The organism is Propionivibrio sp. (genome assembly GCF_049316945.1).
Taxonomy (GTDB): domain Bacteria; phylum Pseudomonadota; class Gammaproteobacteria; order Burkholderiales; family Rhodocyclaceae; genus Propionivibrio.
The window spans coordinates 1-48505 of record NZ_JBMOJE010000025.1; the positions used below are offsets into that span (position 1 = coordinate 1).

A 48505-nucleotide genomic window follows, 5' to 3' on the forward strand; every position below is an offset into this window, starting at 1 on the left:
GGATTTCTGATTCGGATTTCTGATTCGGATTTCTGATTCGGATTTCTGATTCGGACTTCTGATTCGGATTTCTGATTCTGCTTTACATCACCTGATTGACCAGGCGATCCGCCCGGACTCGCGCAAGTCGCTTGATCAAGCGTTGCACCTGAAGCGGGTAGGTGTCCACGGCATCCAGTCCGCTATGGTGATCGAGGCGCCGCGTGTGCGCCATGAACCCTTCCAGTTCGGCCAGATGCTGATTGATCAGCAATTTTTGCGGATCGTGGATGACCAATCCGTTTTCCAGATCGAGACGCCAGGCACGTGGATTGAGGTTGTTGCCGGTCAATAACGCGTAGTCCTCATCAACCAGCAAACCCTTGAGATGAAAGGTGTTGTCAGCGTGGCGCCAGAGGTGCACATTGAGTTGCCCGGCATCAATGGCCCGCTGATGACTCTTGCAGAAGCGGCGCAGGTTGGCTTCGTAGAGGTAGGGTAGCGCACCAATGGTCTTGAAAGGCTCGTCAGGCGGGATATAAAAATCATTGGCGGTTTTGTCACCGAGCACAATGGTGACCTGGCATCCAGCCTTGATCCTGGTATCGACGGCCTTGCGAATCGGGCCGGGAAGGTTGAAATAGGGGGTGAACAACACCAGCCGCTGTTCTGCGTGACGGATCAGTTTCAGTAGCGTGGCATTGAGTTCGTTATGGCGTACGCCGAGACCGAGCAAGGGCGTGATGCCGATTTCACCCGGCTTGATCGAACCATCAGCGAAGTGATAAAGGGCTTTGGCGAGCGTACGGCGCAATCTGGCAATCGCATTGAGTATGGCAATCGTTTTCGGTGCTTTGCCGGTATCGAGGGCGTGCACTGCCGGGTTGTCACGCAAGACCCCGGTCAGCAGGTCGGCCATGCTGTCAGCCAGTATTCGATTGCGGATCAGATGGTAGCGGTCCAAGCGATAGCGCTGGTGCTGCTGCAGGTAAACGTCGTTGAGACTGGCGCCACTATAGAGAACGCTGTCGTCAATGATGAAGCCCTTGAGATGCATGACGCCCATGAACTCGCGCCGCTGCACCGGTACGCCGTAGATCTCGACACCCGGCCCGAAGCGGCGCGCCATATCCTTGTACAAGGCCGCGTTGCCTTCTGAGCGAGCCTTGCCGATAAGTCCGCGCTGTGCACGATGCCAGTCGACAAAGACCGCAATCTCCAGTTGCGGCTGAGCTTTCCTGGCCGCGTAGAGGGCTGACAGCACTTCCCTGCCGGCCTCGTCGTCCTGTAAATAAAGCGTGGTCATGAGAATGCGATGTCTGGCCTGAGCGATCTGCGCCAGCAGGGTTTCACGGAAGTCTTCCGGGCTGGTCAAGGTTTTGAACTGTTCGGTCGCTACCGGAATGCATGGCAGGCCGTCCACCAATGGCCTGTCGTTGGCACGTCCGCGCCAGCGTTTCCACGCTGAGGCGAAGCCGTTGGTCTTGGGGGGCTGTGTTTGGGTGTATTCCACGGATGAGGATTATACTGGCAGGCGCATAATGTAAGGCTTATCGTTGTATTGTCGTACCTCGGTGCTTGCCCTATTCTTATTTTATTTTACAGCTTGGGAGTTATTGCTGAATGCGTCGTAAACTTTTCACACTTGATCGTCCTGCGCATAAAGACAGAGGCCACCCGCCACTGGTTTTCGTTCACGGTGGCTACACTCACTCCGGATGCTGGGACGTAAACTTTCTCCCCTTTTTCCAGGAGCGCGGTTACAACTGTTACGCAGTCGATCTATCCGGACATGGCAAGAGCAGCGGGATTGAAAAGCTGAACAGCTTCGGGCTTGACGATTACGCGGCAGATGTCCGGGAACTCGTCGCCTCCCTGGATGCTGCGCCGGTATTGATCGGCCACTCGATGGGTGCGATTGTGGTGCAGCGCTATCTTGAAAAGTCGCACGCAAAAGCGGTGGTCATGATGGCTCCTGTTCCGCCGACCGGCTTGGCGGCGGCGGGTGTACAACTGGCGATTCGGCAACCTGACTTCATTGCTGAAGCGTCACGCGCCGTACGCGGTGAATATACCGAAAAAACGATCAGGGTGATGCGCGAAGTGTATTTCTCGCCAGACGTAAGCGCAGAGCAGTTTGCCGTCTTTCAACCCATGGTTCAGGAAGAGTCAACGTGGGCGCTGACTGAACTGATGTCGCTTGCCATGCGCATGCCGGTGAAGCGGCCGCGAATCCCCGCGCTGGTCATCGGCGGGCAGCTTGATGCACTGTTTGCGGCGAACCGGCTTTACATGACGGCGACCGGCTGGAACGCCGAAACCTGCGTTATCCCGCGAGCGGGACACATGCTGATGATGGACCCTCAGTGGCCCAGTGTGGCGCAGAAGATCCACGACTGGCTGAGTCTCAGTTTTGGCCTGGACTGACCCGGACAGGAACGATCGCAAGAGAATAAGGATTCGGCTTCTATAAACCTGAAAACCTCAGTCTATCCACGAAAATCACGAAAGACACGAACAAAATCAACAGCTTGATGTATTTTCTCTATTCACCCTTTGGGTGGCGATCTTCAGCTTATTATCTCCTTGATTCTTTTCGTGCTTTTGGTGTTTTTCGTGGACGAACTGCTTTTTCCAGGACAAATGACGGCATTTTTGCCCTTCCTGGGAGCGGAGTGCCTCAGTCTTCAGCATCTTCCCAATCGCGTGAGCGCGCGACGGCCTTTGTCCAGCCCTTAATTTTTTTCTCCCGGATGTCTGCTGGCATGGCCGGTTTGAAAGTTCGTTCGACTTTCCAATTGGCGGCAATTTCTGCCTTGTCCTTCCAGAACCCGACCGCCAGACCGGCCAGGAAAGCAGCGCCCAAGGCCGTAGTTTCCGTAAGCACCGGACGCTCCACCGGAACACCCAGGATGTCGGCCTGGAATTGCATGAGGAAGTTGTTGCCAACTACGCCCCCGTCGACCTTGAGTGCCTTCAGCCTGATGCCGGAATCCTCTTCCATCGCCTGAAGCACGTCTCGCGTCTGGAAGGCAATCGATTCGAGCGTGGCCCGAATGATGTGATTCCGGTTTGAACCGCGCGTCAGTCCGACAATCGCGCCTCGCGCATACATGTCCCAGTAAGGCGCTCCGAGCCCGACGAAGGCCGGGACCACATAAACGCCATTGCTATCCGGGACGGCCATTGCCAACGCTTCGGTTTGCGTTGCATTTTCGATCAGCTTCAGTTCATCCCGCAGCCACTGCACTGCAGCACCGGCAACGAAGATGCTACCCTCAAGCGCGTATTCAACCTTGCCTTCGACGCCCCAGGCAATGGTCGTCAACAGGCCGTTCAGTGAGGGAATGCGCTGCGTGCCGGTGTTCATCAGCATGAAGCAGCCCGTACCGTAGGTGTTCTTGGCCATGCCGTCGCTGAAGCAGGCCTGACCGAACAGGGCCGCCTGCTGGTCACCCGCGTCACCCGAAATGGGGATTGCGGCGCCAGCAAAGGTTTGCGCATCGGTATGCCCGTAGACACAACTCGACGGCTTGACCTCGGGCAGCATGCAGGCCGGGATATCCATCTCGGCAAGAATCGCCCGGTCCCACGTCAGATCCCTGATATTGAACAGCATGGTGCGCGAGGCATTGGAGTAATCGGTGACATGCACCTTGCCGCGAGTGAGATTCCAGATCAGCCACGTATCGATGGTGCCGAACAGCAGCTCTCCATTCTTTGCACGCTCTCGGGCGCCGACAACGTTATCGAGAATCCATTTCAGCTTGGTCGCAGAGAAATACGCATCGACGACGAGACCGGTATTCTCGCGAATATAAGGTTCAAGCCCCCTGGCCTTCAGATCATCGCAAATACTGGCTGTGCGACGGCATTGCCAGACGATGGCGTTACAAATCGGCTTGCCGGTAGCTTTATCCCAGACGACGGTCGTCTCTCGCTGGTTGGTGATGCCGATGGCCGCCACGTCGTCGGGGCGAATACCCGTCTTTTCGAGAACCTCGCGCGCAACGCCACTCTGCGTGCCCCAGATTTCCATTGGATCGTGTTCCACCCAACCGGCCTGCGGATAGATTTGCGGAAACTCCTTCTGGGCGACGCCAACGCTGTTTCCGCTCTGGTCGAACAGTATCGCGCGCGAACTCGTCGTACCCTGGTCAAGGGCCAATACGTATTTCTGGTTCATGCTTGTCTCTCCACGATAGGCTGGGCGAAGCTGCTTACTGAGGCAATTCCTGAAAATACTCGTCGTATTTTTCCTTTGCCTGGTCGCCGAAAAGGATTTCGCACGCTTCCATCAGGCCTTCCGCGTGCCGGATATCTTCATGGCGCACAACCAATGCAATTTTTGAGCGACGACGCAGGAAGTCCTCAAGCTTGATGATCATTTCCTGATGCCTGGCCAGCCGTATCTCGCAACGAATGTAATCCGTGCCCTTGATCAGAACCTCAGCCTGGCGTGGATCTTCCCGAATCTCGGCCAGCAACTCGAAGGCCTGTTGATCGTAGCGACGCCACAATCGGCTGCTCAGGCTTTCGATGGAATCAGGCGAGGTGTAGCCATCGAGGTTCATCAGCCGGGCCTGGTGAATGTATTCCTCGCGTACCGAGGGATGGGGCTCGCCGTACCACTTATATTCTGGATGCGGCAGCCTGATTCCCAGCCCGGAAACGATTTCAGCGACTTCGTCACCGACATTGATGCAATCCGTCAGCTTGCCGCCGAAAATGCTGAGATGCGCCTTGTCCCGGTTGACATCAATTTCATGCTTGCGCGACATTTGTAACCAGTCACCGGCGTCGGCACCACTAATCCCCGTTTTAACCACCAGCGGTCGAACGCCGCAACGCTCGGCAATGATGTCGGTTTTTGTCAGCGGCTTCGCAAGATTCAGGCGCTTGTTGATATTGTCGAGCACAAATTTCCGGTCATGATCGGTGACCTCGGTGAACGGCGAATCCACTCGACTATCGGTGGTTCCTATGCAGGTTCGCACACCCATCGGAATAACAAAGAACAAGCGCCCGTCATCGGCAAAGAAAGTCAGGATTTTATGGTTGCGCGTAATCCGGGGAACGATCAGGTGAATCCCCTTTGAGAACAGGTGGCGGTGTTCGGTCGTTTCTCCAGTGAGTTTGTTGTGATCGTCCACGAACGGGCCGGCGGCATTGATCAGGACTCGGGAGCGGATTTCCAGTTTCGTTCCAGTAAGCACGTCTCGGGCATCGGTAACCCAGCAACCACTTTCAAAACGCGCGCCGAGCGATGCCACATAGTTGGCTGCGATGCAGCCACGATCCATGGCTGAGCGAACGAACTGGAATACAAAACGCGAGTCGTTGTCGTGCAGGTAAGCATCCGAGTATTCAAAGCCGCCGCAGAAGTTGCCGGTATCAATGACCGGTTCTTCGGCATTGACGGCTTTCCTGGTCAGCCAGCGCGGGGTTTGCGTAAAGCCGCTGCCAAACAACCAATATACCCAGGTGCCCAGCCACAGGAACAAGGGGGAAAAACGGAAGCCCTGTTCAATCGTCGAATAAAAGCGAATTTCCTTTACCCTGGACGGATAGTTCTCGATCAGTTGATTCCGGCTCAGGCAAAGTTTTCTGACCAGCCCGTATTCATGGCTTTCCAGATACTTGATGCCTCCCCAGGCAAGATTGCTTGATTGCTGACTGGTGAAACCGGCGAAGTCACGCTGTTCGATCAGCGCGACTTTCGCTCCCTTGCCGGATAGCGCTGCCGCCGCGACAGCACCATTGATCCCGCCGCCAATGATCAGGACATCGTGAATATCCTGGTCCAGTTTCTGGATGTTGCTATGCCGGAGTTTCACGAATCAGCGAACGAAGGAATCATCTCGCGAGTACGCGCTGAATCTGAATGCGGAACGAGACGTAGTCGAAAATGCTGCGCTCGGCGAGGAAGTCACTCTCCGTTCTGTAAGGCATGTCTTGCTCCTTATAGGCGTTGAACGACTTCCTCCGAGATGACCGTGTTACTCCCGGCTTAGAAGCCCAGGCCGAGCAGAACGTAAGCCGAAATCACCGTGGCGGCGAAGGCCGACCCGTAACAGATCAGTTTGGCGCCCATCCCGGCATGAATGCCAATCTCGTGCAGCGAGTGGAAAATACGGTGTGCGGCAAACCACAGGAAGAGAGAGATGATGGCAAAGATGAAACCCTTGCCGATGAAGTTCTGGGCAAAAGCCAGCATCTTCGGATAGCTCATCGTATCAGCCGGGAGCAGCAGTCCGAGCGGAACGGCAATGCCCGTAATGAACACCAGCACCGGGCCAAACAGCGCCGACAGCATGCCACCGGCACCAAACAGACCCCAGAAAATGGGGGCATTGGAACGTTTCAGTCCAGTATTCATAGTGCAATCCTCCAAACCAGGGCAAGCATGACAACGCTTGCCGCAACGGTCGCCAGCAGGCCGCCGCCGGTTATCGCAGCGGGGCCGACCTTCTTCCCGCCAACCATGATCGGCGGCAGGGTGATGGGCATGATCACGAACCAGGAATAGGTGTGATAGGCGATACCCGCCAGCAATGCCACATGAAAGACCAGCGAAAGCGGGCTTTTCAGCGCTTCCAGCCAGCCGTTCCACGCCGCCTCGCCCTGACCCAGGCGAACCAGGCCGACAAGTAAAACAAAGGCATAGGCCGCGGCAAACAGGGCCGTGGCCTCGTGGATCATGTATTCGACGTAGTAGGGATTCTTCTTCCACCAACCGTCCATCGAACGGACATAGGGCTTGCGTTTGCTCACTTGGAACCCCCTTTCGGCGACAGGAAACTCAGGAAGTAGTCCCTCGCTGCGTTGGTTTTGTTGATATTGACGGCGTTGGCCGGATCAACGTGTTTCGGACAGACAACCGAACAATAGCCATTGGCGCTACAGTTGAAGACGCCTTCTTCGGAAGCGACCAGTTCCATCCGTTGCTCTGTCGCACCATCGCGCGAATCCATGTTGTAGCGGTGCAGCAGGGCGATGGCGGCGGGTCCGATGAAGTCCGGATTCAGACCAAACTGCGGGCAGGCGGCGTAACACAGCGTGCAGTTGATGCATGAGGTGAACTGGATATACGCATTGAACTGCTCGGGCGTTTGCAGGTACTCGCCCTGGGCCAGCGTGCGCGGTTCCTTGGGGATGATGTAGGGCTGGATTTTCTCAAGCTTCTCGATGAAACCGCTCAAATCGACGACCAGATCCTTTTCGATCGGGAAGTGCGCCAGCGCTTCGATACTGATCCGGTTTGGATAGTAATCGCGCAGGAAGGTCTCGCACGAAAGCTTGGGGATGCCGTTGATCATCATGCCGCAACTGCCGCAGATGGCCATCCGGCACGACCAGCGGAAGGTCAGCGAACCGTCAAAGTGATCCTTGATGTACTGCGCACCTTGCAGCACCGACATGTCGTCGGTGAAAGGGACTTTATAAACCTCGCGATGAGGCTCCTTATCGCTTTCCGGCAGGTAGCGCAGAACCTCGATTTCAATGATTCTTTGGCTATCAGACATGGGATTCTTTCCTTTCCTGGTCTGCTTTTTCGCCGGCAGCGCCATAGACGCGCGCGGCCGGTTGAGACGTGGTGATTTTCACATCGCCATAAGCAATGCGCGGTGCGCTGCCAGCGACGTAGTAGGCTTCCGAATGCTTCAGGTAGTTTACGTCGTCACGCAGCTCGAAACCGTCGAGACGCTGGTGAGCGCCGCGCGATTCCTTGCGGTTGATCGCCGAATGGGCCATCGAAAGCGCCACGTCAAGCTGATAGTCAAGCTCGATGGCGGTCAGCCAGTCGGTATTCCAGACGCTGGACTTGTCGTCGATGCTGATGTTCTTGAAGCGCTCGCGCAGTTCGGCGAGTTTGTCGCAGGTGGCCTGCATGGTGTTTTCCATGCGGTAGATACCGCAGCCATCTTCCATGCTTTGCGCCATTTCCTTGCGGATAACCGAGATTCTCTCGGTTCCACCCGTCTTGGTCTTCAGCGCCATGATGCGCTGTTCGATGGCTTGTGCCTGCTTGTGCAGACTGGCGGAATTACCGGGAGCAGTGGACTGGGCGTTTCTGGCCGCATCGACACCCGCAACCTTGCCAAAGACCAGCAGTTCAGTCAGCGAGTTGGAACCCAGGCGGTTGGCGCCGTGGATGCCGACGCTGGAACATTCGCCGATGGCGTACAGGCCCTTGAGCGATGCGGCGCAGTTGCCGTCGGTCTTGATGCCGCCCATGGTGTAATGCACGCCAGGCCGAACCGGGATCGGATCTTTAGCCGGGTCGAGACCCATGAAGGTTTCGGCCATTTCGTAAATCAGCGGCAGACGCTCGCGCAGATACGCTTCGCCGAGATGACGCAGATCGAGGTGAACCACCGAGCCGAGTGTCGGGTGTTCGATGGTGCGGCCTTTCTGCTGTTCAAAGAAGAAAGCCTGGCTGAGCCGGTCACGCGGACCGAGTTCCATGTATTTGTTCTTCGGTTTGTCCTGCAGTGGGCCGAGGCCGTAGTCCTGCAGATAACGATAGCCATCCTTGTTGACCAGAAATCCGCCTTCGCCGCGGCAGGCTTCGGTAAACAGCAAGCCGGTAACCGGCATGCAGGTCGGGTGATACTGCACGAACTCCATGTCGCGCAAGGCAACGCCATGACGGTATGCCAGCGCCATGCCATCGCCGGTAACGATGCCGCCGAGCGTGCTTTCGCGGAATACCCGGCCGGCACCACCAGTGGCAATGATCACCGATTTGGCTTCGATCATCGAGAATTCGCCGGTACCCATTTCGATTACCACGACACCCTGGCAGCGACCATCTTCTTCAAGCAGATCGACGCAGAAGTGTTCGTCGAATCGCTTGATCGATGGATATTTGATCGAGGTCTGGAACAGCGTGTGCAGGATGTGGAAGCCGGATTTATCCGCCGCAAACCAGGTCCGCTCGATCTTCATGCCGCCAAAGGCGCGTACATTGACGTGACCGTCTTCGGTACGGCTCCACGGACAGCCCCAGTGTTCAAGCTGGGTCAGCTCAACGGGCGCCTGTTTTACGAAGTACTCGACGACGTCCTGCTCGCATAGCCAGTCGCCGCCGCCCACCGTATCGTGAAAGTGATACTCGAAGCTGTCGGTCGGCTTCTTGACGCCAGCAGCGCCACCCTCCGCGGCCACGGTGTGGCTGCGCATCGGATAAACCTTGGAGACCAGCGCGATCTTTAATTTCGGATCGGACTCTGCTACGGCGATCGCCGCACGCAAGCCAGCTCCACCGCCGCCCACAATTACTACATCAGCCTTGAAAATTTCCACGCCAAATCCTTTCTCGCTAAACGCGAACACAGCTACAACCAGCGCAAATCAAACATCCGACAGAGTGAATTCTGGCGGCGCTTTATGCTCAACAGCCTTGGAGTATGGCGTTATTTGGATTCTCCGGCAACTTTGGGTAAGTATCGCCGTGCCGGAAATGTCCCTGCCATTCGCCATCAAATTGCCATTCAAGGCAAGTTCATGTGCGTAAAACGGGTAATGGCAAATGCAAAAGTTCCACAGCATTGGCCGAAGTAGTTGCCTGTACTTCGGCCATTGAAAGACCTTGCAATTCCGATAAAGTTCGGGCAATCCGGAATAGCTCAATCGGCCTGTTGCGCTGGCCAGCCAGCCAGTACGGCGCCATATCCGGCGCGTCAGTCTCAAGGACAATGGAATCGATCGGCAGGGTGGCGGCGAGTTGCCGGATGCGCGTAGAGCCAGGATAGGTCATGGCACCACCAAAACCCAGCTTGAAACCAAGGCGGATGAATTCATCCGCCTGCTGGCGGCTTCCGTTAAAGGCATGGGCGATGCCGCCCCGGACGCTGATCCGGCGCAGGCATTTCAGTACCTGATCGACGGCACGCCGCACATGCAACAGTACGGGCAAGTCGAAATCCCGGGCGATCTTCAACTGTTCAACAAAAAAGTGTTCCTGACGCGCCGCATCAAAACCCGGCACATAGTGATCAAGTCCGATTTCACCGACTGCGACGGGATGCGACGCCCCGATTAACTCTTTCTCCAGCCATTCGCCCAACATGACAAGATCGGCCTCGCTTGCCCGCTCAACGTAAAGAGGGTGCATTCCGTACGCAGGGAAACACCCAGGGTAGCGCGTGCAACAATCACGGACAGCCGAAAAATTGCCTGTTTCGACAGCCGGGATGAGCATTGCCGAAACCCCTGACTCGCGCGCGGCAAGTACCACGGCATCCCGATCTGCATCGAACTCATGAGCGTCCAGATGGCAGTGGGTGTCGATCAGCATGCGCAGGGGTCAGAGGTGGTGAAAAAATGCCGAAACACCCACCGCAGAGGCGCGTAGCCTGGCCTCGGGCCATGGATTCTTGATATTTTCACAAACTCTCAGTCTTTGCGATAGTTCGGTCTGCGCTTTTCGAAGAAGCCGGCCAGCCCTTCTGCAAAATCGGAATGTGTGGCGCAATCCGCGAACAAGCCCTGTTCGGCAAGCAATTGGGTATCAAACGAATTTTCGAATGACTGGTTGAGCAACGCCTTGGTATGCGCCAGCGCTTTGGCCGGCCCGGCAGCAAGACGCCTGGCAAGCTTCAGCGTTTCGGCATCCAGTTGATCAAGCGGAACGACGCGATTGACCAGGCCCAGTTCCCGTGCCCGAGTTGCGTCAAAGCGCTCACCCAGCAAGGCGATTTCCATGGCCTGTTTGAGTCCGACCTGGCGTGGCAAGGACCAGGTCGCGCCACCATCCGGCGAAAGCGCGATGTTGCTGTAAGCCAGGGTGAAATAGGTGTTCTCGGAAGCCAGCACCAGATCGGCGGCCAGCATCAGCGACAGGCCGTATCCGGCAACCGCACCTTGCACCGAGGCGATCACCGGTTTGTTCATGCGCTTGAAGTTGAGCACCGAGGCGTGAGCCCCCTCGATCAAGCCATTGAAGCGAGCACGGCAGTTCTCGACGGGTAGCCCGGTTTGCTCACGAAACCACTTGAGATCGCCGCCAGCCATGAAGTGCTGGCCAGCACCACGCACAATGACGGCACGCACGGCAGGATCATTGGCAGCGTGCAAACTCGTCTCAAGCAGGGCATCGATCATCGCCGGATTGACCGAATTGAGCGATTCCGGCCGGTTAAGTGTAAGGGTGGCGACGTTATCGCAAATTTCGTAGATCACAGCACTCATGCCATCTCCTGCCAAAGGTGTAAATAGTTTAGCGTGGAAGTCGCGTGAGCGACTCTCGAACCTCCCCTCGCCCTCTGGGAGAGGGGTCGGGGGTGAGGGAAACGGGCATGACTTTCATAATTTGGGGCGCCTTTCAAAGCCATGCCCGTTAGGGCTACAAGCTGCGTAGTTTGATTTCAGGTGGTCGGCCACTGATGATATCGGCCAGCGCCTTACCAGAGCCGCAAGCCATGGTCCAGCCCAGTGTTCCCTGCCCGGTGTTGAGATACAGATTGGTCAGCTTGGTCCGACCGATATAGGGAACATTTGAGGGTGTCGACGGGCGCAGGCCGCACCAGAATTCAGGTTCTCCGGCCGGTCGCAATTCGGGAAAAAGCTGATGCGTGCGTTGCATCAAGGCTTGGCAGCGCACATTGTTCAGTTCAGTGTTGTAACCGTTGAATTCGGCTGTGCCGGCGATGCGCAGGCGTTGGCCAAGGCGTGAGAAAACCAGTTTGTGGCCGTCGTCGGTCAAGGCCACCGTGGGTGCAATACTCGATTCGGCGAGCGCTACCGTCGCCGAGTAGCCCTTGGCCGGATAAACTGGCAGACGTATGCCCAGCGGACGCAACAGAATTGGAGAATAACTGCCAAGCGCGACGACGTAAGCATCGGAGGTCAGCATCTCGCTACCGCCAGACGCTTTCAGCAACACACCGGAAATCTGGCCGCCCGCCGTTTCCAGCTTGTCAATCGTGGTGCCGTAGCGGAAGGTGACGCCGCGCGCACAGCACAGTGCGGCAAGATTCTTTGTGAAACACAGGGCATCACCCGATTCATCTGCCGCAGTATAGTCACCGCCAACCAGTAACGGGCGCGCGGTTTTAAGTGCCGGCTCAATCGCCACGCACTCATCGGCATCGATCGTTCGCCGATCGCAGCCGAACTCGCGCAACACTTTGGCAGCCTCGACGGCTGTCGCAAACTCCTTGTGGTCGGTATAGATGTGCAGAATGCCACGTTCCAGATGGTCGTACTCGATAGCCGTTTCATCACGCAAGGCTTGCAACTGGTTCCGGCTATACAGTGCCAGAGCCACGATGTCACGGATGTTGGCGCGCGTTCGCCCTGGGGTGCATTCGCGCAGGAAGCGCAGGCCCCAGTCGAAAAGCGCCGGATCCCAGCGTAGACGAAAAAGCAGCGGCGCATCCTCGCGCCCCATCCAGGAGAGGGCGCGCAAGGGAGCATGCGGATTGGACCAGGGTTCGGCGTGTGAAACGGAAATCTGGCCGCCATTGGCGAAACTGGTTTCCAGGCCGGCGGCCAACTGCCGATCAACGACCGTGACTTGATGACCGGCTTTGTTCAGATACCAGGCGCAACTGACGCCAACGACACCGGCGCCGAAAATCATGACTTTCAAAAACTACTCCTGTTCGCGAACAATACGCACAACGTCAGGAATACGACGAAGACCGCGCATCAGTTTTGCCAGATGCTGGCGACCCGAAACCTGGACAAGAAAGAGCAACTCCGTGTACATGCCCACGTTTTCCCTGTCCATGCTCACATGCTCAATGTTGGCCCCGGCCAGCGATATGCCTGTCGCGACGCGACCGAGCACGCCGCGAACATTCTTGGCGGTAACTTTGATGCGTACGTCAAAGTATTGGCCGGGGTCCGGTTCCCACTCGACGCGTATCCAGTTCTGCGGCTCGCTGCTGCGCGATTTTCTGGCCGCCGGACAAGCATGGGTATGGATTTGCAGGCCCTGTCCCTTGCGCAGAAAGCCGATAATCGGGTCGCCCGGGATCGGCTGGCAACAGGACGCCAACTGGATGGCCATTCCCTCGGTGCCGCGGACGACCAGCGGTTTAGACACATTCACTTCTGTCTGTTGCACTTCGTCGTGCGCTGCCAGACGACGGGCAAAAACGGCGGCCAGACTCCGGCCCAGACCAATATCGGCAAAAATTTCCCGCCTTGATTTCTTCCCCGATTCGTGAATCACGCGCTCCCATATGGTCGCCGGAATCTCGGACGGAAGCACGCCGAGAGCCTGCAACTCCTGATGCAGCATGCTTTCACCAAGCGCACTTGATCCATCCTGCTGTATGGCTCTAAGGAACTGGCGAATCTTGCTGCGAGCGCGGCCGGTTTTGACATAGGTCAGCCAGGCAGGATTAGGACTGGCATGCGGCGCAGTAATGATCTCGACCTGATTGCCATTGGCCAGTTCGGCAGACAGCGGAATCAGTTCATGATCGATACGCGCAGCAACGCAACGGTGGCCGACATCGGTATGCACGGCGTAAGCAAAATCGATCACCGTCGCGCCACGCGGAAGCGCCAGGATTTTGCCCTTGGGAGTGAATACGTAGACTTCGTCGGGAAAGAGGTCAACCTTGACGTGCTCAAGAAACTCGGAAGAATCACCGTTCGAACTTTGCAGTTCAAGCAGTGATTGCAGCCATTTGTGCATCTTGACCTGCAAGTGGGCGCCGCTTTCTTCGCTGTCCTTGTACAGCCAGTGTGAGGCGATTCCTTCCTCTGCCAAATGGTGCATGGCCTGGGTGCGGATCTGAATCTCGATAGGCGTGCCATAGGGGCCGATGAGCGTCGTATGCAGGGATTGATAACCATTCCCTTTGGGGATGGCAATGTAATCCTTGAATTTGCCGGGCACCGGTTTGTAACGCGAATGCAGTGCACCCAGGGTCAGGTAGCAGGTAGGAATATCCCGGACAATGATGCGGAAGCCATAGATGTCGAGCACCTGCGAAAAGCTGAGGTGTTTGTCGACCATCTTGCGATAAATTGAATAAAGGCTTTTTTCCCGGCCGAACACCCCCGCATCGATGTTTGCCTCACGCAGCTTGCTGCGGATTCCGTCAAGGATCTTGGACAGCAGTTCGCGCCGATTCCCGCGCACAGCTTTGATCGCCCGCGTCAGGACCCGAAAACGCATCGGATGGACGTGCTTGAAGGAAAGATCCTGCAACTGCCGCGAGATGTTGTTCAGACCGAGTCGGGTGGCGATCGGAACGTAGATTTCAAGTGTTTCGCGGGAGATGCGCTGGCGCTTTTCAGGGCGGATGGGAGCCATCGTCTGCAGGTTGTGAAGGCGATCGGCAAGCTTGATCAGAACGATGCGCAGATCGCGCGCCATGGCCATCAACATCTTGCGGAAATTCTCGGCCTGCGCATCCTGATAGGACTGGAACTCAATTTTCTCGAGCTTCGAAAGTCCATCGACCAGATCGGCCACCTGCTTGCCGAAACGGGCGATGATTTCGGCTTTGGATACCGCCGTATCCTCCATGACGTCATGCAGCAGGGCGGCAATGATGGCCTGGGCGTCCATGCGCCACTCGGCCAAAGCACCAGCCACGGCCAGCGGATGCGTTATATAAGGCTCGCCCGAGAGGCGCATCTGGCCCCGGTGAGCTTCCTCACTGAAGCGATAGGCCTCAATGATGAGCGCTATTTCGTCGGGATCAAGATAGCTGAGGGTATCGACGAAGACCTGGTAAGCCGGATCTTCATTCCGATAGATTGCGTTTTCCGGCTCGGGCTGATCAGCTGAGCCGGGGACAAGGAGGGCGGCTGTGGCGTCGGGATTCACGATGGCGCACCACGCAGCCTTCTTGGATTGGTCAGGCGTGACCGCGGTTAAGAACTTCCAGACCATACAGGCCAAGCGCCAATTCGCGCAAAGCGATGACCGTCGGCTTGTCGCGATCGGCTTCGACCATCGGTGTTGCGCCTGAAGTGATCTGGCGGGCGCGATAGGTGGCCGCCAGGGTCATCTGGAAACGGTTCGGGATGAAGCGCATGCAGTCGTCTACGGTTACTCGTGCCATGTTTCTCTTCCTAATAATCAGAGTAGTTTCGCGAACAGCGCAGAGTGCCGCTGGCGCTGGGTTGCGTATTGGAGCCGCGAGGCGCTAACCACTGACAGAAGATTGTCGAGCGCCTGCTGCAAATCGTCGTTGATGATAACATAATCGAATTCATCCACATGCCGCATCTCGTCTCGCGCGGCGGCAATTCGGCGGGTGATGGTCGCGGCGGAGTCGGTTCCCCGGCCGGAAAGCCGTTCTCTTAGCGCCTCCAGCGAGGGGGGCAGGATGAAAACTCCTATCGCCTCCGGAAAAGCCTTGCGCACCTGCTGCGCGCCCTGCCAGTCGATCTCCACCAGTACATCACCCCCGGCAGTCATTTCTGCCTCAATCCAGCGCCTCGAAGTTCCATAGTAGTTGCCATGCACCTTGGCCCACTCAAGAAACTCGCCACGGCTGACCATCTCGAGAAAATATTGAACATCGACAAAATGGTATTCGCGACCGTCGTTTTCGCCCGGTCGCGGTGCCCGGGTAGTCGTCGAGATGGACAAACCAATTCCAGAATCCTTCTCGATCAGCAGACGTACCAACGTTGTTTTTCCTGCTCCCGACGGGGCTGCAACAATGTAAAGATGACCTATCATGAGCTTATGCCTGCAATAATTCGCGGGTGATTGACTTCTTGAATTGTACCTGCGAAATCTTCTGAATCTCTTTTCTGGACGACACGGGGCATAAGGACGAGAATCAGTTCAATGTTGGGTTTTTTTGGTCAAGGGAGATTTATGTCGCGAAGAATGCCATTGCTGTCCCGGTTTTTCCTGGTCGCCATCCTCATTGCGACAGGCACCGTTGCGGCACCGGTAAAAACCGTTGGCTTTGACGACATGTCCTGCCGCGCCTGGGTTAAATCAAAAGACGACGCGGAACAACGGAGAATCTACCTGGCCTGGATACGCGGGGTGCTGAGCGGCCACAACTACGCCAACCAGAGCCAACAGGTGTCTGCTGTATCGAGCGGAACTGTGGAAAACTTCGTCGATCGATATTGCGTAGAGAAACCCCTTGGTGACTTCAGTGATGCCGCACTGCGCATGAGCGACAAGTTTTCAGGGCGCAACGAAGCCATAATCAAGTAGGAAAGCTCCCGGTTAACTGTTGGCACGAGGTCAGCCAGAAGTTTTTCTTGAAGCATACAACCCTAATAATCAACAACTTGGTGATTGCAGTGCTGTCTTGCAACATTGTTTGATGGCGTAGGCGGTTTGTTGTCAATACTGGGAAGTAGTAATGTTAGTATATTTTTTTGTCTGGGCGTCGCTGCCTGTTTTTTGGTACTTTGGGGATGATAATCATGAATTTCAGGGGATTGACCGCGCTTCTTTTTCTTGTATCCATTTTGGCAGGTTGTGCCGGAAACCCGATGCGTCAGTACGATGGCGAATTGAAGGAGACCGTAACTCTGGTCAAGAACGGTGCGGTCAAGCAGGCGATAGAACAGCTCGAAAAGAACAACACGCCGGGCGTCATGTCCAAGGACAAGGATATCCTCTATTATTTCGAGAAAGGCGAGTTGCTGACGCTGGATAGCAGCTATGCGCCCGGACGGGATTCCTGGCTTAAGGCCGACGAGGTTGTCCGCGACTGGGAAGACAACGTCAGGACCGATGCTGCCAAGGTGATTGGCGACATCGGAAGCTTCCTGGTCAATGACAAAACGCGGCGCTACGATGGCCAGGATTACGAAAAGGTGATGCTGTCCACCAATCTGACCCTGAGCCACATCATGCTGGGCAACTACGATTTCGCCCGCATCGAGATGAAGAAAACCTATGAGCGGGAAAAGCTGATCGAGACCTTCCGCGAGAAGGAATACGACAAGTTGCAGGAAGACGCCAAAACGAAAAACGTCACCGTCGATGTCAAGCAGATGAAGGAGTATCCGATGGGTGAACTGGATACACCGGAGGTCAATAATCTCAAAAACGGTTTCCAGAACGCCTTTTCGCATTATCTGGCCGGTTACTTTTTCGAAGTAACCGGAGAATCCTCTCTGGCCGAACCGGGCTATCGAAACGCCCTGAAGCTGGCGCCGAATTCCCGGATCGTTCAGGCCGGGCTGAAGGAAGTCGGTCGTCGCAAACCGGGACCGAAGGAATCTGATGTGCTGTTTGTGATCGAATCGGGTTTTGCCCCGTCCTGGAAGTCAGTGACCATCCCGATTCCCATTCCGCGCCAGAGCGGGTTGATGATTACACCGCTTTCCTTCCCCCTGATCAAATCGGAAAACCCGGGTTTTGTTCCTTCAACAGTTTCGGTTGCCGGGAAGCAGCTTCAGGTTGAAACACTGACCAATCTAGATACGATGGCCAGGCGATTGCTCAAGGATCAGATGCCGGGGATTCTTTTACGCACGGTTATCCGTGCCGTAGTGAAATCCGTCGCGACGGATCAAGCCTACAAGGGCGGGGTGGTGTTGGGCGTGCTGACCAACGTAGCGACCGTGGTTAGCGAGCAGGCGGATGACCGTAGCTGGCGCACTTTGCCCGAGCGCATATCCGTAGCTCGATCAACGCTTCCGCAAGGAAAGCAGATGATCCAGTTTCAAACCGGCACGGGGAGTTACAGCAAGGAAGTGGATATCGGCAGCCGCTTCACGATCATTCCGATCCGCATTACCGGCGGTACGGTTTATGTAGGTCAGCCGAACACGCTTGGAAGTGGCTTGTCTGAGGTTGTTGCTGATACTTCAATCGGCAAGAAGCCCGCCAGGAAACCCGTTAAAAAGACTAGCCCGTAAGAGCAGACCAGACACAAACCCAGTTGGAGAATCTCATGAAGCGCACATTACTCATTGGCTTGAGCCTGGTTGTCACGTTGCTGCTCGGCAGCAACGTGATGGCCGCGACCGAGCGTCGTGTTGCACTGGTAATTGGCAACAATGACTACCAGAACATCAGCAAGCTGGAAAAAGCGGTGAACGACGCCAATTCCGTTGCCGCCGAGTTGCGAAAAGTCGGCTTTGAGGTTCAGGCTTTCAACAATGTCGGCCAGAAGAAAATGAATCAGGTAATCAACGACTTTGTTCAGAAAGTCTCCGGCGGCGGCGTTGGCGTCTTCTTCTTCGCCGGCCATGGCTTGCAGATCAACAACCAGAACTTCCTCGTTCCGGTCGACATGGATCCGCCGCGCGAAGCGGATGATGTTGCCGATCAGGCGATCAGTGTCTCTGTGCTGCAGGACAAACTGGCCGTCGCCAAGGCCAAGTACACTTTGCTGGTGCTCGACGCCTGTCGAAACAACCCCTTGCCCAAAAAGGCCGGACGCTCGATTGGCTCAACGCGTGGCCTGGCCATGACCAATTCCCCGAGTGGGCAAACCGTGCTCTACTCAGCGGGCGCCAATCAGGAGGCACTCGACAGTCTCGGCAACAACGACAATAATCCGAACGGGCTTTTTACCCGTGAATTCCTTCCGATGATTTCCCAACCCGGGGTCAGTTCGACCGATGCGCTCAAAAAAACACGCTCGATGGTGATCCAGAAAGCCAAGTCGGTCGGCCATGAACAGCAACCGGCCATCTACGACCAGACCGACGGCGACTTCTACTTTGTCTCCGGCCCCGCACCGGGACAAAGCGTGACAACGTCGCCTGGAGCACAGGGCGGCACGACGACGGTGGTGCAGTCGGTCGATCCAAAAGCCATCGAACTGTCCTTCTGGGACAGCATCAAGGACAGCAAGGAGGCCGAAGACTACCAGGACTATCTAAGCAAGTACCCGAGCGGTCAGTTTGCACCGCTGGCCACCCGCCGTATTGCGGCGATGAGCAAGACGGTGAGTCGCGGCAGCGATTCTGCTTCCGCGTCAGCACCAGCAGCGGCACTTCCGCCTGCAACCGCCAGCACCCCGGCACCGCTGGCCATGGGCTCAACGCCGCCACCACCGCCTGCGGCCAGCAGCATCAGCGGCGGCAACTCGTCGATTGCCAGCAAGCTCGAACAGCAGGGCATAATGAACAACCTGAAGGTGACCGATTTACGGGCAACGAAGCGGGATAATCTGCTGCGCATTCAAGCCGAAATAACCAACATCAGCGCCGGCAACCAGCAACTTTACTACCGCTTCAAGTGGATGGACCGTGATGGCTTCAATGTCTGGGAAGATGAGCCGTGGAAACCGATGATTGTCTACGGTAATCAAAAGCAAATCATCAACGTTGTTTCACCGACTTTCAAGGCGACAGATTTCCGGCTTATTTTGCAGAGTCCGGACAGCACCAGCAATTAATTTGTATTTCAGGCAACAACTCCGGAGATGGTTCAATACCGGAAAGAAATAAACCACATATCTCAATCAAGGGGAAAAACGATGGGCTCAAAGCTTGGTTTCAATCACCGTACGCATCTGCTAACAGGCATTCTGCTTCTTGCACTGGCCGGCTGCCAGACAACTTCACCAACCACCGGAACAAGCGGTGTGAGCTATGGTGACGCCAAAGCCGTTGAAACCGTCACTACCGATCTCGGCTCGACCGACATTCAGATGATTTCGGAGAAGATGACACAAGGCCTGATCCAGACTCCCGAAATCCAGACACTGATCAAGAAACGCCAGCTGCTGATGGCCTCTCCGGTCAAGAACAAGACCAGTGAGTACTTTGACACCCGCCTGATCACCGATACCGTGCTGACGCAACTGCAGAAGAACGGCGTCAAGTACGTGATCGAAGGCGAAGACATGCAGAATCAGACGGATGAACTGATTCGCCAGAACCAGTCCGGCCTGTACAGCAAAACCAAAACCGTCAAGATGGGCAAGATGCAGGGCGCCAAGTACCGTCTGGATGGCAGCATTTCTTCCATTGTCAAGAAGACCAGTGACATCAAGGACGTCTATTACAAGATGAACCTGCGCCTGATCGAAATCGAGACCGGCATTGTCGAATGGTCGGACGAGAAGGAAATTCGCAAATCAGCGAAACGTTGATTCTGCGAGCAGTCACCTAGTAACAAAGTCACGGCAACCTGGAGCCCTTTAAATGAATGCCAAATGGTTCACCCGAGTGGGTCTTTGCACCCTGTTCGCAACAGTCAGTCTTGCTGCGTCAGCTGCACCTCCCAAGGTGGCCGTGACCGATCTGGCCTACGAGGAGCGCGTCAGCGAATATTTTCGCAACGTCTCCGCTTCGGAAAAGTCCTCGCTGCGCGCCTCCGGTCGCGAAAGCGAACGTGAGTCGGACTATGGCTATTCGCGTCGTAGCAGCGGCTCGTTAAACGCCAAGTCGGAGAGCAACTATTCCTCCTCCGAAGGCACTTACAGCTACATTGATCGCGGTGAAATGCGCAAGTTCACTGCAGATATCAAGGGCGGGATACTGAAAACCGGCCGTTTCCAGTTGATTCAGGGCAAGCCGTTTACTGACGCCAAGAACAACGAAAGGCTTTACGACATCATTGGACGCATCAAGCGGGGGATGTACCCCGGTGCCGATTACGTCCTGTTCGGCGCAATCAACAGCATCGAATTCCGTCAGGAAGCCAATCCCATCAAGAGTACCGATACGGTTTCGCATACCCTGAGTCTTGAACTGGTGGGTGAATTCAGTCTGATCAGCACCAGGAACTTTACGATCAAGTCTTCGTTCAGCGCCACAGGGGAGGGCCAGGACGTCAAATTGCTGACCAGTCAGGGCGGGCGTGTCGTACTGAACCGGGGCAAGGTCGTTTCCGAAGTTTCCAGGAGCCTTGGCGCAGACGTTGCCCGGCAACTCGAAGAGCAGTTAAGCGGAGTTTACAGCGACGGGGAAGAGAGCGGGGGCAATAACAACCGCCCGCGCGAGGAATCACCGCGCGAGGAAGTCATCATTTTCAGATAAAACGAAGAGGCAGGCCGAAGAACATCTCCTTCGGCCCAGCCACTAGCGTTTCGCCTCGCGAATAGCAAGTGTGTAAAGCATGTTCAACGATGCCAGATCCGGGTCTCCAGGTGTCTTTTCGTTCAGTTGTTTGAGCAAAGTCTCAATCTTGTCGAACTCGCGCAATTCGAGATAGCTCGCGAGCAGATAAAGCTCCGGATTCCGGTCACTCGCGTCCGCCTGCTTGCGCATTTCCGCATATTCCTTCTCGACCGTCTCCAGCCGGTCATACGGCGGTATCGAGCGCACGCGGATCATGCCGGTCTTGACGTTGCCGTCGGCTGACGGGGTTTTGGAAAGCTGTTTGACGAGAATTGCAGGCAGCGTCCTGACCTCGGGTTGCAAGCTGCCTTTTACCGTCTTGCTCGATCCGTTGCCCACTTCCAGAGCAACCGGGCCCTGCCAGGTTTCCTGTCGTCCGCCCTCGAAATAAACCACTTGCAGCCGGGAGGTACCTTCCATCATCAAGCGATCGCCTTCGCGCACCTTGACGAAAGGTTTCAGTTCGCTGGCCGCTGCTTTTTCCTCCTGCCACTTCACGTTTCCGGAAACCGCGGTCACCAGACCGACCTCAGCCGCCGTCGCGCCCAACGATACGAGCGCCAGTAGCGCCACTTTGAGCCAACCTGTTTTAATCACTTTCCTGCCCTCCTGCCCTGACCTTCAACACTTCAAACACGCGAACTGCTTCCTCGCGCCCCTTGACCTTGATGACTTCGCTGCGCCCGCAAATGACCGCCTTACCCGCTTCGACAATCGTTGCCTCGCTTGCCAAGATAGCGCAGCCGATCTCCTTTGTCATCCCTTCCAGTCGGGAGGCCAGATTAACCGTATCGCCGATCGCCGTAAACTCCATGCGTGTTGGCGAACCGATATTGCCGATAACCGCCTCGCCGCTGTGCAGGCCGATGCCGACGGCAAACTTTGGCAGATTACGTTCGGGAAAGCGTTGTGCCATCCAGACTGAAAACTCCTCTGAAACCGCGCGCAGTGCAATGGCCGCGCGCACACCGCGGATGGCATGGTCGGCCAAGGGCAGCGGCGACCCGAACTCGACCATGATGGCGTCGCCGATAAACTTGTCGATACTGCCGCCCTCCGCCAGCAGCGGCGCACAGGCACGCTCAAAATAGGTATTGAGCATCTCGACGACTTCCTTGGCGTTCAGACGCTCGCTGATCGTCGTGAAATTGCGGATATCGGAGAACAAAACCGTCATGGCCTGCGATTGGCCGCCTAGCTCAGGGCGGTTACCTGACTTCAGTAACGCCTCGACCACCTGGTCTGAAACGTAGCGACCGAACATCTGGCGCACACGCGATCGCTCGCGCTCCTCACCAGTCAAACGCCAGCCAAGAACGCTGAGAAGGGCCAGAGCCGTCGCTACCGCATAGACAGAAACCGGCACCAGTATGCCGGAGCGAAAGGCCAGAAAACCTGCCAGCGCCAGCACAAACAGATTCACCAGCCACAGCAAAGGGCCAGCCCAGACCGGCAAGGCCACGAAACAGGCGGCAGCCAGTCCGGCCAGGATGAGCAGCGTAACGATGCGCAGAGCGTCGCCCATCGGCTGCATGCGCTCGCCGGAAAGCAGCGATTCAAGCACGTTCGCGTGCAACTCGACGCCACTCATCAGGACTCCGCGCCCAGAAAACAGCCGTGTTGCATAAGGCGTGAAATGCTCATCGTTGAGGCCCGCGGCCGTCGCTCCGATGAGTACCGTCTTCCCGCGTAGCGCGGCAATAGCCGGATCGTTCAAGGCGTCATCCGCCAGCAGTTGCTTGAGTGAAACACTCGGGAAGCTACCGGGAGGCCCGATGTAGGGAATCGGCTCGGCTGGCTGCTCCCGAGCCACTTGACGTCCGCCGAGTGTCCAGCCTGCTGCCTGGGGATTGAGTCCGGCGGTAAGAACCGCTAAAAGCGACGGCAGGCCGAGTACCGGCACGCCACCTTCCAGCGGTGTGCGCTCGGCCCGCGCAACCGGTGCCACCAGATAGCGGCGTATAACCCCATCCCCTTCATCAAGCAGGTCGGCCAGCGCAATATGACCGGGAATATCAAAGTCAGGAAGCGCCAACAGATAGTCAGGGCTCGGCAGCAGATAATCCGTTTCGCGTCCGCCCGAACCGGAACGGGTCGACGCCAGTACCAATTGTCCGCTATTGATTTGCTCGCGGAAAGGACGGTCATAATCGCGTGCTGCCTGTTGCAGATCGCCACCCATTTTGCCAAGCCAGCGCTCGGGGCTGATGCTGAGCAGCATATCGAGCCCGACCACCTTCACTCCCGCCTCGCGCAAACGGGCGACGGCAACGGCCAGCCGGTCTGTCCAGAACACCATCGGGTCATCCGGATACGCTGCCAGCGTATCCTCGTCGAGCGCGATGATGGCCACATGTCGAGGCTCGGACCGTTTGCCCTGCCACTGAAACCAGAAATCCTGCAGACGCTGATCAAGGGTATTCAGTGCGCCGCCCTGCAGCAAGGCCTCGGCTAGCAGACAGGCGGCCAGTGCAAAAAACACCAGCCAGAGCCTGCGACTACCGCCAAGACGTCCAAGCATCGCTATTCCAGGTTCTGGATCTGCTCGCGCATTTGTTCGATCAGAAGCTTGAGTTCCATCGCCGTCTGCGAAACCTCGGTGACCACCGACTTGGAACCGAGGGTATTGGCTTCACGATTCAGTTCCTGCATCAGGAAATCGAGACGCTTGCCGCTGGCGCCGCCGGCTTTCAGCACGCGCTCTACTTCGTCAAGGTGCGTGGACAGGCGCGCCAGTTCTTCGGCGACGTCGATGCGCACAGCGAAAACGGCCACCTCCTGACGGATGCGTTCATCGTCGACGGCGTTGATCGCGTCGAACAGGCGTTGCCTGAGCTTCTCCTGAAAAGCCGCCTGTGCCGCCGGAATCCGTGGCGCCACTTCGCACACCAGTTCGCGCATGCGAGCCACCCGTTCAAGAATCACGGCTGTCAGTTTCGCCCCCTCTCGCGCCCGGCTGGCGGTGAAGTCTTCCAGTGCGTCCTTGGCCAGGGTCAGGCAGGCCGGAACCAGCGTCTCGATGTCCAGCGAGTCGTCGCCGAACATCCCCGGCCAGCGCAAGACATCGTTGACCGCCAGCGGCGCAGCTTGCGGCAATTCAGCGCGGATCTGCGCATCGAAGGCCTTCAGGCGCTGCAGCAAATCGGTATTGAGGTTGAGCGACTGGGCGCGCGCGGTGGCCGCGGCAAAATTCACCCGACACTCCAGCTTTCCGCGCGTCAGCCTTGCGCTGAACAATTCACGCAGCGCCGGTTCCACGACACGCAATTCCTCACAGACACGAAACTGGAAATCAAGGTAGCGCGAGTTGACGCTTTTCAGTTCGATATGCAGTGCGCCGCGTTCAACATCAAGTGTTCTTGCGGCATAGCCGGTCATGCTATAGATCATGGGAGTCCTGAAGAATTGATGTCAGGCTTGAAGTCGGCTTTACAGTCCACCGCCAAAGCCTGAGAATGATTGAATAACTACATGATAGCTTCGATACCGATGGCGCAACAAGCGAACCATGCACTTCCAGAAGGTTTCCAACTCGATGAATACCGCATTGAGCATCAGCTATCCTTGGGCGGGTTTTCGATCGTCTATCTGGCAACCGACCCGCAGGGCAAGTTTGTCGCCATCAAGGAATATCTGCCAAACAGTCTCGCCTTGCGTGGCGAAGGTGAAATCAAACCGCTGATTAGCGAAGACCACATGCCCACATTCCGCTATGGAATGAAGTGTTTTTTCGAGGAAGGCCGGGCACTGGCCAGGCTTTCCCACCCGAATGTAATCCGCGTGCTGAATTTCTTCCGCGCCAATGACACGGTTTACATGGTCATGGAATACGAGCAAGGGCGCACGCTGCAGGAGTTCATCCAGAAGAACCGGCCGCTGATCACCGAGAATTTCATCCGCAACGTTTTTACCAAGCTGCTCAATGGCCTGCGCGAAGTGCACTCGCACAAGCTGTTGCATCTCGACCTCAAGCCTTCGAATATCTACATGCGCAACGACTACACGCCGGTGCTGATCGATTTTGGTGCCGCGCGGCAGACGCTGGTCAGCGATACGCCGATGCTCAAGCCGATGTACACGCCCGGCTTTGCTTCGCCGGAGCTTTACTGCCAGCGTGAATTGCTCGGTCCCTGGAGCGATATCTACAGCGTTGGCGCTTCAATGTATGCCTGCCTCGCCGCATCGGCGCCGCAAGCCGCTGATGGCCGCCAGGAAAAGGACAAGCTGGTTCCGGCCATGGTGCGCTGGGAGGGGAAATACTCCGATCAATTGCTCGAAACGATTGACTGGTGCATGTGCCTGAATCATTTTTATCGGCCGCAAAGCGTCTTCGCGCTGCAAAAGGTACTCACCGAAAAGGTCATCAAGCCGGAAATCCTTAAAAAGACCTGGCTTGACCAGGTGGTCGGCAAATTCAAGAGAAAGATTGAAGCCAAGTGAAATTCACCATTTATCAGGAAAGCCGTACCGGCAAGCGCGCCAACAACGAAGACCGGCTGGCGCACTGCTATTCGCGTGACGCCTTGCTGATGGTCATTGCCGACGGAATGGGCGGGCACTACTACGGCGAAATAGCAGCGCAATTTGCCGTGCAGGTAATCGTTGAATCGTTTCAGCAGGAAGCCAAGCCGGAAATTCGCGATCCCTTCCTGTTCTTGCAGAAGTCGATGACCAATGCGCATCGCGCGATCCTCGATTTTACCGAGGCGCACAATCTTAAAGATTCTCCGCGCACCACCTGCGTTGCCTGCATCATCCAGGACAACATCGCTTACTGGGCGCATGCCGGCGATTCCCGTCTTTACCTGATGCGCAACGGGAAAGTACACACCCACACACGCGATCACTCTCGCATCCAGTTGCTGCTGGACCAAGGCGTGATCAACGCCGCGCAGGCCGCCGTACATCCGGATCGCAACAAGGTCTATAGCTGTCTTGGCGGCCATCAGGCGCCTGAGATCGAGTTCTCGCGCAAGACACCGCTGGAAGCCGGCGATGTGCTGGCGCTATGCACCGATGGCTTGTGGGGTGTGATGTCGGGCGAGAAAATGGCCGTCGCCTTGAAAACAGAGAATCTGATGCTGGCCGTTCCGATGCTGCTTGGTCAGGCCGATATCCGCGGCGGCCCGAACGCCGATAACCTCTCGATTGTTGTCGTGCGCTGGGAAGACAGCTATTTCGAAGAAGGCGACAGCGTTTCCAGCGCCGTTTCGACTCAGACGATGTCGCCCGAAACGGTGACCACCAAACTTGACGATTTCGGACGCAACCCGCATTACAAGACCGAGCTGACCGAGGACGAAATCGAGCGCGCCATCGATGAAATCCGCTCAACCATCCAGAAATATTCAAAATAGGAATTTCCATGCGCCCCAGCCAACGCCAGCCTTCACAACTACGCACTGTCCGTATTACCCGCAATTTCACCCGCCACGCCGAAGGCTCGGTGCTCATCGAAATGGGCGATACACAGGTGCTGTGCACCGCCAGCGTCGAGGAATCCCTTCCCGGCTTCCTGCGCGGCAAGGGCCAGGGCTGGGTGACGGCCGAATACGGCATGCTGCCGCGTGCAACGCACACGCGCAGCGCCCGCGAGGCGGCCAAAGGCAAGCAGAGTGGCCGGACGCAGGAAATCCAGCGGCTGATCGGCCGTTCGCTGCGCGCCGTGACTGACCTCAAGGCGCTCGGCGAACGCCAGATCACGCTTGATTGCGATGTACTGCAAGCCGATGGCGGTACCCGCTGCGCTTCGATTACCGGTGCCTGGCTGGCTCTCTACGATGCCTGCGAGCATCTGGTTGCCAGCGGCAAACTGGCAGAGAACCCGATTCGCGACCATGTGGCCGCCATTTCGGTCGGCATCTACCAAGGCGAACTGGTCCTTGACCTCGATTACCCCGAGGATTCCGACTGCGACACCGACATGAACGTGGTGATGACCGGCAGCGGTGGCATCGTCGAAATTCAGGGCACGGCCGAGGGCGACCCGTTTACCCGCGCGCAGATGAGCCAACTGGTCGATCTCGCCGAGGCCGGCATCAATGAGCTGGTGATTCGGCAAAAAGCCGCACTGGCTGCACTCGTCACCGCATGAAACTCGTTCTCGCCTCGAATAACGCCAAGAAACTCAAGGAACTTGGCGAGATCCTCACGCCACTTGGCTGGGAACTGATTCCACAAGGGCAACTCGGCGTGCCGGAAACCGAGGAACCGCATTGCACCTTCGTCGAAAACGCACTGGAAAAGGCCCGCCACGCCTCGCGGCTGACTGGCCTGCCGGCGCTTGCCGACGATTCCGGCCTGTGCGTCGATGCCTTTGGCGGCGATCCAGGCGTGCAATCGGCGCGCTATGCCGGCGAACCCAGGTCAGATGCGCGCAATAACGAAAAGCTGCTGGCCGAATTGTCCAGACTCGGTGAGCGCACCGACCGCAACGCCCGTTTCGTCTCGGTGATCGTCTTTGTCCGCCACGCCGACGACCCGCAGCCGATCATCGCCGAAGGCGAGTGGCACGGCGAGATTCTCGCCGCCGAACGTGGCACGGCCGGTTTTGGCTACGACCCGCTGTTCTATATCCGCGAACTCGACCAGACGGCGGCGCAACTCGACGCCGCCGAAAAGAACCTCCGCTCGCATCGCGGACAGGCACTGGCGCAACTGCTTGAGCGCCTGCAAGCACACCATTGATGACTGGCAAGAAGGCTGCTCGCATCATCCCGATCATCGCGCAGGGCAAGGCAGCCAGCCAGGCCGCGGGCAAACTTGAGTTTCGCCATCCGCCCCCGCTGTCGCTCTACGTACATATCCCGTGGTGCGTGCAAAAGTGCCCTTACTGCGATTTCAACTCGCATGAAGTACGAGGCGAGGTCGCGCACGGGGTACGCGACAGCATCCCCGAAGCCGACTACATTGCCGCGCTGATCGCCGACCTTGAATCCGCCTTGCCGCTGGTCTGGGGGCGCAAGGTATCGAGCATCTTCTTCGGCGGTGGTACGCCGAGCCTGCTTTCCGGTCCGGCGCTGGACAAGTTGCTGACGGCCATTCGCACGCTGCTGCCGATCCTGCCCGACGCCGAAGTCACGCTGGAAGCCAATCCCGGAACGGTTGAAAGCGGCAAATTCGCTGCCTTTCGCGACGCTGGCATCAACCGTCTCTCGCTCGGCATCCAGAGCTTCAACCCGAAACACCTCAAGGCGCTGGGCCGAATCCACGACGACCATGAAGCGCGCCGGGCGATCGAGATTGCTGCCACCTACTTCGACAATTTCAATCTCGACCTGATGTACGGGCTGCCGGAACAGACGCTTGAGCAGGCGCTGGAGGATGTGGAAAGTGCGCTGGCTTTTGCGCCACCCCATCTTTCCTGCTACCAACTGACGCTCGAAGCGAATACCGCCTTCGCTGCAGCACCGCCAACGCTTCCCGACCACGACCGTTGTGCCGACATGCAGGACGCCATCGAGGTCAGGCTGGCAGGCGGGGACAATTCGGCAGGCTTCACCCATTATGAAACCTCGGCCTTTGCCCAGCCGGGACGGCAATGCCGGCACAACCTCAATTACTGGAATTTTGGCGACTATCTGGGGATTGGCGCCGGCGCACACGGCAAGTTGACGCTGCACGACCGTGTGTTGCGCCAGATGCGCTGGAAACAGCCAAAACAGTATCTGGCCAAGATCGCAGAATCCAAACCGATTCAGGATGAATTTTCGGTGGGAATCCCCGATCTCCCCTTTGAATTCATGATGAACGCACTGCGTCTCAATCAGGGATTCGATGCGCAACTCTTCGAAGCGCGCACCTCGTTACCGCTGATCAACATCGAGAACGAATTGCGACGGGCAGAACGGGAAGGCCTGATCGAACGTCACCAGCAGCGCATCGCGCCAACCAACCACGGGCGACACTTCCTCAATCGACTGCTGGAGATTTTCCTCGTCGAATCCGGCTGAGCACATGCCTGCGGCCCCGTAGATAGGCCTTCTACGGATTGAATGCCTGAAGAGTGGCGTATTCATTGGCTCTGCGGCACTCATCATTGAAGAACGCCTATTGGAGCGGCTTTCGGCGACAGTACTTGATACCGCTTACTGTTTCAGTGATTCGACAGCCTCGTAGAGCTGCTGGCGCAGATCATTGGCCGGCCGCCCTTCGGCCTCTGCCAGCCGTATCTGGCGCATCAGTTCGGCAATGCGGGCTTGCGTGGCGCGCTGGTTGACCGGCGTAACCGTGATAGAAGGGGTTTTGGTGGCCGCTTTTGCGGCAACGGGCAGGTTGGCGGTCTTGCCATCGACCATCACCTGCGCCCGCTCGGCGCCAGGATTCCTGCGGCTACCTGTAATCACGATCGTCTTCGGCATATAAGGTAGCGGCATCGCGCGGCGTGCGCTCTTCTGTTGCACGGCGTTGCGCCGGAAGGCGTTGACCGCGTCCAGCAATTGCTTGTGCAACGCTTCGCTTGGTTTCCCTTCGGCTTCAGCCTCGCGGATTTTTCTCAGCAGTTCCTCGATTTCGCTCGGCGCCGATGCCGAGCGACTGGCCTCGCCGAAACTTTCCTTCGGCGCCTTGACCGCAATCTCGAATTCCTCGGGCGACGAAATCATTTTGCCGAGCCGGTAGTGGTCATAACGCATGGCCATGGTCAGCGCGTTATCACCCCAGTCGTTTTTCGATTTTGTGTCGGCGCCCGACTCAAGCAACACCTTGGTCAAATCTTCGCGGCCTTCGCGCGCGGCAAGAATGAGCGGCGTCGAACCGTTGGGCGAACGGGCATTGACCTCGGCGCCGCGCTCGATCAGGTACTTGGCAAGCTCCTGATGTCCGTTGAACACGGCGTAATGCAGCGCTCCCCAGTAGTTTCCCTCGCGGTTGAGCGCTGCACCGCGCTCGAGCAGCCATTTGACAGCCTCCAGGTGCCCGTTCCAGGCCGCCAGTTGCAGCGGCTGTTCTCCATTCCGGTTGGCCCGCCGGGTATTGGCGCCGCGCTCGATGAAAAGCGCCATCATCTCGATGTTTCCATACCAGGCAGCGATCATCAGCCCGGAGCCGATCTGGTTGCTCTGGAACTCGGGGTCAAGCCCCTCGTCCAGCCAACTCTTGACCTTGTTGATATCGCCGCGCTCAACCGCCCAGCCGAAGGTAATGGGATCAGGCAGCGCGGCCCATGCCGTTCCGGCCAACAGGCACAGTACAAAAAATAAGGCCCTGCTCTTTCTGGTAATCAACTGCATCGAAAACTTCCTCCACCGTCGGCACGTCACACGCCATGTTACGCCGAGTTTTGTTGCACAATACCGGGCTAATGTCGCCCCGTCTCATCCTCGCCCTTGCGCTTTCGCTCGCCCTGCACGGCGGCTTGTTCCTTCCGGATATCCTGAAGCGTCTTTCTGTTGCCCCGCCCCCGCCGGCGCTGCAAGCCACGCTGCGCCTGCCGCCGATGGTGCCGGATGTCCCCTTCGAGCCCTTGCTCAAGAATACAATCGATACCGAAGAAGCGCCTCAAGTCGCTGAACCGCAGCCACCAAGTCCGGTTACGCCGCAGCCGAAGCCGAAGACCGCAGCGAAGCGCGAGGTTCAGGTCGCCCAGAGAAAACTCTCGAAGCACCTGTTCTATCCGCCCGAGGCTGTCGCACGCGGCCTCGAAGGCGAAGTGCGGCTGATCCTCAAACTGTCCGCCGACGGCTCGGTCGACGATGTCAATATCGCCGCCAGCAGTGGCTACCCGATCCTCGACAACGCTGCCATCAAGGCCGCTTACGCGATGGGAAAACTCACCGGGGCTACCTCGCGCGAACTGATCCTGCCAGTCATTTTCCGCCTGGAGTAAAACTACCGGCGCCGGAACACCACGTCCCAGACGCCATGGCCCAGCCGCAAGCCGCGCTGTTCGAATTTGGTCAGCGGGCGATATTCGGGGCGCGGCGCAAAATCCGGCGCTGTATTTTTCAGCAAGGGTTCGGCCGAAAGCACCTCCAGCATCTGCCGGGCGTACTCCTCCCAGTCCGTGGCGCAATGGATGTAGCCACCGGGCTTGAGCCGGCTGGCGAGCAGCGCAACGAGCGGCGGCTGGATCAGGCGCCGCTTGTGATGCCGCTTTTTCGGCCACGGGTCGGGGAAGAAGATATGGGCGCCGGACAGGATGCCGGGCTGGATCATCTCGCGCAGGACATCCACCGCGTCGTGCTGAACAATGCGCAGATTGGTCAGCCCGCCTTCAGCAACCAGCTTGCACAGGCTGCCGACGCCCGGCGTATGCACTTCAATGCCGAGGTAGTCGTTCTGCGGGTTGGCAGCAGCGATCGTCGCCGATGTTTCGCCCATGCCGAAGCCGATTTCGAGAATCTTCGGGGCCACCTCGGCACAACGGCCAAACACCGTATCCAGATTATGCGGTGCCGGTACGTAAGGCACGCCGATCTCGGCCATCATCCCCTCGAAGTAGCGCAACTGGGCATTCGAAACGCGGCCCTGACGCAATACGTAGCTACGGATATGCCGACGCGGGTGGTCAGTCTCGCCCACCGTATCGATGTTTTCCAACGCCTCGGCCACGGCTAGGAACCGATCAAGCCGGTGGTCGGTGACGAAGGATCGGCCGAGTAGTACTTGCGTGCCATGCGGCCGGCAAGGAAGGCTTCACGCCCGGCTTCGACGGCCTTCTTCATGGCGCTGCCCATCAGCACGGGGTTCCGGGCATGCGCGATGGCGCTATTCATCAGCACCCCGTCGCAGCCGAGTTCCATGGCGATGGCCGCATCCGAGGCGGTGCCGACGCCGGCATCGACCAGCACCGGCACCTTGGCGTTGTCGATGATCAGGCGCAGGTTCCACGGGTTCACAATGCCCATCCCGGAACCGATCAGCGAGGCCAGCGGCATGACCGCGACGCAACCGATTTCCTCAAGCATCCTGGCCTGGATCGGGTCGTCGGCACAGTACACCATCACGTCGAAACCGTCCTTGACCAGCGTTGCCGCCGCCTTCAGCGTTTCCGGCATGTTCGGGAACAGGTTGGTCGGATCGCCCAGCACTTCCAGCTTGCACAGGGCATGGCCGTCAAGCAGTTCTCGTCCCAGGCGCAGGGTACGCACCGCATCCTCGGCCGTATAGCAGCCGGCCGTATTCGGCAGAATGGTGAATTCCGAGGTCGGCAAGGCATCCAGCAGGTTAGGTTCGCCGGGATTCTGGCCAATGTTCACGCGGCGAATGGCCACCGTGATGATCTCGGCGCCCGAGGCATCGATCGCCGCGCGCGTTTCGGCAAAATCCTTGTACTTGCCGGTGCCGACCAGAAGCCGCGAACGGTAGGTCTTGCCGGCAATCGTCAGGCGGTGGACGAGTGAATTCATTGGGATTTCCTCAGAGTGCTGCAGGAGTGGCCGGATCAGCCGCCGCCAACGGCGACAACGATTTCAATACGGTCAGCATTGGCCAGCGTGACTGCGGCGTGACGGCCACGCGGGACGATTTCGCCATTGCGCTCGACGGCGATGCGCTTGCCGGCATAGCCGAGCGCCTCGACCAGTGCAGCGACCGTCAGGAGCGCGGAGAATTGGCGGGGTTCGCCATTGATTATAAGTTCCATGGGAGAAGGATTTTATCACGCTGCCCAACCGCCCGCCTTCCCGAACCTTAAAACCTCAGTCTATCCACGAAAATCACGAAAGACACGAACAAAATCAAGAGCTTGATGTGTTTTCTCTATTCACCTTTTGGGTGGCGATCTTAAGCTTATTAGCTCCTTGATTCTTTTCGTGCTTTTGGTGTTTTTCGTGGACGAACTGCTTTGTCCAGGTTGATGCGCCAGCAAGCAAAGCCTGAAATTGATGCCGGCAGGCATCACTCCTGGTCTTCGCTGCGCCGTCCGAGGTTCAAACCTAGCTGCTTCAACTTGCGATAAAGATGGGTGCGCTCAAGGCCGGTTTTATCGGCGACTCGCGTCATGTTGCCGCGTTCGCATTTCAGGTGATGTTCAAAGTAAAGCCGCTCGAAGGCCTCACGGGCGTCGCGCAAAGGCTGGTTGAACATGGGAAGCGCCGGTGCTGGTCTGGGCGCATCGCTGGCCTCGCGCAGCAGAATACCGTCCACGTCATCGACCGATATCTCGTCTTCAAGCGCCGACAAGGCGAGATTCTTGACCGTCGCCAGCAACTCGACCCATTCACCCGGCCAATGGTGCAGGCGCAGGGCGTTCAGGGCCGCACTCGAAAACTGTCGCGACGGCACTTCATTGCGCTCGACAAGGTGCGTCAGCACTAGCGAGGCGATTTCCGGCACGTCGCCGGTATGCCCGGAAAGCAATGGCAAAGCCACCCATACCTCGCCCAGACGCGCCACCAGAAGGGGGTCCCATCCGGTTTCGCCGAGCGCCGAAAGAGGGCGGTTGGAAGCGGCAACCAGTTGCAGGTTGTACTTTTCGAGCCGCTCCAGCGCATAAACAAGATTCTTCTGTTGCAATTTGCCGAGCAACATCAGGTCGGCGATGAAGAGGATGCCGCCGGCTGCCTTTTCGAGCATTTCCTGCGTCAAGGGTGCGCTCGATGTGGACAGGTCGAGCCATGGCGTCTTCGGTGTTTGCAGGGTCCGTGCACAGATTTCGGCAATGCTGCCGGATGCGCTCTTGAGGAACAGCACGGGTGTTTTGGCTGCGGCCTGTTCCAGCCTTTTCTTGAGGTCCTTGAGCAGCGGCGAACGGGCAAAAGCGTCGAGCGTGAGCGGAGGCTTTGGCGGCGAGACCTCGTGTTTGAGCGCTTTCTTGACCGTGGCCAAGAGCTTTTGCAGGGCAATCGGCTTTTCGAGAAAGTCGATTGCGCCGACACGCGTCGCCTCGACTGCCGAATCGATTGTTCCATGGCCTGACATCATGACCACCGGCATTGTCAGCAAACCGGCGGTTGACCACTCCTTGAGCAGAGAGATTCCGTCGGTATCCGGCATCCAGATGTCGAGCAGGACAAGATCCGGACGTTTCTCGCTGCGACTCTTGCGCGCGGCGGCCGCATTTTCGGCAAGCAGGACGGTATGCCCTTCGTCAGCAAGAATTTCGGAGAGCAGTTCGCGGATGCCCATTTCGTCGTCGACAACCAGTATTTGCGCCATGTTCAGCTCTCAAAACAATAAGGTCGCGCCAGCGACTCGCGAATCTCCCCTCGCCCTCGGGGAGAGGGGCAGGGGGTGAGGGAAACGGGCTGATCAGCATCGATCATAATCTGCAGTGGTGGCGAAGCCATGCCCGTCAGTTGTTTCTGAAATACTTGGATCAAGCGCCAGCACATGGGCCAAAGGTAGCCGAATGCTGACCTCGGCGCCAACCGGCTGCCGGTTGTTTATCCTGATGCGACCCTGATGTTCATCGACAATCTTCTTGACGATGGCCAGACCGAGGCCTGTGCCGCGCACCTTGGTGGTGACGTAAGGCTCAAAAACGCGCGCCATCATTTCAGGCGGAAAGCCTGGGCCACAATCGGTCACGACCAGTTCTGCCATGCCGTCGATGCAGCGAGTAATAATGCCGATCTGCGCTTGGTCGGCGCCTTCCTGCGCGTCCTCGGCGTTGCGCAGCAGATTGTGGATGATCTGCCGCAACTGGCTCGCATCGCCCCACACGGCGGGCAATTCGGGGGCAAACTCAGCCTTGATGCGGGCCTGAGAGGTTTCATACAGGCCGAGCACCTCGCCAATCAGGGCATTAAGATCAAGCTTGGCCAACTCGGGCGCCGGCATGCGGGCATAGTCCGAAAATTCGTTGACCATGCGTTTCATCGCCTGCACCTGATTGATGATCATCTGCGTCGAGCGGTTGAGCATTTCGCCGTCGTTACCGCTCAATTTGTCGGCCAGCTTGATCTGCATCCGTTCCGCCGAAAGCTGGATCGGCGTCAGCGGGTTCTTGATTTCATGCGCCAGGCGCCGCGCCACCTCGCCCCAGGCGGCACTGCGCTGGGCCGCCACCAGACGCGTAACATCGTCGAACACCACGACATAGCCGCCATTCGTTCCCTCCGGCAATTGCGTGCCACGTACCAACAGGAGTTGCGGCAAACCGCCGGGGCGATCGAGTTCGATCTGTGTCTGCCATTCCTTGCTTCCATGTTCGGCGAAGGCATCGCGAATCGCCCGCCCGAAGACCTGCTCGCGCGGCCAGGCGTCGATCGTCTCGGCCAGCAGGCCGGTGAATTCATCCTCAAGAATGCTCTGCGCGCCGGCATTGACCGTGCGCAGCATGAAGCGACGATCGAAGACGAGTACGCCAGCCGATAAATTGGCCAGGATCGATTCAAGGTAGGCACGCGCCGATTCGACTTCGGCGCGATGGCGCTCGGTTTCATGTCGCGCGTCGGAGAGTTGGCGCGTCATCTGGTTGAACGACTGCGTCAATACGCCGAGCTCGTCACGGCTGTAGATCGCCTGGCGCGGGGTAAAGTCACCGGCGGCCACGGCCTGCGTTCCCTCGGCAAGAATCGAGAGCGGTGCCGAAAGTCGGCGGGCCAGCACAAAAGCCATGGCGATGGCGGTAAACAGGGCGAGCAGCACGGTCAGGGTCAGTGTCATGGCATAGATGCGCGTCAGTCCCTCACGGCCCAGCGAGAGTTCCTGATAGTCGCGATAGACCTCCTGCACGCGATCGGCGTTCAGCGCAAGGCTGCTCGGTACAGGCTGGATCAGTTGCAGGATGCGCGTTTCCATGCCCAGACCAACAGGTGAAACCGGTACCAGAACATGTAGCATCAGATCCTTGCCACCGGTACTTTCGATTTCGCGATAGCCCCGTCCGACCCGGGCCTGACGCAATTGTTCGAGCGCTGGCTGCGCCGGCATCAAGGTGCCCAGATCGCTGGTTGCCGTGGCCAGCAACTGGCCGCTGGTGGTGAACAGGGCGACGAACTGCACGCCGGTCTGCTCGCGCAGGCGGCTGAGCGCCAGGCGGCGCTGGGCTTCCGACTGGTCTCCCAGATCGAGGGCCATGGCCCGTCCTTTTGTTACCAGATCGTCGAGCAGCGAATCGAGCACGCTACGCCCCAGATTGAGTCCGGATTCCAGCGCCTTTTCGACGCGTACGTCGAACCAGGTTTCAATGCTCTTGGTGACAAACTGCACCGATACCGCGTAAATCAGCACCCCAGGGAGGACAGCCATCAGGCCGAACATCAGCATCAGCCGCAGCTTGAGCCGCGAGCCGAAGACCTTGGCCTGATGCTCGCGCCACAGATCGCGCACCTGCCAAACGATCAGGGCAAAAAGCGACAAGGCAACAACCGCATTCAGGCCGAGCAACCAGGGGTAATTGCTGGCAAACAATGCCGTATTGGCGCTGGCCGATGCGAGCAGAAAGAGCAGGATGCCGCCAAACGAGGCCGCCGCGATGATCAGGTATCTCATTTACCCTCACCTGTCGCGGGTGCTGAGGGTGTTGTGGGCGCAGTGGAACCGGCAGGCACCGGCGGGGCTGACGGTGAGGTCGGGACTCCTGCCGCTGGGGTAGATTCGGTCGATGGCATCGGCGAGAAACTCCAGCGCAGCCAATCGGATGACAGATTCCACTCCTTGTTGGCCAGCGCGCTAACCTGAAAGGTCTTGGCCATCTGGGTCAGATCCAGACGCATGCGCAAGCCGGCGAGGTAGGTCTGGTCGGCTTTGATCTCGCCCTTCTCAAGCACCTGCCAATGGCGCAAACGGGACATCACGTGCAACGCGTCATCCAGTGTAGTGAAGCTCTGGTGCAAGGCGCCCGTCGACAATCGATACTGGCGTGTGAGGGCGTGATAGGAAAGCTGAAAGGTTTTATTGCGCCGAATGACCTGTTCGTCGAACCAGTACCACCGTGACCGGGTCAGCTCGAAATCGACGGCAAAGAAGAGTACGACCCCCTTGTTGACGACCTCTTCAAGGCGCGAATTGAAGTTGATGTTGAAGTCGGCGGCCAAGGTATAGCCGTCTTCGTTGGCCTCAAGCTGCGGGTTGCGGACGCTGATCTCCGTTGCCTGCGCGCCTTGCGCGGCAAGCAGCAAAACGACGCTGCAAAAAAACGATCTAAACAGGTTTTTGCAGCAACGCATAATAGAAACCGTCGTTGTCGTCCTGAGGCAACAATTGTTCCTCAGCCAGGCGCTTTACGCCGGACTGGCGAACGAGGAAGGCGTCAATCTGCGCGGCATTCTCTTCCGGAAACACCGAGCAGGTCGCATACAACAGTTTTCCGCCAGGCTTGAGCAATAGCCAAAGCGCATCAAGAATGGCCGCCTGGGTATGGACAAAGCGCCGGATATCGCTTTCTCGGCGCAGGTGCTTGATGTCCGGATGACGGCGCACGACGCCGGATGCCGAGCAGGGCACGTCAGCCAGAATGGCGTCGAACGGCCGACCGTCCCACCAGCGTTCGGCCTCGTTGCAATCGGCGACCTTTACCGTCGCCTGCAAGCCGAGTCGTTGCAGGTTCTCTTCGATACGTTTTGTCCGGCTGGCATCGATATCCAGCGCCAGCAGATCAAGATCGGCCGCTTCGAGCAGATGGGCGGTTTTTCCGCCGGGAGCGGCACAGGCGTCGAGCACGCGAGCCCCCGGCGCCGGCGCCAGCAGTTCGGCAGCGCGTTGCGCCCCGGCATCCTGTACTGAAACATAACCATCGAAGAAACCTGGCAAGGCTTCAACCGATACCGGCTTTTGCAGGATCAAGCCTTGGCCGCCAACCGGTCTCGCCGAAAGGCCGGCTGCTTTGAGTTTTGTAGCATAGTCAGCGACCGTTCCAAGGCGCTGATTGACGCGCAGGGTCATCGGTGGCGGGCTATTGCCGGCAGCGACAATCGACTGCCAGTTCTCGCGGTAAGCACGCCGCAAGCGAGTCAGCCACCAGCGTGGATGCCGGTAATTCGCTTCTTCATCGGCCGCCATCGCTGCCAGCAGCGATTCGCGCTGCCGCAGATAATTTCGCAGCACACCATTGACCAATCCCTTGAAGGCGCCGCCGGCTATCTCTCCGGCCGCAACAACCGCCTGATCGACGACCATCGCCGCTGAATCGGGACGCGTCTCCAGACGATAAAGCGCGCCCTGCAACAGCGCCTGCGTTTCAGGGTGGGTCGAGGGCTTGGACATCAAGCGCCCAAGAATGAATTCACCCTGGCCGTAACGACGCAATACGCCGTAAGCCACATCCTGTGCCGCGGCACGCGCGACTGGCGGCTCCTTGGCGAGAACCAGCAAGGCTTCGCTCAAGCTTTTTCCTTCGTAAACCGACGCCAGAATACGAGCGGCCAGCAGCAGACTCCAGCCCATCGAATCGGGCGCCAGCGACGTTAAAGGAAGAGAAGCAGGAAGAGAAGCAGGAAGAGAAGCAGGAAGAGAAGCCGCAGCGGCGACCGAGGTCGATTTGCGCACCCGGACAATGCGCGACGCGTGAGGATTGGGTGGCGATGAAGATGATGAAGACAAGGCAGCGTTTCTCGGTAATCGTATGTTGATCGAGTCTAGCATGATGATGATAATTTCGGCTTGCAGCGATGCGCTTGTGCGGATCTTAGGCAATCGCCCTGAGCCTGGTCACACCTGAATACGAAGAGCAGGCGCAGAGGCCGTCAATAGTGACTTCCGGCACACGATGCTTCGAGAGCCGCATGGACATTGGCTGTCATGGCATGGCTGCTCGAGATGGCCGTGTTGCTTGCCTGGCAGGCCGGTTGTCGAATCTATGTCCCTCTCGTGCAGGCACTGACATAATGCGTGTATGAGCACTCCTTCCCTCAAACGCTACGCGTGGCTTTCGATCAGTGCCGCTTTGGCCACCATTCTGCTCAAGGGTGTGGCCTGGTGGATGACGGGATCAGTCGGCCTGCTTTCCGATGCGCTCGAATCGGTCGTCAATCTCGCCGGAGCAATGATGGCTCTGGCCATGATAACCATCGCCGAACAGCCGGCAGACGATCATCACACCTATGGTCACGGCAAGGCCGAATATTTTTCCGGCGGTTTCGAGGGGCTGCTGATTTTACTCGCCGCAGTAGGCATCGGCGTTGCCGCCATTGAGCGACTGCTGCATCCGCAACCGCTGGAACAGTTGGGCATCGGTCTTGCGGTTTCAGTGGTTGCCTCGATCGTCAATTTGTTGACCGCCCGCATCCTGCTCGCCGCCGGACTCAAGAACCGATCCTTGACGCTGGAGGCCGACGCCCGTCACCTGATGACCGACGTGTGGACTTCGGTTGGCGTCATCGCCGGGGTCTCTGCCGTGGCACTGACCGGCTGGCTGTGGCTCGATCCGGTACTGGCATTGCTGGTGGCGGCCAATATCGTGTGGACCGGATGGAAGCTTCTTTACCGCTCAACTCAGGGCTTGATGGATGTTGCCTTGCCGCCCAAAGAGCATGCTCTGGTAGTGGCTGTCCTGACGCGTTATCGCGCGATCGGAATTGACTATCATGCCCTGCGTACCCGCGAGTCAGGGGCGCGCCGCTTCGTCGAACTGCACGTTCTGATGCCCGGCGAGTGGACGATCCAGCAAGGCCACGATCTGGCTGAGCGGCTGGAATGCGACATTCGCAACACGCTGCCGCATACGACGGTATTCACGCATCTGGAGCCCTTGGACGACCCGGCGTCACTTGAGGATATCGCGCTTGACAGGTAACCGAACTTCATCACTTGTAGCCCGCTACCGGCTCTTGCTGCCGGCTTTGGCGCTGATGCTGCTCCTGCCCCTGCCGGCATTGGCCTGGAACGCCGCCGGACATCGCCTGGTAGCCAGCATTGCCTGGGATCAGCTTGATGAACACACCCGCTCCGAGCTTTCGCAACTGCTGCGGTCGCACCCGGATTATGCGCGCTGGCTCAGGAGAACAGGAGATGACCAGACCGGCCGGGGCGCTTTCATCGAGGCCTCGACCTGGCCCGACGATATCCGCAAGGACACGCGCTTCTACAGCGCCGGCATCGATAATCCGACAGCAACGCTGCCCGGCTTCCCCGACATGGAACGACGCCGCGACTGGCACTACTTGAATCGTCCGCTTGACGATGCGCTCGGGAATCAAACGGTCTCTGGGCTGCTCGACAAGCAGCTCGTGGCGCTGGCAAAAATCATCGGCTCCACCAGCGCGCCACAAATCGAGCGCGTCTATGCCTTGCCCTGGCTCATCCACCTGATCGGCGATGCCCATCAACCCCTGCACACCAGCATCCGGCTCGACGCCGACGGCAAGTGGGACAAGCTCGGCAGCGGAATGACGGTGATCAACCCGTTCAATTCGCGCAAAAGCTCATCAACGCTGCATACCTTCTGGGACGATCTGCCTGGCCCTCCCTGGTTGCGTGGAGAACGTCTCACAGCAGCGAGCCAGGCGTTGATCGCTTCCTATCCGCATCCGGCGCATTCAACGTCCGGGCAGTGGATTAACGAAAGCTGGCGGATAGCAAGGAAAAGTGCCTATCCGCCCGGCGCCGAAAACGTCCCTACCATTAGTGAAGAATTCTACGAAAACGCCAGGAAAATCGCCAACCAGCGAATAGCAGAAGCCGGTTACCGACTCGCCGATCTGCTGCGCGAACTGTTAAGTACGAAGTTGAAACGGTGATGCACGATCAGCGCGATATGTTACGCATGGCACGCAGACGCGCGACCCGTTCCTCGGTGGCCGGATGGGTACTGAACAGGCCGGCGATGCCGCCACCGGACAAGGGGTTCATGATCATCATCTGCGCCGTGGCCGGATGTTCATCGGCCACCGGCATGGGAATCCCGCGTGCGTAGGCATCAATCTTGGCCAGCGCGTCGGCCAGCGCCTGCGGATCGCCGCAAATCTCCGCACCGCCACGATCCGCTTCGAATTCACGGGCGCGCGAGATAGCCATCTGGATCAGCGAAGCGGCAAGCGGCGCCAAGAGGGCGACGGCAATGCTGGCAATCGGATTGCTACGCCCTTCCGAATCCCGGCCGCCAAAGATCATCGCGAAATTGGCCAGCGCCGAGATTGCACCGGCCATGGTCGCCGAAATGGTCGAAATCAGGATGTCGCGGTGGCGGACGTGCGCCAGTTCATGCGCCATCACGCCCCTGATCTCGCGCGCCGAAAGCAGGTTAAGAATCCCCGTGGTTGCCGCAACCGCTGCGTTGTCCGGATTGCGCCCGGTGGCAAAGGCATTGGGCTGCGGTTCGTCGATCAGATAAACGCGCGGCATGGGCAACCCGGCGCGCTGCGCCAGATCACGGACCATGGTGTAAAACTGCGGTGCCGAGGCTTCGTCGACCTCACGTGCGTTGTACATTTTCAGCACCATGGTGTCCGAGAACCAGTAGGCGAAGAGGTTCATCGCACCGCCGAACAGCAGCGCCATCACCATGCCCGTCGCGCCGCCGAGATAGCCGCCGATGACGCCGAACAGCGCCATGATCGCCGCCATCAGGATGGATGTTTTCAACCAGTTGCCAAGCATCGTCGTGATCTCCTTGTTGGTCAGAATTCAGGCGGAATAACCGCCGCTTTGGCCATTAGATTGGGAGATAACGGAAAAATTCAATACGGAAGATCGAAGGACGATCCTGGCCTTACGGGCGTTCCGGCAAGAAACTGCGCGACTGGAAGTCGCTTGCCCCCGGCTTTTTGCAACTCGGTCAGTCGTAGCGCGCCTTCGCCACAAGTGACTACGATGCCATGCTTGTCGGCTGCAACAACGGAACCCGATGCGCCTGTCGCGGCCACCGCTTCGGCCTGCCACACCTTGATCAGGCTGCCTTGCAGACTGGCTGTGGCACCGGGAAACGGATTGAAGGCTCTGACCTGCCTGGCCAACTGGACGGCTGGCAAACGCCAGTCGAGCGGCGCTTCTGCTTTGTCGATCTTGGCGGCATAGGTCACCCCGAACTCCGGCTGTGGGTGGAACGGCAAGGGCAGTTTCCCAAGTACCTCGACGATAAGGCGAGCGCCAAGTACGGCGAGCTTGTCGTGCAATGTAGCCGCCGTGTCGTCAGCATTAATCGGCAAGCTTTCCGAATGCAGTACCGGCCCGGTATCCAGCCCAGCCTCCATTTTCATGATGCAAACGCCGGTATCAGCATCACCGGCGAGAAGCGCCCGCTGAATCGGCGCCGCGCCGCGCCAGCGCGGCAGCAGTGAGGCATGGATATTGATACCGCCGAAGCGCGGCATGTCGAGTACCGCCTGCGGCAGGATCAGTCCATAAGCAGCAACAATCAAGGCCTCGGCATTGACGGCTCGTATACGTTCCTGCGCGGCCGTATCCCTCAGTGTCGGTGGCTGAAAAACCTCGATTCCGGAGGCCAGCGCCAATTCCTTGACCGGCGACGCACGAAGCGCCATGCCCCGGCCTGAAGGCCTATCCGGCTGAGTAAGCACTAACTCCACGTGATGCCCAGCGGCCAGAATGGCACGCAAGGCCAATGCCGAAAACTCCGGCGTTCCGGCAAAAACCAGCTTCATGCGGTAATCCGTGACTGCTTGACCAGCTTGGCTTTTATACGCATCTGTTTCAGCAGTGAGAGATGCTCGACAAAAACCTTGCCTTCAAGGTGGTCTATTTCATGTTGCAGGCAAACCGCCAGCAAGCCATCGGCGGAAATTTTTTGCGCCTTGCCATCCGGATCAAGATAGCGAACGACAACACGCTCCGCTCGCTCAACCTTGTCGTAGATGCCAGGCACCGAGAGACAACCTTCCTCACAGACCTGAACACCCTCGCTCTCGACAAGTTCGGGATTGATCAAGACCAGCAGATGATCGCGGGTTTCGGAGGCATCAATGACGATCACCCGCTTGTGTACATCGACCTGTGTCGCGGCCAGTCCGATGCCCGGCGCTTCGTACATCGTCTCGGCCATGTCACGTGCCAGACACCGGATGCTGTCGTCAATCATTTCAACCGGAGCGGCGACAGTTTTCAGACGCGGATCAGGGAAACGGAGTATTGGTAGTAGTGGCATAAAAAGCTTGATCGAAGTAGTAATTACGTGCAGAATCCGATGCAACGTCTTGAAAAACGGCGCAATATTTGCGCATTGTATGCGATGTCTGTGGCTGAGAGTGCGGTGAGGATACGGCTTAAAACATGGCTCAAGAAATCACCAGAACCCAAGGTTTAGCATCCACAGAGGTTGCCGACCGTTCGCATGAGGATAACACGATGATCCGCATTATATCCGCGCTAGTTCTGGCTATGGCCGTGACACTTTGCAGCGCTGTCGAACAACCGCTCCAACTGGCTGATAACGCACCGGATCGGCACATTGTCGTACCGGGCGACACCCTCTGGGGAATATCCGCCCAGTTTCTCAAGGAACCTTGGCGCTGGCCGGAAATCTGGCGCATGAACCGGGAACAGATCAAAAATCCCAACCGTATTTACCCTGGCGATGTGATCGTACTTGATCGCGATGCCAGCGGCAATCCGCTGTTGCGCGTTCAAAACGCGAAGTTGCGGCCCCAGATATATTCCGAACAGATTAGTCAGGCGATTCCACCGATTCCGCCCAACGTCATCGAACCTTTCCTTTCCGCACCACTCGTTGTCGAAGTGAATGGCTTGGACAACGCGGCCCGTATCATCGCGACTCAGCAGGATAGGGTTTTTCTTGGCAACGGCGATCTCGCGTATGTTGACAACGCCGATCCTGCCAAACAACAGTGGCAGGTCTATCGCAACGGCAAGCCGTTACTTGACCCGGCTTACCCCGATCAAAACCCGTCTAATCCCAAGTATATTCTCGGTTACGAAGCTTTTTATCTGGGCACGGCAACACAGGTCAAGCCTGGCAGCCCGGCCACTTTTGAAATACTGAGCGCCAAGCAGGAAATCGGTCGCGGTGACCGACTGGTCCCGGCAGTCAGCCCTCCATTGGTAGCCTACATTCCACACAAGCCTGATTTCTTGATCGATGGCCGCATCATTTCGATCTATGGTGGTGTCGGATCGGCCGGACGTGGCTCGATCGTTTCACTGAATCGGGGCGGCAAGGACGGTCTCGAAATCGGGCATATTCTGGCACTCGAACGTAATCGGACAGTTGTTGAGCGTAACGAAGAGGATCACAAGGTAAACGTGCAGATTCCCTCCGAGCGTACCGGGTTGCTTTTCGTGTTCCGCACCTTTGACCGTATTTCCTATGCCCTGGTCGTTCAATCCGAGGGCACGGTTGATATCAACGATTTCGTCCGCACGCCCTGAGCTATGACTGAGGGCGAGTCGCTATCCAACTGGTTACGACTGACGCTCACTCCTGGAATTGGCGGTGAAACGCAGCGCAAACTGCTCGCCGCCTTCGGTCTTCCCGAAGCGGTCTTTTCTGCCGGTCGCAGCGCGGTGCGTGGAGTCATCGGCGACAAGGCGGCCAGCCTCCTGCTCGATACCAATAATGAAACCGTCGTTTCGGCGGCCTGTGCGTGGTCGAATGAAGCTGATCAGCACATCATCACGCTGGCCGATCCTGAGTACCCTCAGGCGCTGCTGGAAATTCCAGATCCGCCAACCGTGCTCTATGTGCGAGGCCGCATCGAACCGCTCAACCGTCCGGCGCTGGCCATCGTAGGCAGTCGAAATCCAACACCTCAAGGCATTCAGAACGCCGAACGTTTTGCCGCGACCTTCGCGGAAGCAGGTTTGGTGATCGCCAGCGGTCTGGCCCTTGGCATTGACGCCGCAGCGCATCGCGGTGCATTGTCCGTTACCGGCGACACCATCGCTTTTATCGGAACCGGCATCGATCGCATATACCCGGCACGAAACCGTGAACTGGCTCTGGAAATCGGCACTAGAGGAACCATCGTTTCCGAATTCCCGATTGGCACACCGGTCACTGCCGCCAACTTTCCTCGACGAAACCGGCTTATCTCCGGTATTGCGCGCGGCGTGCTGGTCGTTGAGGCGGCAATCGTCAGCGGCTCGCTGATTACTGCTCGTCTCGCTGGCGAGCAGGGTCGCGAGGTCTTTGCCATTCCTGGTTCGATACACTCGCCACAGTCGCGAGGCTGTCACAAGCTCATCAAGCAGGGTGCCAAACTGGTTGAAACTGCACAGGACGTTCTTGAGGAACTGCGCTGGAGCACTCCGTCGACGGTCAATGCTGCAAAGGAGAGTGGCGACGATGTTGCAGCTGATGAACTGCTTTCATTGATGGGCTATGATATTTGCGGACTGGACGAGCTTGCCGGAAGTAGTGGCTTGACGGCCGAGTCGCTTTGCGTGAAGCTGTTGCATTTGGAACTTGATGGTCGAGTTGCCAGTTTGCCTGGAGGCCGCTACCAGCGGCTTCGGCAAGCCTGAAATAAAATAATCTCATGATCGATATCCTCGTCTACCTATTCGAAAACTATTCTGATTTTTCCTCACACCCGAAACCTAACGCACTGGCTCGCAAGCTGAGTGCTGTTGGTTTCGAGAAGGGGGATATCTCGGAAGCCATCGTCTGGCTGGCTGGTCTAAAGAGCGCCAGAGTCGCTGAATTTTCCACCGACCACCGTTCGCTACGTATCTACCTCGATGAGGAACAGCAAAAGCTTGGTACGGATTGCCTGAGTTTTATTTTCTTTCTCGAAGCGGCTGGGGTTATCACACCCGCGTTGCGAGAGTTGGTCGTAGAACGCGGATTGATGCTGGAGGATGATCCGGTTCCGCTGGCCAAATTCAAGATCATTGTTTTAATGGTGCTGTGGAGCCGGGAACAGGATCTTGAACCCTTGATTGTCGAGGAATTGCTCTACGATGCCGACCCGGAACTGCTGCACTGAGCCCTTCAACTACTGTCGGAATTAACCCTCACCGGCCTACGCCTCGCTGGTCTCGATTTGCTACTGACAGCCGTTGCTTGCCAAGCGCAGCATTGTGCTTTTATTATGCCCTGCACCGTGGCGCAGTCCAACCATTCCCTAATCATCTAATTTCTCCGCCTAACTGGCACAAAAAACTCCATGAGTAAGAAGCTGATCATTGCCGAGAAACCTTCCGTCGCCGCTGATATCGCACGCGCATTGGGCGGATTCGTTAAACACGACGACTACTTCGAGAGCGAAGACTGTGTTCTTTCCTCGGCCGTCGGTCATCTGCTCGAACTAGCCTGTCCGGAAGAATATGAAGTCAAACGCGGTAAGTGGTCGTTTGCTCACCTGCCAGTCATTCCTCCGTATTTCGATTTGCGACCGATAGAAAAGTCTGAATCCCGCCTCAAACTGCTTACCCGACTGATCAAACGCAAGGATGTGAGTAGTCTGGTGAACGCCTGTGACGCGGGACGTGAAGGCGAGTTGATCTTCAATTACATCGCCCAGCACGCCAAGAGCGGCAAACCGGTCGAACGGCTGTGGTTGCAGTCGATGACACAGCAGGCTATCAAAGACGGGTTTTCGCGCCTGCGCACCGGTTCCGATATGCAGGGCCTGGCTGATGCCGCTGTCTGCCGCTCTGAATCCGACTGGCTGGTTGGCATCAACGGCACGCGCGCCATGACTGCTTTCAATTCCAAAACTGGCGGTTTCCATCTGACGACGGTTGGCCGCGTTCAGACACCAACCTTGGCGCTGATGGTCGAGCGCGAAGATAAGATCCGAAAATTCAAACCGCGCCCCTATTGGGAACTGGAAGGCATCTTTGCCTGCCTTGCTGGCGAATACAAAGGAAAATGGTTTGACGAGAATTTTGCCAAGGGAAAAAGCGAAGAAGACGAACATCAGCGTGCTGACCGCCTGTGGGATGAAGCTCGTGCCAAGGTGCTGCAGAGCAAGTGCCAGGGCAAAGCCGGTGAAGTGTCCGAAGAAGCCAAACCATCAACCCAGCTATCACCGCTGCTCTACGATCTCACCAGCCTGCAGCGCGAGGCCAATAGCCGATTTGGCTTTTCTGCCAAGTCAACGCTTGGCCTGGCCCAGGCCTTGTACGAGAAGCACAAGGTACTGACTTATCCACGTACCGACGCACGTGCGTTACCGGAAGACTATCTCCCGACAGTCAATGCGACTCTCGCCATGCTTACTGGCGAAGGAGTTGGCAAGGGACATGACGAGGCTATGCTGGCTCGTTACTCACCATTCGCCCACCAGATTTTGGCACGCAAATGGGTTATTCCGAACAAGCGTATTTTCAATAACGCCAAGATATCCGACCACTTCGCCATCATTCCGACCTTGCAGGCGCCAAAGCACCTCTCAGAGCCGGAGCAGAAACTCTACGACATGGTCGTCAAGCGTTTCCTTGCTGTTTTCTACCCGGCGGCAGAATTCATGATCACTACGCGCATCACGCGCGTCGAAGCTGAGCCTTTCAAAACAGAGGGCAAGGTCCTGGTCAATCCGGGCTGGCTAGCTGTCTATGGCCGTGAAGGGCAGGAAGGCGACGAAGGCAATCTGGTTCCGGTAACCCTGAAAGAGAAGGTACATACCGAAGAGGTCGTGCTCAACGCCACCGAAACCCGGCCGCCTCCCCGCTTCTCTGAAGCGACGCTGCTTTCGGCCATGGAAGGCGCCGGCAAAATGGTTGACGACGAGGAACTGAAGGCTGCTATGGCCGGCCGCGGTCTTGGCACACCAGCAACTCGTGCGCAGATCATTGAAAACCTGATCGGCGAGCAGTATCTGAATCGCGAAGGTCGTGAATTACAACCCACGGCCAAGGCCTTCTCGCTGATGACCCTGCTCAACGGCTTGGGCATTCCTGAACTCACGGCACCAGAACTTACCGGTGACTGGGAATGGAAACTCGCCCGCATGGAGCGTGGCGAAATGTCTCGCGAGGCCTTCATGAACGAGATTTCGGCGATGACGCAACGCATCGTCGACCGTGCCAAAAGTTACGACAGCGACACCATCCCCGGTGACTTTGGCGAACTCTCAACACCCTGTCCGAAGTGTGGCGGCATGATCAAGGAGACCTACAAAAAATTCCAGTGCCAAGCTTGCGATTTTGCCCTGTGGAAGATCGTTGCCAGCCGACAATTTGAAGCCGCTGAAATTGAGGAATTGCTCACCGAGCGCAAGATTGGACCTCTCACCGGCTTCCGCAACAAGATGGGACGCCCTTTTAACGCCATCATCAAGCTCAACGCCGAAAACCTGCCTGAGTTTGATTTCGGTCAGGGCGCCAATGGTGATGACGCAAATGCCGATGAAGTTGATTTTTCCGACCGACCTACGCTCGGTGCCTGCCCGAAATGCTCAGCACGCGTCTTCGAACATGGCATGGCCTACGTGTGCGAGAAATCAGTCGGGCCGAACAAAAGTTGTGATTTCCGTTCCGGCAAAGTCATCCTGCAGCAGCAGGTTGAAGATGAGCAAATGAAAAAATTGCTCTCAACCGGTCGCACTGATCTGCTCAAAGACTTCGTTTCGGCGCGGACAAGACGCAAATTTTCGGCTTTCCTTGTCCGAGGACCTGACGGAAAGGTCGGATTCGAGTTCGAGAAGCGTGAACCAAAAACCAAGGCGCCTGCAAAAACCGCTACAGCCGAAGTAGAAAAGCCAGCTCCAAAACCGGCCCCCAAAAAGGCAAGAGCAAGCAAGAAGGTGGCTTAGTCTCTTATCAGCCAAGTCTATACATTTTCTGACAAGAATTAGTCTATCAA

At 57.6% G+C, this 48505-nt stretch carries 45 protein-coding genes; 18 read left to right on the top strand and 27 right to left on the bottom strand.

Features of this window, described 5'->3' with window-relative positions; genetic code table 11:
- Positions 1-82 precede the first annotated feature (82 nt).
- The gene (gene pssA, locus ACOYNV_RS07950; RefSeq protein WP_422899224.1) at positions 83-1492 is read right to left on the bottom strand and encodes a CDP-diacylglycerol--serine O-phosphatidyltransferase; all 1410 of its coding nucleotides are present in this window, start codon (positions 1490-1492) and stop codon (positions 83-85) included.
- Positions 1493-1602: 110 nt separating this feature from the next.
- On the opposite strand from pssA, the gene ACOYNV_RS07955 reads away from it, so the two are divergent.
- The gene (locus ACOYNV_RS07955; protein WP_422899225.1) at positions 1603-2406 is read left to right on the top strand and encodes an alpha/beta hydrolase; all 804 of its coding nucleotides are present in this window, start codon (positions 1603-1605) and stop codon (positions 2404-2406) included.
- A gap of 253 nt (positions 2407-2659) precedes the next feature.
- Here ACOYNV_RS07955 and glpK read toward each other — a convergent pair whose 3' ends face one another.
- From glpK to gmk, 12 genes are all read right to left on the bottom strand, one after another.
- A complete protein-coding gene (gene glpK, locus ACOYNV_RS07960; RefSeq protein WP_422899226.1) occupies positions 2660-4165 on the bottom strand; it encodes a glycerol kinase GlpK in 1506 nt (501 codons plus the stop codon).
- A gap of 34 nt (positions 4166-4199) precedes the next feature.
- Positions 4200-5816: an FAD-dependent oxidoreductase gene (locus ACOYNV_RS07965; RefSeq protein WP_422899227.1), complete on the bottom strand. Its 1617-nt coding sequence runs from the start codon at positions 5814-5816 to the stop codon at positions 4200-4202.
- Positions 5817-5989: 173 nt separating this feature from the next.
- Positions 5990-6358, bottom strand: coding sequence for a fumarate reductase subunit FrdD (gene frdD, locus ACOYNV_RS07970; protein ID WP_422899228.1), 369 nt, complete (start codon positions 6356-6358; stop codon positions 5990-5992).
- The gene (locus tag ACOYNV_RS07975; RefSeq protein ID WP_422899229.1) at positions 6355-6753 is read right to left on the bottom strand and encodes a fumarate reductase subunit C; all 399 of its coding nucleotides are present in this window, start codon (positions 6751-6753) and stop codon (positions 6355-6357) included. The genes frdD and ACOYNV_RS07975 overlap by 4 nt, the downstream gene beginning before the upstream one ends.
- Positions 6750-7505, bottom strand: a complete 756-nt coding sequence (locus ACOYNV_RS07980) for a succinate dehydrogenase/fumarate reductase iron-sulfur subunit (protein ID WP_422899230.1) — start codon at positions 7503-7505, stop codon at positions 6750-6752. Before ACOYNV_RS07980 ends, ACOYNV_RS07975 begins: the two co-directional genes overlap by 4 nt.
- Positions 7498-9288, bottom strand: coding sequence for a fumarate reductase (quinol) flavoprotein subunit (frdA, locus tag ACOYNV_RS07985; protein WP_422899231.1), 1791 nt, complete (start codon positions 9286-9288; stop codon positions 7498-7500). Before frdA ends, ACOYNV_RS07980 begins: the two co-directional genes overlap by 8 nt.
- 199 nt (positions 9289-9487) lie before the next feature.
- Positions 9488-10282 carry a TatD family hydrolase gene (locus ACOYNV_RS07990; RefSeq protein WP_422899232.1) on the bottom strand — a complete coding sequence of 265 codons (795 nt, stop codon included), beginning with the start codon at positions 10280-10282 and terminating at the stop codon, positions 9488-9490.
- 98 nt (positions 10283-10380) lie between these two features.
- Positions 10381-11175, bottom strand: coding sequence for an enoyl-CoA hydratase/isomerase family protein (locus ACOYNV_RS07995; RefSeq protein WP_422899233.1), 795 nt, complete (start codon positions 11173-11175; stop codon positions 10381-10383).
- Between the two features lie 154 nt (positions 11176-11329).
- Complete coding sequence (locus tag ACOYNV_RS08000) at positions 11330-12577, bottom strand: D-amino acid dehydrogenase (RefSeq protein ID WP_422899234.1); 1248 nt, start codon at positions 12575-12577, stop codon at positions 11330-11332.
- A 3-nt stretch (positions 12578-12580) separates the two neighbouring features.
- Positions 12581-14845, bottom strand: coding sequence for a RelA/SpoT family protein (locus ACOYNV_RS08005; RefSeq protein WP_422899235.1), 2265 nt, complete (start codon positions 14843-14845; stop codon positions 12581-12583).
- Positions 14811-15017, bottom strand: a complete 207-nt coding sequence (gene rpoZ, locus ACOYNV_RS08010; protein ID WP_422899236.1) for a DNA-directed RNA polymerase subunit omega — start codon at positions 15015-15017, stop codon at positions 14811-14813. Before rpoZ ends, ACOYNV_RS08005 begins: the two co-directional genes overlap by 35 nt.
- Before the next feature lie 17 nt (positions 15018-15034).
- A complete protein-coding gene (gene gmk, locus ACOYNV_RS08015) occupies positions 15035-15643 on the bottom strand; it encodes a guanylate kinase (protein ID WP_422899237.1) in 609 nt (202 codons plus the stop codon).
- A 141-nt stretch (positions 15644-15784) separates the two neighbouring features.
- Here gmk and ACOYNV_RS08020 point away from each other — a divergent pair, with 141 nt between their 5' ends.
- The 5 genes from ACOYNV_RS08020 (at position 15785) to ACOYNV_RS08040 (ending at position 20877) form a co-directional block, all read left to right on the top strand.
- The gene (locus ACOYNV_RS08020) at positions 15785-16138 is read left to right on the top strand and encodes a hypothetical protein (protein ID WP_422899238.1); all 354 of its coding nucleotides are present in this window, start codon (positions 15785-15787) and stop codon (positions 16136-16138) included.
- Positions 16139-16422: 284 nt separating this feature from the next.
- Complete coding sequence (locus tag ACOYNV_RS08025; protein ID WP_422899239.1) at positions 16423-17799, top strand: COG3014 family protein; 1377 nt, start codon at positions 16423-16425, stop codon at positions 17797-17799.
- Between the two features lie 35 nt (positions 17800-17834).
- On the top strand, positions 17835-19289 hold the full coding sequence (locus tag ACOYNV_RS08030) for a DUF1425 domain-containing protein (RefSeq protein ID WP_422899240.1): 1455 nt from the start codon (positions 17835-17837) through the stop codon (positions 19287-19289).
- Between the two features lie 81 nt (positions 19290-19370).
- Entirely contained in the window at positions 19371-19988 is a 618-nt protein-coding gene (lpoB, locus tag ACOYNV_RS08035) for a penicillin-binding protein activator LpoB (RefSeq protein ID WP_422899241.1), read from the top strand.
- Positions 19989-20040: 52 nt separating this feature from the next.
- Positions 20041-20877: a hypothetical protein gene (locus ACOYNV_RS08040; RefSeq protein WP_422899242.1), complete on the top strand. Its 837-nt coding sequence runs from the start codon at positions 20041-20043 to the stop codon at positions 20875-20877.
- Between the two features lie 42 nt (positions 20878-20919).
- Here ACOYNV_RS08040 and ACOYNV_RS08045 read toward each other — a convergent pair whose 3' ends face one another.
- From ACOYNV_RS08045 to ACOYNV_RS08055, 3 genes are read right to left on the bottom strand one after another with little or no spacing between them, the layout of a single operon-like run.
- On the bottom strand, positions 20920-21555 hold the full coding sequence (locus ACOYNV_RS08045; RefSeq protein ID WP_422899243.1) for a hypothetical protein: 636 nt from the start codon (positions 21553-21555) through the stop codon (positions 20920-20922).
- Positions 21548-23479, bottom strand: coding sequence for a CHASE2 domain-containing protein (locus ACOYNV_RS08050; protein WP_422899244.1), 1932 nt, complete (start codon positions 23477-23479; stop codon positions 21548-21550). Before ACOYNV_RS08050 ends, ACOYNV_RS08045 begins: the two co-directional genes overlap by 8 nt.
- 2 nt (positions 23480-23481) lie before the next feature.
- Positions 23482-24348: a YicC/YloC family endoribonuclease gene (locus ACOYNV_RS08055; RefSeq protein WP_422899245.1), complete on the bottom strand. Its 867-nt coding sequence runs from the start codon at positions 24346-24348 to the stop codon at positions 23482-23484.
- A gap of 99 nt (positions 24349-24447) precedes the next feature.
- On the opposite strand from ACOYNV_RS08055, the gene ACOYNV_RS08060 reads away from it, so the two are divergent.
- The 5 genes from ACOYNV_RS08060 to hemW are packed head-to-tail and all read left to right on the top strand — an operon-like array spanning position 24448 to position 28910.
- Entirely contained in the window at positions 24448-25398 is a 951-nt protein-coding gene (locus tag ACOYNV_RS08060) for a serine/threonine protein kinase (RefSeq protein WP_422899268.1), read from the top strand.
- On the top strand, positions 25395-26315 hold the full coding sequence (locus ACOYNV_RS08065) for a PP2C family protein-serine/threonine phosphatase (RefSeq protein ID WP_422899246.1): 921 nt from the start codon (positions 25395-25397) through the stop codon (positions 26313-26315). Before ACOYNV_RS08060 ends, ACOYNV_RS08065 begins: the two co-directional genes overlap by 4 nt.
- An 8-nt stretch (positions 26316-26323) precedes the next feature.
- Positions 26324-27052, top strand: a complete 729-nt coding sequence (gene rph, locus ACOYNV_RS08070; protein WP_422899247.1) for a ribonuclease PH — start codon at positions 26324-26326, stop codon at positions 27050-27052.
- Positions 27049-27645, top strand: coding sequence for an RdgB/HAM1 family non-canonical purine NTP pyrophosphatase (gene rdgB, locus ACOYNV_RS08075; protein WP_422899248.1), 597 nt, complete (start codon positions 27049-27051; stop codon positions 27643-27645). Before rph ends, rdgB begins: the two co-directional genes overlap by 4 nt.
- Positions 27645-28910 (top strand): radical SAM family heme chaperone HemW, encoded by a 1266-nt coding sequence (hemW, locus tag ACOYNV_RS08080; protein ID WP_422899249.1) that lies wholly within the window; start codon positions 27645-27647, stop codon positions 28908-28910. The genes rdgB and hemW overlap by 1 nt, the downstream gene beginning before the upstream one ends.
- Positions 28911-29045: 135 nt before the next feature.
- Here the strand turns inward: hemW and ACOYNV_RS08085 are convergent, their stop codons facing one another.
- Entirely contained in the window at positions 29046-30188 is a 1143-nt protein-coding gene (locus ACOYNV_RS08085) for an ankyrin repeat domain-containing protein (protein ID WP_422899250.1), read from the bottom strand.
- A 71-nt stretch (positions 30189-30259) separates the two neighbouring features.
- Between ACOYNV_RS08085 and ACOYNV_RS08090 the strand changes: the two genes are divergently transcribed.
- Entirely contained in the window at positions 30260-30784 is a 525-nt protein-coding gene (locus tag ACOYNV_RS08090; protein ID WP_422899251.1) for a TonB family protein, read from the top strand.
- 2 nt (positions 30785-30786) lie between these two features.
- Here the strand turns inward: ACOYNV_RS08090 and trmB are convergent, their stop codons facing one another.
- The 7 genes from trmB to rsmB all read right to left on the bottom strand — a co-directional run bounded on the left by trmB (position 30787) and on the right by rsmB (position 38478).
- On the bottom strand, positions 30787-31509 hold the full coding sequence (gene trmB, locus ACOYNV_RS08095; RefSeq protein WP_422899252.1) for a tRNA (guanosine(46)-N7)-methyltransferase TrmB: 723 nt from the start codon (positions 31507-31509) through the stop codon (positions 30787-30789).
- 2 nt (positions 31510-31511) lie between these two features.
- Positions 31512-32306, bottom strand: coding sequence for a thiazole synthase (locus tag ACOYNV_RS08100; RefSeq protein WP_422899253.1), 795 nt, complete (start codon positions 32304-32306; stop codon positions 31512-31514).
- A 35-nt stretch (positions 32307-32341) separates the two neighbouring features.
- On the bottom strand, positions 32342-32542 hold the full coding sequence (gene thiS, locus ACOYNV_RS08105) for a sulfur carrier protein ThiS (RefSeq protein WP_422899254.1): 201 nt from the start codon (positions 32540-32542) through the stop codon (positions 32342-32344).
- Between the two features lie 254 nt (positions 32543-32796).
- Entirely contained in the window at positions 32797-34056 is a 1260-nt protein-coding gene (locus tag ACOYNV_RS08110) for a sigma-54-dependent transcriptional regulator (RefSeq protein ID WP_422899255.1), read from the bottom strand.
- Between the two features lie 93 nt (positions 34057-34149).
- A complete protein-coding gene (locus tag ACOYNV_RS08115) occupies positions 34150-36336 on the bottom strand; it encodes an ATP-binding protein (RefSeq protein WP_422899256.1) in 2187 nt (728 codons plus the stop codon).
- The gene (locus ACOYNV_RS08120; RefSeq protein ID WP_422899257.1) at positions 36333-37013 is read right to left on the bottom strand and encodes a DUF4390 domain-containing protein; all 681 of its coding nucleotides are present in this window, start codon (positions 37011-37013) and stop codon (positions 36333-36335) included. Before ACOYNV_RS08120 ends, ACOYNV_RS08115 begins: the two co-directional genes overlap by 4 nt.
- Entirely contained in the window at positions 36988-38478 is a 1491-nt protein-coding gene (rsmB, locus tag ACOYNV_RS08125; RefSeq protein ID WP_422899258.1) for a 16S rRNA (cytosine(967)-C(5))-methyltransferase RsmB, read from the bottom strand. Before rsmB ends, ACOYNV_RS08120 begins: the two co-directional genes overlap by 26 nt.
- 199 nt (positions 38479-38677) lie before the next feature.
- On the opposite strand from rsmB, the gene ACOYNV_RS08130 reads away from it, so the two are divergent.
- Together ACOYNV_RS08130 and ACOYNV_RS08135 are read left to right on the top strand one after the other, a co-directional pair.
- The gene (locus ACOYNV_RS08130) at positions 38678-39577 is read left to right on the top strand and encodes a cation diffusion facilitator family transporter (protein WP_422899259.1); all 900 of its coding nucleotides are present in this window, start codon (positions 38678-38680) and stop codon (positions 39575-39577) included.
- Positions 39567-40520, top strand: a complete 954-nt coding sequence (locus ACOYNV_RS08135; protein ID WP_422899260.1) for a S1/P1 nuclease — start codon at positions 39567-39569, stop codon at positions 40518-40520. Before ACOYNV_RS08130 ends, ACOYNV_RS08135 begins: the two co-directional genes overlap by 11 nt.
- Before the next feature lie 7 nt (positions 40521-40527).
- Here ACOYNV_RS08135 and htpX read toward each other — a convergent pair whose 3' ends face one another.
- The 3 genes from htpX to def form a co-directional block, all read right to left on the bottom strand.
- Positions 40528-41379 (bottom strand): zinc metalloprotease HtpX, encoded by an 852-nt coding sequence (htpX, locus tag ACOYNV_RS08140; RefSeq protein WP_422899261.1) that lies wholly within the window; start codon positions 41377-41379, stop codon positions 40528-40530.
- Positions 41380-41459: 80 nt separating this feature from the next.
- A complete protein-coding gene (fmt, locus tag ACOYNV_RS08145; RefSeq protein ID WP_422899262.1) occupies positions 41460-42383 on the bottom strand; it encodes a methionyl-tRNA formyltransferase in 924 nt (307 codons plus the stop codon).
- Complete coding sequence (gene def / locus ACOYNV_RS08150; RefSeq protein ID WP_422899263.1) at positions 42380-42883, bottom strand: peptide deformylase; 504 nt, start codon at positions 42881-42883, stop codon at positions 42380-42382. Before def ends, fmt begins: the two co-directional genes overlap by 4 nt.
- A gap of 200 nt (positions 42884-43083) precedes the next feature.
- Between def and ACOYNV_RS08155 the strand changes: the two genes are divergently transcribed.
- The 4 genes from ACOYNV_RS08155 (at position 43084) to ACOYNV_RS08170 (ending at position 48455) form a co-directional block, all read left to right on the top strand.
- The gene (locus tag ACOYNV_RS08155; protein ID WP_422899264.1) at positions 43084-44124 is read left to right on the top strand and encodes a LysM peptidoglycan-binding domain-containing protein; all 1041 of its coding nucleotides are present in this window, start codon (positions 43084-43086) and stop codon (positions 44122-44124) included.
- Between the two features lie 3 nt (positions 44125-44127).
- Complete coding sequence (dprA, locus tag ACOYNV_RS08160; protein ID WP_422899265.1) at positions 44128-45219, top strand: DNA-processing protein DprA; 1092 nt, start codon at positions 44128-44130, stop codon at positions 45217-45219.
- Positions 45220-45233: 14 nt separating this feature from the next.
- Complete coding sequence (locus ACOYNV_RS08165) at positions 45234-45683, top strand: DUF494 family protein (protein ID WP_422899266.1); 450 nt, start codon at positions 45234-45236, stop codon at positions 45681-45683.
- A gap of 180 nt (positions 45684-45863) precedes the next feature.
- Positions 45864-48455, top strand: coding sequence for a DNA topoisomerase III (locus tag ACOYNV_RS08170; protein ID WP_422899267.1), 2592 nt, complete (start codon positions 45864-45866; stop codon positions 48453-48455).
- Positions 48456-48505: the final 50 nt, after the last annotated feature.

What these genes read in the sequence shown, in the direction of transcription:
- ACOYNV_RS08050 (WP_422899244.1), bottom strand. Translation starts at nt 23,479, where the DNA reads ATGCTTGGACGTCTTGGCGGTAGTCGCAGGCTCTGGCTGGTGTTTTTT.
- rph (WP_422899247.1), top strand. Translation starts at nt 26,324, where the DNA reads ATGCGCCCCAGCCAACGCCAGCCTTCACAACTACGCACTGTCCGTATT.
- ACOYNV_RS08055 (WP_422899245.1), bottom strand. Translation starts at nt 24,348, where the DNA reads ATGATCTATAGCATGACCGGCTATGCCGCAAGAACACTTGATGTTGAA.
- ACOYNV_RS08170 (WP_422899267.1), top strand. Translation starts at nt 45,864, where the DNA reads ATGAGTAAGAAGCTGATCATTGCCGAGAAACCTTCCGTCGCCGCTGAT.
- ACOYNV_RS07980 (WP_422899230.1), bottom strand. Translation starts at nt 7,505, where the DNA reads ATGTCTGATAGCCAAAGAATCATTGAAATCGAGGTTCTGCGCTACCTG.
- ACOYNV_RS08130 (WP_422899259.1), top strand. Translation starts at nt 38,678, where the DNA reads ATGAGCACTCCTTCCCTCAAACGCTACGCGTGGCTTTCGATCAGTGCC.
- ACOYNV_RS08110 (WP_422899255.1), bottom strand. Translation starts at nt 34,056, where the DNA reads ATGGCGCAAATACTGGTTGTCGACGACGAAATGGGCATCCGCGAACTG.
- def (WP_422899263.1), bottom strand. Translation starts at nt 42,883, where the DNA reads ATGCCACTACTACCAATACTCCGTTTCCCTGATCCGCGTCTGAAAACT.
- ACOYNV_RS08155 (WP_422899264.1), top strand. Translation starts at nt 43,084, where the DNA reads ATGATCCGCATTATATCCGCGCTAGTTCTGGCTATGGCCGTGACACTT.
- ACOYNV_RS07995 (WP_422899233.1), bottom strand. Translation starts at nt 11,175, where the DNA reads ATGAGTGCTGTGATCTACGAAATTTGCGATAACGTCGCCACCCTTACA.
- dprA (WP_422899265.1), top strand. Translation starts at nt 44,128, where the DNA reads ATGACTGAGGGCGAGTCGCTATCCAACTGGTTACGACTGACGCTCACT.
- ACOYNV_RS07955 (WP_422899225.1), top strand. Translation starts at nt 1,603, where the DNA reads ATGCGTCGTAAACTTTTCACACTTGATCGTCCTGCGCATAAAGACAGA.
- htpX (WP_422899261.1), bottom strand. Translation starts at nt 41,379, where the DNA reads ATGCTTGGCAACTGGTTGAAAACATCCATCCTGATGGCGGCGATCATG.
- ACOYNV_RS07990 (WP_422899232.1), bottom strand. Translation starts at nt 10,282, where the DNA reads ATGCTGATCGACACCCACTGCCATCTGGACGCTCATGAGTTCGATGCA.
- ACOYNV_RS08025 (WP_422899239.1), top strand. Translation starts at nt 16,423, where the DNA reads ATGCGTCAGTACGATGGCGAATTGAAGGAGACCGTAACTCTGGTCAAG.
- hemW (WP_422899249.1), top strand. Translation starts at nt 27,645, where the DNA reads ATGACTGGCAAGAAGGCTGCTCGCATCATCCCGATCATCGCGCAGGGC.
- frdD (WP_422899228.1), bottom strand. Translation starts at nt 6,358, where the DNA reads ATGAATACTGGACTGAAACGTTCCAATGCCCCCATTTTCTGGGGTCTG.
- ACOYNV_RS08115 (WP_422899256.1), bottom strand. Translation starts at nt 36,336, where the DNA reads ATGAGATACCTGATCATCGCGGCGGCCTCGTTTGGCGGCATCCTGCTC.
- ACOYNV_RS08020 (WP_422899238.1), top strand. Translation starts at nt 15,785, where the DNA reads ATGTCGCGAAGAATGCCATTGCTGTCCCGGTTTTTCCTGGTCGCCATC.
- rpoZ (WP_422899236.1), bottom strand. Translation starts at nt 15,017, where the DNA reads ATGGCACGAGTAACCGTAGACGACTGCATGCGCTTCATCCCGAACCGT.
- thiS (WP_422899254.1), bottom strand. Translation starts at nt 32,542, where the DNA reads ATGGAACTTATAATCAATGGCGAACCCCGCCAATTCTCCGCGCTCCTG.
- ACOYNV_RS08005 (WP_422899235.1), bottom strand. Translation starts at nt 14,845, where the DNA reads ATGGTCTGGAAGTTCTTAACCGCGGTCACGCCTGACCAATCCAAGAAG.
- rdgB (WP_422899248.1), top strand. Translation starts at nt 27,049, where the DNA reads ATGAAACTCGTTCTCGCCTCGAATAACGCCAAGAAACTCAAGGAACTT.
- lpoB (WP_422899241.1), top strand. Translation starts at nt 19,371, where the DNA reads ATGGGCTCAAAGCTTGGTTTCAATCACCGTACGCATCTGCTAACAGGC.
- glpK (WP_422899226.1), bottom strand. Translation starts at nt 4,165, where the DNA reads ATGAACCAGAAATACGTATTGGCCCTTGACCAGGGTACGACGAGTTCG.
- ACOYNV_RS08085 (WP_422899250.1), bottom strand. Translation starts at nt 30,188, where the DNA reads ATGCAGTTGATTACCAGAAAGAGCAGGGCCTTATTTTTTGTACTGTGC.
- ACOYNV_RS08060 (WP_422899268.1), top strand. Translation starts at nt 24,448, where the DNA reads ATGGCGCAACAAGCGAACCATGCACTTCCAGAAGGTTTCCAACTCGAT.
- ACOYNV_RS08040 (WP_422899242.1), top strand. Translation starts at nt 20,041, where the DNA reads ATGAATGCCAAATGGTTCACCCGAGTGGGTCTTTGCACCCTGTTCGCA.
- ACOYNV_RS08120 (WP_422899257.1), bottom strand. Translation starts at nt 37,013, where the DNA reads ATGCGTTGCTGCAAAAACCTGTTTAGATCGTTTTTTTGCAGCGTCGTT.
- gmk (WP_422899237.1), bottom strand. Translation starts at nt 15,643, where the DNA reads ATGATAGGTCATCTTTACATTGTTGCAGCCCCGTCGGGAGCAGGAAAA.
- fmt (WP_422899262.1), bottom strand. Translation starts at nt 42,383, where the DNA reads ATGAAGCTGGTTTTTGCCGGAACGCCGGAGTTTTCGGCATTGGCCTTG.
- ACOYNV_RS08165 (WP_422899266.1), top strand. Translation starts at nt 45,234, where the DNA reads ATGATCGATATCCTCGTCTACCTATTCGAAAACTATTCTGATTTTTCC.
- ACOYNV_RS08090 (WP_422899251.1), top strand. Translation starts at nt 30,260, where the DNA reads ATGTCGCCCCGTCTCATCCTCGCCCTTGCGCTTTCGCTCGCCCTGCAC.
- ACOYNV_RS08030 (WP_422899240.1), top strand. Translation starts at nt 17,835, where the DNA reads ATGAAGCGCACATTACTCATTGGCTTGAGCCTGGTTGTCACGTTGCTG.
- ACOYNV_RS08100 (WP_422899253.1), bottom strand. Translation starts at nt 32,306, where the DNA reads ATGAATTCACTCGTCCACCGCCTGACGATTGCCGGCAAGACCTACCGT.